The 45,277-nt window shown below is 42.8% G+C and carries 40 protein-coding genes, 1 tRNA gene and 1 pseudogene; 32 read left to right on the top strand and 10 right to left on the bottom strand.

Annotation, left to right across the window (positions count from 1 at the left end; translation table 11 throughout):
* Positions 1-106: 106 nt before the first annotated feature.
* A pseudogene (gene nadS, locus OO184_RS17875) lies at positions 107-393 on the bottom strand (NadS family protein).
* Between the two features lie 558 nt (positions 394-951).
* Between nadS and OO184_RS17870 the strand changes: the two are divergent.
* The 4 genes from OO184_RS17870 to pgm all read left to right on the top strand — a co-directional run bounded on the left by OO184_RS17870 (position 952) and on the right by pgm (position 5,511).
* Positions 952-1,305 (top strand): hypothetical protein, encoded by a 354-nt coding sequence (locus tag OO184_RS17870; protein ID WP_265380334.1) that lies wholly within the window; start codon positions 952-954, stop codon positions 1,303-1,305.
* A 209-nt stretch (positions 1,306-1,514) separates the two neighbouring features.
* Complete coding sequence (gene glk / locus OO184_RS17865; RefSeq protein ID WP_265380333.1) at positions 1,515-2,480, top strand: glucokinase; 966 nt, start codon at positions 1,515-1,517, stop codon at positions 2,478-2,480.
* An 804-nt stretch (positions 2,481-3,284) separates the two neighbouring features.
* Positions 3,285-3,809, top strand: coding sequence for a replication initiation negative regulator SeqA (gene seqA / locus OO184_RS17860; RefSeq protein WP_139656380.1), 525 nt, complete (start codon positions 3,285-3,287; stop codon positions 3,807-3,809).
* Between the two features lie 61 nt (positions 3,810-3,870).
* Complete coding sequence (gene pgm, locus OO184_RS17855; RefSeq protein ID WP_132344195.1) at positions 3,871-5,511, top strand: phosphoglucomutase (alpha-D-glucose-1,6-bisphosphate-dependent); 1,641 nt, start codon at positions 3,871-3,873, stop codon at positions 5,509-5,511.
* Positions 5,512-5,574: 63 nt separating this feature from the next.
* Here the strand turns inward: pgm and OO184_RS17850 are convergent, their stop codons facing one another.
* Complete coding sequence (locus OO184_RS17850; protein ID WP_265380332.1) at positions 5,575-6,003, bottom strand: EamA family transporter; 429 nt, start codon at positions 6,001-6,003, stop codon at positions 5,575-5,577.
* Positions 6,004-6,694: 691 nt separating this feature from the next.
* On the opposite strand from OO184_RS17850, the gene OO184_RS17845 reads away from it, so the two are divergent.
* The 6 genes from OO184_RS17845 (at position 6,695) to OO184_RS17820 (ending at position 12,974) form a co-directional block, all read left to right on the top strand.
* Positions 6,695-7,927 carry an MFS transporter gene (locus OO184_RS17845; RefSeq protein WP_265380331.1) on the top strand — a complete coding sequence of 411 codons (1,233 nt, stop codon included), beginning with the start codon at positions 6,695-6,697 and terminating at the stop codon, positions 7,925-7,927.
* Positions 7,893-8,288 carry a ParB N-terminal domain-containing protein gene (locus OO184_RS17840; RefSeq protein WP_265380330.1) on the top strand — a complete coding sequence of 132 codons (396 nt, stop codon included), beginning with the start codon at positions 7,893-7,895 and terminating at the stop codon, positions 8,286-8,288. Before OO184_RS17845 ends, OO184_RS17840 begins: the two co-directional genes overlap by 35 nt.
* Positions 8,281-9,477 (top strand): hypothetical protein, encoded by a 1,197-nt coding sequence (locus OO184_RS17835; protein ID WP_265380329.1) that lies wholly within the window; start codon positions 8,281-8,283, stop codon positions 9,475-9,477. Before OO184_RS17840 ends, OO184_RS17835 begins: the two co-directional genes overlap by 8 nt.
* Positions 9,478-9,592: 115 nt before the next feature.
* Entirely contained in the window at positions 9,593-11,449 is a 1,857-nt protein-coding gene (locus tag OO184_RS17830; protein ID WP_265380328.1) for an aminotransferase class I/II-fold pyridoxal phosphate-dependent enzyme, read from the top strand.
* The gene (locus OO184_RS17825; protein WP_265380327.1) at positions 11,446-12,120 is read left to right on the top strand and encodes a formyl transferase; all 675 of its coding nucleotides are present in this window, start codon (positions 11,446-11,448) and stop codon (positions 12,118-12,120) included. The genes OO184_RS17830 and OO184_RS17825 overlap by 4 nt, the downstream gene beginning before the upstream one ends.
* 29 nt (positions 12,121-12,149) lie before the next feature.
* On the top strand, positions 12,150-12,974 hold the full coding sequence (locus tag OO184_RS17820) for a Cof-type HAD-IIB family hydrolase (RefSeq protein ID WP_265380326.1): 825 nt from the start codon (positions 12,150-12,152) through the stop codon (positions 12,972-12,974).
* 96 nt (positions 12,975-13,070) lie between these two features.
* On the opposite strand, the gene kdpE is transcribed toward OO184_RS17820, so the two are convergent.
* The 7 genes from kdpE to OO184_RS17790 form a co-directional block, all read right to left on the bottom strand.
* A complete protein-coding gene (kdpE, locus tag OO184_RS17815) occupies positions 13,071-13,763 on the bottom strand; it encodes a two-component system response regulator KdpE (protein WP_265380325.1) in 693 nt (230 codons plus the stop codon).
* Positions 13,760-16,459, bottom strand: coding sequence for a two-component system sensor histidine kinase KdpD (kdpD, locus tag OO184_RS17810; protein ID WP_265380324.1), 2,700 nt, complete (start codon positions 16,457-16,459; stop codon positions 13,760-13,762). Before kdpD ends, kdpE begins: the two co-directional genes overlap by 4 nt.
* A 9-nt stretch (positions 16,460-16,468) precedes the next feature.
* Positions 16,469-17,050 carry a potassium-transporting ATPase subunit KdpC gene (gene kdpC / locus OO184_RS17805; RefSeq protein WP_265380323.1) on the bottom strand — a complete coding sequence of 194 codons (582 nt, stop codon included), beginning with the start codon at positions 17,048-17,050 and terminating at the stop codon, positions 16,469-16,471.
* An 11-nt stretch (positions 17,051-17,061) separates the two neighbouring features.
* The gene (gene kdpB, locus OO184_RS17800; RefSeq protein ID WP_265380322.1) at positions 17,062-19,128 is read right to left on the bottom strand and encodes a potassium-transporting ATPase subunit KdpB; all 2,067 of its coding nucleotides are present in this window, start codon (positions 19,126-19,128) and stop codon (positions 17,062-17,064) included.
* A gap of 20 nt (positions 19,129-19,148) precedes the next feature.
* Entirely contained in the window at positions 19,149-20,855 is a 1,707-nt protein-coding gene (gene kdpA / locus OO184_RS17795; RefSeq protein ID WP_265380321.1) for a potassium-transporting ATPase subunit KdpA, read from the bottom strand.
* On the bottom strand, positions 20,856-20,921 hold the full coding sequence (kdpF, locus tag OO184_RS25285) for a K(+)-transporting ATPase subunit F (protein ID WP_376712578.1): 66 nt from the start codon (positions 20,919-20,921) through the stop codon (positions 20,856-20,858). It abuts the gene before it with no gap.
* A gap of 376 nt (positions 20,922-21,297) precedes the next feature.
* The gene (locus OO184_RS17790; RefSeq protein WP_265380320.1) at positions 21,298-21,678 is read right to left on the bottom strand and encodes a hypothetical protein; all 381 of its coding nucleotides are present in this window, start codon (positions 21,676-21,678) and stop codon (positions 21,298-21,300) included.
* 538 nt (positions 21,679-22,216) lie between these two features.
* Between OO184_RS17790 and OO184_RS17785 the strand changes: the two genes are divergently transcribed.
* Both OO184_RS17785 and OO184_RS17780 read left to right on the top strand, forming a co-directional pair.
* Positions 22,217-22,426: a YbfA family protein gene (locus tag OO184_RS17785; RefSeq protein WP_088372445.1), complete on the top strand. Its 210-nt coding sequence runs from the start codon at positions 22,217-22,219 to the stop codon at positions 22,424-22,426.
* A 66-nt stretch (positions 22,427-22,492) separates the two neighbouring features.
* Positions 22,493-23,236 carry a type 2 GTP cyclohydrolase I gene (locus OO184_RS17780; RefSeq protein WP_265380335.1) on the top strand — a complete coding sequence of 248 codons (744 nt, stop codon included), beginning with the start codon at positions 22,493-22,495 and terminating at the stop codon, positions 23,234-23,236.
* 368 nt (positions 23,237-23,604) lie between these two features.
* On the opposite strand, the gene OO184_RS17775 is transcribed toward OO184_RS17780, so the two are convergent.
* Complete coding sequence (locus OO184_RS17775; RefSeq protein WP_265380319.1) at positions 23,605-24,888, bottom strand: citrate synthase; 1,284 nt, start codon at positions 24,886-24,888, stop codon at positions 23,605-23,607.
* An 869-nt stretch (positions 24,889-25,757) separates the two neighbouring features.
* Here OO184_RS17775 and sdhC point away from each other — a divergent pair.
* The 20 genes from sdhC to OO184_RS17675 all read left to right on the top strand — a co-directional run bounded on the left by sdhC (position 25,758) and on the right by OO184_RS17675 (position 45,181).
* A complete protein-coding gene (gene sdhC / locus OO184_RS17770; RefSeq protein WP_036812832.1) occupies positions 25,758-26,147 on the top strand; it encodes a succinate dehydrogenase cytochrome b556 subunit in 390 nt (129 codons plus the stop codon).
* Positions 26,141-26,488, top strand: coding sequence for a succinate dehydrogenase membrane anchor subunit (sdhD, locus tag OO184_RS17765; RefSeq protein WP_265380318.1), 348 nt, complete (start codon positions 26,141-26,143; stop codon positions 26,486-26,488). Before sdhC ends, sdhD begins: the two co-directional genes overlap by 7 nt.
* Positions 26,489-28,258, top strand: a complete 1,770-nt coding sequence (sdhA, locus tag OO184_RS17760) for a succinate dehydrogenase flavoprotein subunit (RefSeq protein ID WP_265380317.1) — start codon at positions 26,489-26,491, stop codon at positions 28,256-28,258.
* Positions 28,259-28,294: 36 nt separating this feature from the next.
* Positions 28,295-29,011, top strand: coding sequence for a succinate dehydrogenase iron-sulfur subunit (locus tag OO184_RS17755; protein WP_036780842.1), 717 nt, complete (start codon positions 28,295-28,297; stop codon positions 29,009-29,011).
* Positions 29,012-29,276: 265 nt separating this feature from the next.
* Positions 29,277-32,084 carry a 2-oxoglutarate dehydrogenase E1 component gene (gene sucA, locus OO184_RS17750; protein WP_265380316.1) on the top strand — a complete coding sequence of 936 codons (2,808 nt, stop codon included), beginning with the start codon at positions 29,277-29,279 and terminating at the stop codon, positions 32,082-32,084.
* Between the two features lie 14 nt (positions 32,085-32,098).
* On the top strand, positions 32,099-33,316 hold the full coding sequence (odhB, locus tag OO184_RS17745) for a 2-oxoglutarate dehydrogenase complex dihydrolipoyllysine-residue succinyltransferase (RefSeq protein ID WP_265380315.1): 1,218 nt from the start codon (positions 32,099-32,101) through the stop codon (positions 33,314-33,316).
* 163 nt (positions 33,317-33,479) lie between these two features.
* Positions 33,480-34,649: an ADP-forming succinate--CoA ligase subunit beta gene (sucC, locus tag OO184_RS17740; protein ID WP_265380314.1), complete on the top strand. Its 1,170-nt coding sequence runs from the start codon at positions 33,480-33,482 to the stop codon at positions 34,647-34,649.
* On the top strand, positions 34,649-35,524 hold the full coding sequence (gene sucD, locus OO184_RS17735) for a succinate--CoA ligase subunit alpha (protein ID WP_265380313.1): 876 nt from the start codon (positions 34,649-34,651) through the stop codon (positions 35,522-35,524). Before sucC ends, sucD begins: the two co-directional genes overlap by 1 nt.
* 673 nt (positions 35,525-36,197) lie before the next feature.
* A complete protein-coding gene (gene cydA, locus OO184_RS17730) occupies positions 36,198-37,766 on the top strand; it encodes a cytochrome ubiquinol oxidase subunit I (protein ID WP_265380312.1) in 1,569 nt (522 codons plus the stop codon).
* A gap of 14 nt (positions 37,767-37,780) precedes the next feature.
* A complete protein-coding gene (cydB, locus tag OO184_RS17725; protein WP_265380311.1) occupies positions 37,781-38,920 on the top strand; it encodes a cytochrome d ubiquinol oxidase subunit II in 1,140 nt (379 codons plus the stop codon).
* Between the two features lie 12 nt (positions 38,921-38,932).
* Positions 38,933-39,055 (top strand): cytochrome bd-I oxidase subunit CydX, encoded by a 123-nt coding sequence (gene cydX, locus OO184_RS17720; RefSeq protein WP_074525015.1) that lies wholly within the window; start codon positions 38,933-38,935, stop codon positions 39,053-39,055.
* A complete protein-coding gene (gene ybgE / locus OO184_RS17715; RefSeq protein WP_265380310.1) occupies positions 39,049-39,318 on the top strand; it encodes a cyd operon protein YbgE in 270 nt (89 codons plus the stop codon). The genes cydX and ybgE overlap by 7 nt, the downstream gene beginning before the upstream one ends.
* Before the next feature lie 112 nt (positions 39,319-39,430).
* Complete coding sequence (gene ybgC, locus OO184_RS17710; RefSeq protein WP_265380309.1) at positions 39,431-39,835, top strand: tol-pal system-associated acyl-CoA thioesterase; 405 nt, start codon at positions 39,431-39,433, stop codon at positions 39,833-39,835.
* Positions 39,832-40,527, top strand: a complete 696-nt coding sequence (tolQ, locus tag OO184_RS17705) for a Tol-Pal system protein TolQ (protein WP_036812848.1) — start codon at positions 39,832-39,834, stop codon at positions 40,525-40,527. The genes ybgC and tolQ overlap by 4 nt, the downstream gene beginning before the upstream one ends.
* A gap of 14 nt (positions 40,528-40,541) precedes the next feature.
* On the top strand, positions 40,542-40,967 hold the full coding sequence (gene tolR / locus OO184_RS17700; RefSeq protein WP_049583530.1) for a colicin uptake protein TolR: 426 nt from the start codon (positions 40,542-40,544) through the stop codon (positions 40,965-40,967).
* A gap of 45 nt (positions 40,968-41,012) precedes the next feature.
* Positions 41,013-42,083, top strand: a complete 1,071-nt coding sequence (gene tolA, locus OO184_RS17695; RefSeq protein WP_139656401.1) for a cell envelope integrity protein TolA — start codon at positions 41,013-41,015, stop codon at positions 42,081-42,083.
* Between the two features lie 257 nt (positions 42,084-42,340).
* Positions 42,341-43,633 (top strand): Tol-Pal system beta propeller repeat protein TolB, encoded by a 1,293-nt coding sequence (gene tolB, locus OO184_RS17690; RefSeq protein WP_265380308.1) that lies wholly within the window; start codon positions 42,341-42,343, stop codon positions 43,631-43,633.
* Positions 43,634-43,680: 47 nt separating this feature from the next.
* Positions 43,681-44,181, top strand: a complete 501-nt coding sequence (gene pal, locus OO184_RS17685; protein ID WP_065390540.1) for a peptidoglycan-associated lipoprotein Pal — start codon at positions 43,681-43,683, stop codon at positions 44,179-44,181.
* 9 nt (positions 44,182-44,190) lie between these two features.
* Entirely contained in the window at positions 44,191-44,958 is a 768-nt protein-coding gene (gene cpoB, locus OO184_RS17680) for a cell division protein CpoB (RefSeq protein ID WP_265380307.1), read from the top strand.
* 147 nt (positions 44,959-45,105) lie between these two features.
* Positions 45,106-45,181, top strand: a tRNA-Lys gene (locus OO184_RS17675).
* Positions 45,182-45,277 lie beyond the last annotated feature (96 nt).

Here is a 45,277-nt window from a genome sequence, read left to right as displayed (position 1 = left end):
AGCAAAAAAATCACGAGCAATGCGAACGCTCAAACTATGGCCTCTTGGAAACAGGTAGAACCAAGATGTGGTAAGTAACTTTAGTACTTTATGGCATATCGGCTAATCAATGAGCCGCCAGAGCCTTATAGAAATTAGGGTTTTCTTGGATGATAGCTAACACCTTTGCCGCTAGTCCTGTCGGATTTCGACGCTTTTGCTCCCAGCTTTTAATTGTATCAAGGCTAGTGCCTAAAGCCTCCGCCATCTCTGCTTGTGAAATGTTAAGTTGAGCACGGATAGTTTTAACGTCGGCAACTTTCGTATCGGGTCACACGTGTTGTGCGCTTTATTACCTTGTTTAATTTCAACTGCTTCTTCGAGGGATGCTTTCAATTCGTCAAAAAAACTCATATTACGCCTTATTCTTTTATCGTCGGGTAAACATACTAGTTTCGATAAATTCTATAGCATGACTTACAAATTTATTCTATACCTTGAGCATGAGCTTCATCATTATGTGTATATACAAATTTTACGCTCAAATAATATATCTTATCTATTAATGATACAGAATACATTGATATTTTATGAGTCATTTTGAGTTGTTTAGATCTGTTTAGCGGTATATTCTGTATATACAGATTAACCATGAATTGAAAACACCGAAGCACATGAAGTTCTTGATATCATCAAACATCAGATTGAAATTAGCAGGCAAAAAGCCGCCTGTTAATGAAGAGGTATACTCCAGTGTTTTTCTAATCGGGTTGGACGTTTTCTTGAGGATACAAGGGAAGATAATAAAACTGAGCTACCCACTAAATGGTTTATATCTGAAACTGATTACGGTGTTAAGTTAAAAATAGTCTTTATCTATTATCCTGAAAAAGGGGTTGCTATAAGGACTGCTTATGCACCTAACGAAGATGAATTGAGAATTTACCGAAAATACGGTCTAGGAACAGAGAAATGAGCAGGCAAACTGATAAGCGAGCAAATAACCTGATAGCTTCCACCGATGAAGCATGGGAGAACGGTGAGCTTGGTTGTAGTGAGTCTCACGTTAAAGTATCTGATGATATAACAGAAGATCTGATTAACGAAGTGTTGGAGTTACAGCCCATTTCAATTAGGTTAAATCGATCTCTGATAGAAGACTTGAAAATGATAGCTGACCTTAATGGCTTAGGCTACCAGCCATTGATCAGGCAAGTTTTAAATCGTTTTGCTAATAGTGAGAAAAAACGGGTACTCGCCGAAGCTCACAGCAAAGCAATGAGAAGTGAAAAAAGAAAATCCAGTAAACGTCATAAGGCTGTTTAACTACATAGTCTTAGCTGCATAGTATATAAATGTAAAAAACCAACTGGTGAGGTTGGTTTTTTTGCATTTACCCTTGAATAGTGTGGTTTGCCTTTATGCTATTAATTAACTGCTTGCCAGTCATTCACTGTTAAACGATCTATACCAATAATGCCAGATGGGATAAGCTTTACCTAATTGTTGTACTAGTCGATTATTAGGATATAAAAATGAATCTCTATGGATTAGTTGCTGATATTGGCGGCACCAATGCCAGATTAGCACTTTGCAATTTGGAAAATGGGGCTATTGAGCGGATTGAAACGTATAGTGCAAAACAACACGCCGGATTAGAATCTATTATCAGTCACTATTTAGCGGAGCAAAAAACAACAGTAACTTGTGCTTGCATCGCTATTGCTTGTCCGATAAATGGTGATTGGGTAGAAATGACCAATCATCAATGGGCATTTTCTATTAGTGAGCTGAAACAGACACTTGGGCTAGAAAAATTAGATGTGATCAATGACTTCACGGCTGTATCTATGGCTATTCCAATGCTAACAGAAGAACACAAAATTCAGTTGGGTGGCGGAGAAGCGGTTAAAGATAAACCGATAGCGGTTTACGGTGCAGGTACTGGCCTTGGTGTCGCTCATTTGATCAAGGTAGACAAGCAATGGGTCAGTTTACCGGGTGAAGGCGGCCATGTAGATTTTGCAGCAAATAGTGAAGAACAAGATGCGATATTGGCTGTTTTGCGGCGCAAATTTGGGCATGTTTCGGTAGAAAGAATCTTGTCCGGTAGTGGGTTGGTAAACCTTTATCAGGCCATTGCCATTTTGGATAATTGTCAGCCGGAAGATTTAGAACCAGAAACAGTGACGCAACGAGCATTGGATGAAAGTTGCCAATATTGCCATCGTGCGCTGACACTATTTTGTGAAATTATGGGGCGATTTGGCGGAAATTTAGCGTTAAATATAGGGGCTTTTGGTGGTGTGTATATCGCTGGTGGTATAGTGCCGCGGTTTCTTGATTTCTTTAAGCAGTCGAACTTTCTTCATGGGTTTGAAGATAAAGGACGCTTTAAACCGTTAGTACAACAGATTCCTATTTATTTGATTACTCATCCGCAACCAGGATTATTAGGTTCAGGTACCTATTTACGGCAACAGCTTTCACTTATTGATTAAATTATAAATTCAGATATATACATATACATTTCGAAATTAATGATTGTATATATCTGATTGGAATTTTCTATTGCAACTGTGTATTAATATTGAAAGCAATGAAAATCTATTTTATTTATATAATAGCTGGATTTCATAATAATCTTATGAATTTTTAAGAATAAATTTAAAGAATATACATTATGATTTGTAAAATTAATGTGTGAAATTTTTATCTTTATAATTCACATTGAAAACAGGATATGAAATTTCAATTTAAGATCTTAACTCTATAAAATTGAATAATAATGAAGTTGATAATTTTCCCATATAATTTATATGGTTACGATTTTTCCTGGTAAATCATGAATATTATATGTAAATAAAAGGTGGGTAATTTATTAAAGCGAATTTTCTGTCAAGATTTGCTGGTAATAAGCATACGTCTCCATGAATTTAAACTATTTTACTGTCTATAATCAATCTTCCTGTGCGCTGCTTAATCTCCCTAGATTGAATTTATTATCGGCAATATTTTAACCAAGTTTTATGATTATTTGGATGTAATATCAGAATAAATTATTATGTGATTATCAACGCCTAAATAAGTGGTATTAAAAGATCGACATGACATTTGACAATGAGATTTATATTCACAATATTTATGTAACTGATTGATTTGTTTTAGATGAAAAGCGGATGTTTTATTATGTTGTTTTTTAGATTTAAATACTTTTAAGTTATTGAAATTTTAATTGTTTTGTTTTCTCTTTTTATACTTTATAATCTGCAAAAATTTTTTATTTAGAACAGTACTGGATAGAAATGAAAACGATAGAAGTTGATGAAGACCTTTACCGCTATATTGCCAGCCATACACAACATATTGGTGAAAGTGCATCTGATATTTTGCGGCGAATGCTGAAATTTAACGCCGAGCAGCCAGTACAAAATGCGCAGCCTATCAGCGCTGTAGAGAAAGCGCCAGTAGCCCGCCAGCGTGATTCTGTTCGTGTGATACGAGAATTGCTGCTTTCAGATGACTATTCTGACAAGAAAAAATCTGTTGAGCGCTTTATGTTGATCTTATCTACGTTATACAGCTTGAATAGTGAAAGTTTTTCCCGGACGACTGATGCGATGCATGGTCGTACCCGTGTTTATTTTGCTGGTGATGAACAGACATTGCTCGCCAGCGGTAAACAAACTAAACCTCGCCACATTCCGGGCACACCTTTTTGGGTAATTACTAACACCAATACTGACCGTAAGCGTAATATGGTTGAGCAAATTATGCAGGATATGAAATTCACCGCCAATTTTATCGACAAAGTGTGTGGCACAATTTAACTGATTAAGGCTGTGCTGGCAGACAAAGTACAGCGCAGCTCTTGTCCAGGGGAGATTTAAAGTGGTAAATCATCCGCGCGCGGGGCAGATTGCCCTCCAAAGTGATCTGATAAATGTAGCGCAGCTTACATCGCAGTATTACACCTTACATCCTCAGCCGGAAAACTCAGAGCATAAGGTTAAATTTGGTACATCCGGTCATCGTGGTAGCTCTCAGCGTCACAGCTTTAATGAAGCGCATATTCTGGCAATTACTCAGGCTGTTGCGGAAGTTCGCAAGCAGCGGGGAATCAACGGCCCTTGTTATGTGGGGAAAGATACTCATGCTTTATCGGAAGCGGCATTTATTTCCGTATTGGAAGTCTTAACGGCTAACAGCGTGAATGTGATTGTGCAGGAGAATAATGGGTTTACGCCGACACCTGCGATTTCTCATGCCATCCTTTGTTATAACCGCTTGGGGAAAGCGTTGGCTGATGGGATTGTGATTACCCCTTCCCATAATCCACCGGAAGACGGCGGGATTAAATATAATCCGCCTGATGGCGGCCCCGCAGATACGGATTTGACAGCAATTATAGAACGTCGTGCCAATGAGTTGCTGGCAGAAGGTTTGAAAGGCGTTAAGCGTTTGCCGTTTGTTCAGGTATTGAACAGCGAATATTTGCATCAGCAGGATTTAGTCGAACCGTATGTTAGCGCGTTGGGTGATGTGGTTGATATGGCTGCTATCCAGCGGGCCGGGTTGAAAATCGGTATTGATCCTTTAGGGGGCTCTGGCATTGCGTTTTGGCAGCGTATCGGCGAGCGCTACAATTTGGATCTGACATTGGTTAATGATCAAATCGATCAAACATTCCGGTTTATGCACTTGGATCATGATGGCGTCATTCGTATGGATTGCTCGTCCCCTTGGGCAATGGCGGGTTTGTTAGCCATGCGCGATAAGTTTGATTTGGCTTTTGCCAACGATCCTGATTATGACCGCCACGGTATTGTCACCCCTGCCGGTTTGATGAATCCGAACCATTATCTGGCGACCGCGATAAATTACCTATTCCGCCATCGTCCGCAATGGTCAGAAAGTGTTGCGATAGGTAAGACATTGGTATCCAGCGCCATGATTGATCGGGTTGTCGCGGATCTTGGCCGTAAATTGGTGGAAGTACCCGTAGGTTTCAAGTGGTTTGTTGATGGGTTACATAAAGGTGAGCTAGGCTTTGGCGGAGAGGAGAGTGCGGGTGCTTCTTTCTTACGTTTTGATGGAACGCCGTGGTCTACAGATAAGGATGGGATTATCTTGTGTTTGCTGGCGGCGGAAATGACCGCAGTAACAGGGGAAAATCCGCAGCAGCATTACAATAAGTTGGCAGCCCGCTTCGGTACACCAAGTTACAGCCGTATTCAGGCGCCGGCAACTTATCAACAGAAGGCATTATTAGCCAAATTATCGCCAGAAATGGTGAAAGCGGATAAGCTTGCTGGTGATTCAATCACAGCTCGGTTGACAAAAGCTTCTGGTAACGGAGCGTCAATCGGCGGTTTAAAAGTGATAACGGAAAATGGCTGGTTTGCTGCTCGCCCATCGGGGACAGAAGAAGCCTACAAAATTTATTGTGAAAGTCTCCTTGGCCCTGAGCACCGGCAGAAGATTGAGCAGGAAGCACTGGATATCGTTAACCAGGTTTTTGCCGCTGGTTGATCTTTTTGGCCGATTAAAAAGAATCCGCAATAGTGATAACAGCTTTTGCGGATTTTTTATTTTTCAGCCTAGAGCAACCATTAATGCACCGGCAGCAATTAATACAACACCGCCTGCGGCCATCAGTGATATTTTTTCACCAAATAGGATAACGGCCAAGATGACAGCAAACACGACACTGAGTTTATCAATCGGGGCAACCTGAGAAACATTGCCGTTTCTAATTGCCAGAAAGTAAAACAACCATGACAACGCCCCCGCCACACCGCTTAAAACGATAAAAAGCAGCGCCTTGCGGTTTACCAGTATTTCACTAATCAGATTTAATTTTCCCTGCACTACAACCACGCCGACAAGAAACAACGCCATAATGACTGCGCGTATCGCTGTTGCTGTATTGGCATCGAGATTTTGCAAACCGATTTTCCCGAAGATAGCGACTAAAGCGGCAGTAAACGCTGATAATAAGGCATAGATAAGCCAGGTACCCATCGCGAATAAATCCTGTTGTTAGTATCAAATGAATTGAGATGATAAGACAATTCTCTTTGTGTGAATATACCATTACTCTCATTAAGGAAATTAAAGAATAAACTCATTACTAATCCCAATTTTAGTTAGTGAATATTTTGTGCCTGTGAAATAGTTTCCAGTTTTAATCTCAGATGGCTTCATATAAATCTATAAATAATAATTATCCCTACCGGAGTTTAGCTATTAAACTAAAATATAGTTTTATTTATATGTTTCACTTTGAACATAATATTACAGTTTATTTTGGGGTTAGATTAAGTTGCGTTTCTCAGTTGATTAATGACTATTTGAATAGATAAATATTGAACTGAAAGGTTTTTATCTGAGATTAAGGGCCATTTTTACCTGTGTTTTTGCCTGTTAAAGTGCAGGGTACTTATGTCATTATGTTGCTCATTAACATCACCAGCATTTGCTCTACGTTTAACATGTAACAAAAATGTCATATTCTGTTTGCAATTAACATCTGTTTTGATAATATATTAAAGATAAATTATATACCATTGGGTTTACTTTATCGTACAGATCATCCTAGTGCTTTCCTCTACATTTTATTTTTTGTAGGGGCGAGTGGGTTTTATGTGATTTCATAAATATCTCAAATGATTGGTTTAAAAGATATCAATATAAATAATATAAGAACATAGCAATGAAAAATTTTTCTCTTAATAATTATACATCCATACCGGCATGTATATGGGGTCTATTCCTGGGGACTTTTGTAACAAGATCAACATCAATGATGGTATGGCCTTTTATATCCATCATATTATATACAAAGTTCAATTTTACTGCATCGATGATTGGATTAGTTCTCTCTTTATCCATTGCGATTTCATCAATATTAAGTTTTTATGCAGGTTACTTCTCTGATAAAGTCGGCCGGGCTAAGATAATTGTCATTGGATGTCTTATATCTTCATTGGCATATTTAATATTATGGTTATCTGAACACCAATCTGGTTTTATTATTGGCACTTTATTAGCGAATATTTCTTGGGCGCTTGTAAATAACCCAATAAAAGCAGTTATTGGTGATATTATTGAGGAAAAGCAAGTAAGAGAGAATGCCATGTACTTAAGGTATTTATTTCTAAATGCCGGGGCGGTAGTCGGGCCTTATTTAGGAATAAAATTAAGTCTGGACATTAATTCTATTTCTTTTCTGATTGTTTCGGTATCCTATGTGATTTTTATGATCCCTGTTTATCTATTTGGTAAGAAAATAAAAATAAACTTAACAAATAATGATGATTTTAAAGGAACGATAAAGGTTTTATTGAATGATCGTGTGTTTTTAATGCTGGTCATAAATAATATTCTCATGATGTTTATTTTTGGTCACTTTGATTCAACTTTGCCACAGTTAATTACTTCATTAGGGTTTAATGGGTATGCTGAGTTTATTGCTTCGCTTATTATGTTACATGCGATAACCATCGTCGTTATGCAGTTACCGTTTTCCATATTAGCGCAAAATATGGAGTTAGAAACAAAAATAAATATAGGGTCTGTATTACTCATTTTATCTGAATTAATGTTCTTTATTTCATTCAAGTATTATGATGTTTATTTATTGTGGTATATAGCCGCGTTTACCATGAGTATCAGTCAAACTATTTTGTTTCCGTGTGTAAATGTTTTTATCGATCGTTTGGCGCCAAATGATTTACGTGGCGCATATTTTGGTGCAGCCTCACTTTATAGTATTGGTTTTTCTATCTCTCCATTGGTTGGTGGCACTATTATCCAATTATTTGATGGTGGAGTATTATTTCAATTATTAGCTATATTAAGTGTGTTGATGTTGGTAATTTTCTGTCGGATGTTTAAACTAAGGGATAAACATGAAATTAATATTAGAAGAAGTCTCAAATCTTAGGCCAACTGAATTACATTGTCCTGTTCGTGTTGAACAGTTAATAGAGAAAGTTAAACTTGAAGGTTTTTGGACTCAACCAATCTGGATTGATGAAGCAACAAATGTGGTTATTGATGGTCATCATAGACTTGAATTAGCCAAAACACTAAAATTAAGTTGTATTCCTTGTTTAGCATTTGATTATGAGAAGGAACTATTGGTTTATTCCCGCAATGAGGATAAAACAATTAATCACAGTGATGTTATTAAGGCGGGTTTGGATGGGCAACCTCTTGGTTATAAACAGACTCGTCATGAGTTTGCCGGGAATGTTATTGAAACACAAATTTCGTTAAAAATGTTAGGGTTTGTCAATGAATAAGCAGTTTTATGATGTGGTAATGTGTGGTGCGGGGCCTGCAAATATTTCATTAATCCCGGATTTATTAAGAGATGAAGCCATAAATAATTGCCTGATTTTAGAAAAAACAGAAATGGTTGGTTCTGGTTCATTAAAGAAATATAAGATTACCGCGAACTCTTTAGGTAGTGTATTTTTAGAGAAATTTGACGGCTGTGATGATGAACTGAGTCAATATATAAGATCAACATCGGAGTGGGAACATTTTAGCGCCAATAAAGATAAGCCAGTTGAATTGAGGTTTGTCGGCCAATATTTGGAGAGAGTTGCACACTTTATTCAGGAAAACAAATATGGTGATCGGTTTGGTGTTTTGACTGGTGCGGAAGTAAAAAAGATTAAGCAGAATGAAGATGGTAACTACGATATAACTTATCATAAAAATAATGAAGATTATATTATATCAGCGCGGAAAGTATTGTTTAATATCGGTGGAAGTCCAAATAAATCCAGATTATTACATAATAGAAAAAATATTACATCAGGTGATTTCATTAAAGGTTTTTATGATGAGATCATTAATAGCGGCAGTGTAAGAAATATATCAATATTGGGTTCGTCACACAGTTCTGTTTCTTGTTTGATTAGGCTTATAGAACAATTAAAATTTGCAGGAAAAATAAATGTTTTTGTGAATAAAGATTTCAAGTTGTTTTTTGATTCACCTTTAAGTGCAGAATCTTATGGTTATGACTTCACGCAGGAAGACATTTGTCCTTTAAGTGGTCGGGTTAATCGATATTCAGGTCTGAGATATGATTCTTTTGCTTTTGCACAAGAAATTAAAGAAAGAAAATATAAAAATATTTCTATCTTGAATATTTCAGAAATTTCTGATGATGAAATTATTAAACTCATTAACTGTGATGATGTGCTTATTCATTGTACCGGGTATCATTCTAAACTTGTTGAAATAGTTAATGAAAATAATATTCCTATTGAATTTAAGAGTGATAGATATGGTTTGCTAACTAATGAAAAATTAAATCCTATATCAACTTCTGGTGAAGCACTCAATAATTTTCACACATTCGGTCTGGGATCTGGTGTAAAGACTGGCGGTGAAAATGGTGGAGAAGCAAGTTTTCATGGAAGAATTGATGGAGTTTGGGTATATCAGCATGTTATATATGACATCGTATTTAATTGATATTTAATTCAATATCAATTTTATATTATTAACGGACTACATTTTAGGTTAATTCCTATTTAACAATAAAAATAACCTTTTAACAGCAATTTAAAATAATCAATTAAGACTGACTATGAATATAAAAACCGTAATACTTCTCTGTGCCGGAAGAGGCAGTAGATTATCAACTAGAACATCAAATAAACCAAAACCTTTGGTAGAAACAAATCAGATATCATTTATCGATAATGCGCTGAGGAATATCGAATCTGTCGGTATTGAAAAAGTTATTATTGTGGTGGGTTATAAGAGCGATGTTTTAATGTCTCATATTAAACAAAACGCATATAACTTGCATATTGAATTTGTTAATAGTGATAAGTGGGAATCGACGAATAATATCTATTCTTTATATCTCGCTAGAAATTGGATTAAGCAGGATACCTTGATTCTTGAAGGCGATATCTTCTTTACTAAGAAATGCTTAGAAAGTGTCATGTTAAAAGCGGGAGATCTTAATGTACTTGTTTCTCCTCTTAGCCCAAATATGGAAGGAACTTATGCAAAAGTCGATAATGATAATATCATTGCGCTAAATTCCACGAAAGATAACAACTATCAGGTTGAAGAAGGTCAATATAAGACGGTAAATATTTATAATATTTGCACCGCTAATTTTGCTGAATATGTTGTTAAAGAGCTAGAAAGTTACGTTAATAGCGGATCGACTGGATTATATTATGAAGATATATTTAAACAGTCTTTGCTGAATAATGTCGCTGAATTTAAAGCCAGTATTGTTGATAATTCTCAATGGTATGAAGTAGATAATACTTATGATCTTGCTATTTGTGATTTCATTTCAAGTAATAATAAATTAGACCTTGTGCAAAACAGGCACGGTGGTTACTGGCGTTATCCTATTATTGACTTTGGTTTAATTTATAATTTCAACTTTCCACCTAAAAAATTGAAAGATGAAATAAAGAATAATTTTGATGAAATATTGTTAAATTATCCTGGCGGGAATCGTTTAGTCGAACATGCTTTATCTGAATTTATTGGGATAGAAAAAACGCAATTATGTATTTCAAATGGTGCTGCTGAGATAATTAAACGGCTTCCTGATGTTTATACAGGAAAAGTCTTAGTCACTGTACCTTCATTTAATGAATATGCTAATTGCTTTGGAAAAGCAAGAACGATATATAGTTATACCAAAGAGCATCAGCATTTTGAGATAGATATTGATGAAGTACTAACTTTGGTAAAGGAAGAGCAACCAAGTGTGGTTGTTATTGAATCACCTAATAACCCGACAGGTAAATTGACACCTATTGATAGCCTGTTATATTTGGCTGGCGAATTGTTGACATTAAATATCGACTTAGTTGTTGATGAATCTTTCTTAGATTTCTCTAAAATGCGTGATGACACAATGTTAAAGCATTTAGATAACTATAAGAATTTATCTGTTATTCGAAGCATGAGTAAAACCTTCGGGATTGGTGGTATTCGTATAGGATATATTGCCACGGCAAATCAAGAATTACTTAGTAAAATAAGATCTGTGTTGCCAATTTGGAATATTAATGGTTTTGCTGAAGAGTTTTTATTAAGACTGCCTCAATATAGAGAGAGCTATAAATTAAGCTGTGAAAAAGTGATTAGTGATACGTTAAAATTACAGCAGGAATTAAACTCAATAGAGGGTATTACCGCATTTGAGACAGATTCTAATTTTGTTTACTGTAAATTGCACATTTCTGATGCAAATACTATCTCGCGATTACTTTTAGATATTCATGGGCTGTATGTAAAAGAGTGTTCTGGCAAAGGAAATGCAGACTCTGATCTCTATTTGCGTATTTCTTGCAGAACACAAAGCGATAATGAAGTTTTAATAAATGCATTACGTACAATTATGCAATGGCAAATAAATATTAATGACATGAAGGCGATTAAGGAAGTTAAAGAGGTTTGCGAATGAATAATCCTAAAACAGTGGTAATTTGTGGTAAAGGAGAATTGGCAATTTTCATCTGTCAGTATTTCTTAAATCATAAAGACTATAAAATATCGCACGTGGTGGCAGATAAATTCGAACCTGTAAGCACTGATCAGACGTTAATCGATTTCTGTTATCAAAATAATATTTCTGTTATTGAAGATAATAAGGTTGAAAATCTACCAGGCTATGAAAGTGGTGATTTCACTTGCGATTTATGTTTTGTCGTATTTCATAAGCGGATATTGCCTTTAAAATTCATTAATTCGTGTAAGAAAATATTAAATATCCATTTGTCTTATTTACCTAAATATCGAGGCGTAAGACCGGTTAATTGGGCTTTGAAAAACGGAGATCAGTCTCATGGTGTGACGATCCATGAAATCAACGAAGGTATTGATGCCGGGCCGATTGTCAATCAGATCTCGTTTTCTATTTACCCTGAATTTGAAGAGGTCATCGAGACTTATACGCGGGCTATTAGCTATGCCAGACAATTATTCCTTGACACGATGCCAATATTGGAAAAAATAACACCAAGACCTCAGATTGATTTAGAGGCAACAATTTATTATGAAAAGGATAATCATAGTCTGGAAGAACGGATGACATTTACCAAGCAGGCATCGCTCGAATTACTTAATAAAGCTTAGGTGATCGGCCTTTAACACTGGAACACTCTATGTATAATCTCATTGCCACAGATCTCGATGGGACGCTTTTACTTCAAGGAGATACAATTGGTAAGTTTACCCGCAAGGTGCTTACTGATTTATCAAGTACCGGAAAGCAGATCGTATTTGCAACCGGCAGGCATCATGCTGATGTGAATTCGATTATTGGTGATTTTGATATCCCTGTGCATTTGATTACGTCGAATGGCGCTAGATTAACCAGTGCTTGTAAGAACCTGGATATTAGCCAACATTTGCCAAGTCACGTAGTAAAAAGAGTGATTGAAGAAACTCAGGCGGATAATGACTTAGTGATCAATATGTATTGTGGCTCTCAATGGCTAACCAGTGAAGTAAAGCATAATTTTAGCGATTTTAGTCAGAATAATAATTTCAATCCAATATTCAAGCATGTTGATGAAATGCCTTGTGATGCGGTTGAAAAAGTTTTCTTTATTCATAAGAGTAGAGATCATGATGCATTGGTTAAATTAGAGCGTCATTTAATTGATCTCTTTTCTGATAATGTCAGTGTCGCTTTTTCATTTCCTTGGTGTCTGGAGGTAATGGGTAGTGGTGTTTCGAAGGGGCAAGCTTTAATTCAACTCGCCGGGTTTCTTGGTATCCCAATTGATAAAACGATGGCGTTTGGTGATGGTATGAATGATGTGGAAATGCTTTCAACCGTCGCTAAAGGGGTCATAATGGGAACGGCGCATAATAGGGTGAAACAAGCTCTTCCGGGTGCCGATATTATTGGTTCTTGCTGTGAAGAATCTGTCGCCCATTATTTATCTGAAAATATGTGTCAGGCGATTAGCGGTATCTTGTAACTGTCTGAGCTGAGTTTCTTTAAAATAAGGGTGTTAATTGCCTGAGGTTCGAGCAACATTTTTATTTGAAATGTTATTCGTAGTCAGCCTCAGGCATTAAGGCATAAATCGATAACCAATACCGGTTTCAGTCAATAAATGTTTTGGTCTGGTTGGGTCGGTTTCCAATTTTTGCCGTAAATGCCCCATATAAATCCGTAAATAATGGTTGTGTTCAGCATAATTAGGGCCCCAAACTTGGTTGAGTAATTGGCGTTGGGTGAGTACTTTGCCGCTATTTGCTAATAATTCGCCTAGCAACCGGAATTCAATCGGGGTGAGATGCAGTTCTTCATCGTTTTTGGTGATTCGGCGGTTAACTAGATCGACAACCACATCAGAAAAATGGACGATCGATTCTTCTTTATTAGTTCTGGCAAAACGACGTAAGGCAACCCGGACTCTTGCCAATAGTTCACTGATGCCAAAAGGTTTACTCAGATAGTCATCGGCGCCAACATCCAATGCCGCAACTTTATCCGCTTCTTTATCACGGGCAGAGAGAACAATAACGGGAATTGAGCTCCATTGGCGCAGATCACGGATCAGGTTAATGCCGTCACCGTCCGGCAAGCCCAGATCAAGAATAATTAAATCAGGTTTACGGGTTCCCGCTTCAATCAAGCCCCGTTTTAGCGTATCACTGTCAAATACGCGATAGCCTTCACCTTCCAACGCTAGCCGGACAAAGCGTCGGATCTCTTTTTCATCTTCAATAATCAAAATGGTGTTATTGCTAGTAATAATCACATCTCCTCAGTGAGCTCTTCAATTTCTGGTGGTTTTTCTAACGGTAAAACAAAGTGAAAACTTGCTCCACCTTTTTCGTTATTGGCCGCCCAAATCTTTCCTTGGTGGAGTTCAATGATTGCCCGGCAAATTGCTAATCCAAGGCCGACGCCCGGAATCGCAGATTCTTTGCGAGCGCGGGAAAATTTATCGAAAATTAACTGTTCTTGTTCCGGCGGAATGCCTTTACCTGCATCCCAAACTTCAATATGAATTTGATTTTTTTCTGTTATCGCTTTAATGCCCAGCGGTGTTTGCTCATCGGTATATTTGATTGCGTTTTCCAACAGGTTGATAAATACCCGTTCCAGTAAACTGGCATCGCAATGCAACAGTAAATAGGATGGTAGGGAAACCGCGACTGGATGACGGTTGAGCGCATATTCCAGCGAACGTAAGGTACTGCCGACGATCTCTTCCAGCGATTGCCATTCCAGATTGAGCTGAATTCCTCCCGATTGGATACGGGCCATATCCAGTAAGTTATTAACCAAACGGGAAGTGCTGAGAATTTGTTGGCGGATCTGATTCACCTGTTTGGTGTGTGGCGAGCCTTCAGCAGATAAATCCAGCATCAGGATTTCCGCTTGTCCGAACAGAACTGTCAGCGGTGTGCGTAAGTCGTGAGACAGGGCCGCCAGAAGCGAGTTACGTAACTGTTCCCGCTCTGTATCCAGTTTAGCGGATTCTGCCCGGCGCGAGAGTTGCAATCTTTCCAGTGCATTGGCGATCAGGCCGGTGAATGTTTGCAGTAATCGCTGTTGTTCAGGGATCAGTAACTGGCGCAAATAGGATGGTTCAATAGCCAATACAGCCAGTGTCTGAGAAGGTGTGGCGATAGGTTGTAGTTGGTAAGGTACGCTAGGTAGAGTATCTGTTCCCGCCCCGGCCGGCAGATTTTTATCAAAACTCCATTTTGCAATAGCGTCATCAATCAGCATATGGCCGCCATTATTTGTCGTTAGTTGATATAAGTTGCCATCCTTATTGGGTAAAAAGAGGCCAGTTTTAGCCTGAAAACCGTTAGTAAGAAAATGGTAACTGGTACGGGCAATATCTTCTTCATTCAGTGCCCGGCTCAGTTCACGGGTCATTTCATAGAGATTGCGGGTTCGTTGTTCGCGGTAACGGGCAATGCGCGCCTGATATCTCATTCCCGCTGTTAGGTTTCCGACGACGACACCCACTATCAACATAACAGTGAAGGTCAGCAGGTACTGCATATCGGTGACGGCAAGGGACCAGTGAGGCTGTACAAAGAAGATATCGAAACTAATGACATTAATAAAAGCGGCAAATATTGATGGTCGGCGTCCGTAAAATAGCGCAATGATAACGACGCCAAGCAGATAAAGCGTGACAAGATTGGCTTTATCGAGGGTCAGTAAAAACGTTCGGGAGAACAGGGTGATTAGTGTGCAGAGTGCAATGGCGATCAGACAGCCTTGAACCTGTGCTCGCCATTTTTCACTGACAGAGCGGTTGTCCTGCTCTTTATCTGATTGTCTGCGTTCTTCTAATGCGACAATGACCAGATCTAAATCTGGTCCCAGTTTTCCCAGTCGGTCAGCAAAACTTGGGCGCCATTGCCAGCCAAATAGCTTCTGTTTGGATGTACAGCGACGGCCTATTAGAATTTTGCCAAGGTTATGTTCTCTGGCATAACGTAATACCGCTTTCTCTTTGTTTGAATCGGAAAGTGTCGCCGTTTCAGCGCCTAATTCATGCGCTAATCTGAGCGCTTTTAAAATAGTGCGCCGTTTACCTTCGGGCAATTGGTATAGTTTTGGGGTTTCAACATAGATTGCATGCCAAATACAACCTAATCGAGCTGCAAGGCGAGCGGCAGTGCGGATGAGCTTTTCGTTACCAGAGCTGTTCCCAATACATAGCAAAAGATTATCACGGGTATGCCAAACCGGTTCATGTCCTTGTGTGTCGCGGAAAGCGCGCATTTGATCATCAACGCGATCGGCTGTACGGCGTAAAGCCAGTTCCCGTAATGCAATCAAATTACCCTTGCGAAAAAAATGTTCAATGGCGCGTTCAGCTTGGCTAGGAATATAGACTTTACCTTCATTGAGTCGCTGGCGCAGATCATCTGGGGGCAGATCAACCAAGACAATTTCATTCGCTTGATCAAAGATGTGATCCGGGATGGTTTCCCTGACCCGGATACCGGTAATATCGCCTACAACATCATTGAGGCTTTCCAGATGCTGAACGTTGATGGTAGTCAGTACATCTATGCCAGCCTCAAGCAACTCTTCAACGTCTTGCCAGCGTTTGGGATGACGGCTGGTGTGGGGATTACTGAATGCCAATTCATCCATCAAGATCATGGCTGGATGGCGGGCAATGGCGGCATCAAGATCAAAGACGGTGATTCTGCGTCGTCGGTAGTGGATCTGTTTAAGCGGCAGTTGTGGCAGACCAGCAAGTAAAGCGGCAGTTCCTTGCCGCTCATGAGTTTCTACTACGCCGATAACCACATCCAGCCCTTGAGCACGCAATCTCTGCGCTTCCTGCAACATGGCATAGGTTTTTCCCACGCCAGCGCAGGCACCGAAAAATATTTTTAATTTACCGCGCTGTTTCTCAGTAACCAGTGTCAGTAATTCATCAGGGTCAGGGCGCTGTGGTTCGTGTTGATCCATATTCCAGCCTTACTGTTTTTTCTTTTGCAAATTATCAAGGGCAAAATTAAGTTTTAACACATTAATCACTGGCTCACCGAGGAATTCCGATGGTGGCGGCTCAATATTATCCCTGATTACTTGTTTTATCACGTTAACCGGTAAACGGCGCGCCTCAGCGACTCTCTGTGCTTGAAAGTCAGCGGCTGCGGGTGAAATGTGGGGATCAAGGCCGCTAGCGGATGCGGTTACCAGATCAACCGGCACAGGAATGTCTGGTTGGCGGTTAAATTGACGCAGTTGCTCAACTCTGCGTTTTATTTCATCATTTAATATCGGGTTGGAGATCGCCAAATCGCTGCCGCCAGAGGCCATCGTGTTATAGGGATAATCTACGGTAGCAGAAGGGCGCCCCTGAAAATAGATTGCTTTAGTGAAGGGTTGACCAATCAGTTCAGAGCCAACGGTTTGACCATCATGTTTTACCATAGAGCCTTGTGCTTGATAAGGAAACAGCAACTCTGATAAACCTGTCGCCAGCAATGGATAAGCTACGCCGGTAATCAGTGTCAGAAATATCAACAACACAACAGAAGAACGTAACCAAATCATTTTCATCACCTTTATTTAAGTATCAGCAAAGTCAGCAACATATCTATCAGTTTGATGCCGATGAAAGGCGCTATCAGACCACCCAAACCGTAAATCCACAGGTTGCGGCGTAAAAGCGACAAGGCATTCATTGGCCGGTAGCTCACGCCTTTTAACGCCAATGGGATCAAGAAAATAATGATCAGTGCGTTAAAGATAACTGTCGATAAAACCGCCGAGGAGGGAGAGTGCAGATGCATGATATTCAAGATATTTAATTGCGGATAAGTGACAGCAAACGCCGCCGGGATAATGGCAAAATATTTTGCGATATCATTGGCGATACTGAATGTGGTCAAAGAACCACGTGTCATCAACATCTGTTTACCAATGTGGACGACTTCAATCAGTTTGGTTGGATTGGAATCCAGATCCACCATGTTGCCGGCTTCTTTGGCTGCCTGAGTGCCTGAATTCATAGCGACAGCAACATCGGCCTGAGCAAGTGCAGGGGCATCATTAGTACCATCACCAGTCATGGCGACCAGACGACCTTCAGATTGATATTGACGGATCAGCGCTAGTTTGGCTTCGGGGGTAGCTTCCGCCAGAAAATCATCGACTCCGGCTTCTGCGGCAATCGCAGCCGCGGTCAGACGGTTATCGCCGGTAATCATAACGGTTTTGATTCCCATACGGCGCATTTCACTGAACCGTTCTTTAATGCCGCCTTTGACAATATCTTTCAGTGCGACAACCCCAAGGACTTGCTGATTTTCTGCGACAACCAGCGGGGTACCCCCTTTACGTGCTACTGTCTGTACCAAAATTTCCACTGCTTCTGGGAATTTTCCGTGATTGACTTCAATGTGGCGGCGGATGGCATCGACAGCGCCTTTGCGGATCATGCGGTTTTCCACATTAACGCCGCTCATTCGAGTCATGGCGGAGAAAGGCACAAAAGTCGCGTTCAGTGATCGCAAATCCCGTTCACGCAGATTGAATCGCTGTTTTGCCAGAATGACAATGCTGCGGCCTTCTGGTGTTTCATCGGCTAAAGAAGAGAGTTGAGCGGCATCTGCCAACTGTTGTTCCGTCACGCCGGGAACAGGTAAAAATTGGGATGCTTGGCGATTTCCCAAGGTGATGGTACCGGTTTTATCCAGTAGCAACACGTCCACATCACCCGCCGCTTCAACGGCTCGTCCGCTGGTGGCAATAACATTCGCGCCTAGCATGCGGCTCATGCCTGCAACACCAATTGCAGAAAGTAAACCACCAATAGTGGTAGGAATAAGACAGACTAATAACGCTATTAATACTGTGACAGTGATAGGTTGACCAGATTGGTTAGTTTCCACGCTGAATATTGAAAATGGTAGCAGGGTGACACATACCAATAGAAAAATGATTGTCAGAGCCGTTAATAGGATAGTCAGTGCGATTTCGTTTGGGGTTTTACGACGTTTAGCTCCTTCCACCATTGAAATCATGCGGTCAAGAAAAGTTTCGCCGGGATTAACTGAACATTCGACCACCAGCCAGTCAGATAGTACATGGGTGCCGCCAGTCACAGAGGAAAAATCACCACCAGATTCGCGGATAACTGGGGCAGATTCTCCGGTGATTGCACTTTCGTCAACAGAAGCGCCGCCTTCGATAACTTCACCATCGCAAGGGATGGTTTCACCGGCTTCAATAATGACGATATCCCCTTTGCGCAGGCTGTCAGAAGGGACTTTCTCTCTGACTGCATTACGATTGGCTGAGGTGAGTTTAGTCGCCCAACTGGTTTTCCTTACCCCTTTGAGACTGGCTGCTTGAGCTTTGCTTCTGCCTTCTGCCAGTGCTTCGGCAAAGTTAGCGAATAGCACAGTAAACCACAGCCATAAGGCAATGCTACCGGTGAACAACGTATTTCCCTTAAACTGATCCGCTAACATGGCGATCCATAAAATGGTGGTTAATCCACTGCCTAGATAGACTACAAACATCACTGGGTTACGCCATTGTGCGGCCGGATGACATTTTTTGACTGAATCAATCAGGGCATTACGAATTAAAGCGGGCTCGAATAATGTCTGTTGCTTGTTTGTCATGATATTCCTCTCTTTGGCGCTTATCGGGCCGTTAGCCAGATTTGTAAATGTTCAATTACCGGGCCAAGGATTAGAGCCGGAATAAAAGTCAACGCACCGATTAGCATGATGGTCAAAATCAATAGACTGATGAACAGTGTGCTGTAGGTGGGGAGTGTACCGTTGCTGGCAGGCTGGCGTTTTTTTACGGCCAAAGAACCGGCAATAGCAAGTACTGGCAGGATTATGCCAAAGCGACCTAAAAATAAGATGATGGCTAGTAACAGGTTGTAGAACATACTGTTGGTACTGAGGCCCGAAAAAGCACTGCCATTATTGTTGGCAGCGGAGGAGAGGGCATAGAGCACTTCACTGAAACCGTGAGCGCCGGGGTTCAAAATACCGGCACGTCCACTGGTGGTGGATATGGCAAGCGCTGTTCCTAAAAGAGCCAGCGTAGGGGTAACTAAAATCGCCAGCGCCACCATTTTTATCTCGAATACTTCAATTTTTTTACCGAGATATTCAGGCGCACGGCCTATCATTAAACCGGCGATAAAAACGGTCAGCAGAACGAACAGTAACATACCGTATAAACCAGAACCCACACCGCCAAACACCACTTCGCCAATTTGTATCAACCACATTGGGATCATGCCGCCAAGCGCAGTGAAAGAATCATGCATAGCATTGACTGCTCCACAGGAAGCGGCGGTTGTTACTACCGCATAAATTGAGGTTGCGAGGATGCCAAAGCGATTCTCTTTACCTTCCATATTGATATTACTGTTGGCGCCTAACAGACTGAAATGGGGATTTCCTTTCAGTTCGGCATACATGACGCCTACGGCGGCAATGACAAAGATGATGCTCATTGCCCACAATAGAGCGTGCCCTTGACGGTTATCGCCAACCACTTGCCCAAAAGCAAAACAGAGTGCGCAAGGGATCAAGAAGATAGACAGTATTTGAATGAAGTTGCTGATAGTGGTTGGATTTTCAAAGGGATGTGATGAGTTAGCACCAAAGAATCCACCGCCATTGGTTCCTAATAATTTGATGGCTTCCTGCGAGGCGACGGGGCCCATTGGGATTAATTGCTGTTGGCCTTCAATGGTATGGGCTAATTGATATGGTTCGAAATTCTGAATCACGCCCTGACTGACAAAAACTAGCGTGATAATCATAGACAGCGGTAACAGCAGATAAAGTGTGATACGTGTGATATCAACCCAGGCATTTCCTACGGTTTTGACGCCATGACGGGAAAATGCGCGTATCAGTGCGAATGCTACTGCAATACCGGTCGCCGCAGAAAGAAAGTTCTGCACGGTTAGACCTGTCATTTGGCTAAAGTAGCTTAGTGTGTTTTCTCCACTGTATGCCTGCCAATCAGTATTGGTGATAAAGCTGACGGCTGTATTCAGCGCCAAGTCCCATTTGAGTCCTGGGAAATGTTCAGGATTAAGGGGAAGCGCTTGTTGTGTGACTAAAAGCGTGAATAGCAGTAATAGTCCAGTGAGATTAAAAATAATGATGGCTAATGCGTATTGCCACCAGTTCATTTCTTTGATTATACCGCCAGGTTTCTGTAAACCACAGCAACGCCAAAGGCCAGATTCTGCTTTAGTCAACCCGTGTGGAATATTACCGTCTATCATGTTAGCGATAACATTTCCAAGTGGTTTTGCCAGTACCATCAAAATCAGCAAGAAACTGGCGATCAATAAAAAAGCGGATGCTGCCATTTAAAAATCCTCCGCATGGAGTAACGCATAAATCAGATAAATCAGTAACAGGACTACTAATAACACGCCGGAAATGAAGAATATGCTCACTGTTTATCTCCTGAAAGCTTGGATGAATAAATATTAGGGAAGGAGATGCAAAGAAGCTGATAAAAGAGTGAGAGGATGTGTAAAAAAAGTATAAAAATGATAATAAAAGGGGATTAGGAAGAGCGGTCGTTAAGGGCTATCCAGCTTAGTGCCTACTATCGTATTTCCCTTTTTCAACAGAAGATATATTTATAGGAAAGCTTAATATTATGGTAAGAGATCCGGTTACTCTGAAATTTTCCAATAGGTCATTATTAGGATTTGGCGAAAAATATTCTATATATGAATTGTCTTAAAAAATATTTAATTAATCTATGGCTTCTTTTCGGGAAAAATAAGCCATAGATTTCCATTAATTTAAAGAGTTGACTATTTCTTCGAATGTTGTATTTGAGTCTATTGTCTGATAGAAGCCATTTTCGACATGCATTGGCGTAATTATATCGGTATTTTTCAATATTGGTTTATTGTTAAAGAAAACAGATAGTTTTTTTCCTACGTTTTGCTTTATAAGGAGATTAAATGGTTTACTGCAATGAGAGTTGTTTTTTACTTTGATGAAAATGGAATAGTAATTATCGCCTTTTTTCGGGGTAATTTCCTCTATACATAATGGAGTCAAATGAAAAGTTTCGCCATTTGCTTTATAGTCAATAGAAAAAGAATGTTTTTTGGAGACGCAACCTGAAATATTTGTTATTAATATCAATAATATAACGGTTAATATCTTCATCTTTCCTCCTATTACCTGTTATAGTTAATCCACGAACATTCTGAAAAAATAGTATGCTTCAAAAGCTTACATCATTTTTCCGTGCTCATATAATAATTATCAATGAAAGTTTTCATATTGGCAATCCTTACTTTTATTGCCGGAGTCAAGCGGGTATTTTCAAATGCCTATATCGTTATCCGTAAATATTTTTTTATTTTTTCCAATAGGATTATCTATTGAGTCCAATCCATTCTCTGAGCAAAGTGGAACCGATGATGACAGGATCAAGGATTATGAAAAAATTAATTCTTATTGCTATTAATAACATTTTCACTGATCGTTAATAAAATGTTCATAATTTGTTTGTAATATTACATCTTTACTCTATTTTGTGTAATAAAATTACATAAAATAGAAAATATAGCGATAATAACGTCTTAAAAGTGGTCAGATAAGTGGTAAATTTTCATTTTTTGCGATAAAATTTTAAACAATTTACAGATTGATTATTTTTAAGATTCTACGAAAAAGTGGGATCATTTTAAGGAGGACTAATATGTCTTCATATCGTGAATATCCTTGGTATCAAGTTCTTTTACGCCGTATTGGCGCTGTCACTTTCGGTATCTTAGCGTTGCCGGTGATGTTGTTTCGTCGTGATCGCGTCCGTTTTTACAGTTATTTGTATCGCATATGGGTAAAAACCAGCGATAAGCCCGTATGGTTAAAACAGTCAGAGCAGGTTATGGCAGTCAGAAGTAGCTGACAACTGACAATTGGAGGCAGGTAACGGTATATTATTGTTATACAATCAATACACAGGACGAATATGATGCGTAATATTGAGCTGGAAAATGTGATTAATCGAGAACTGAAAATTGACGAGTTTCAGGATTATGCCCCCAATGGTTTACAAGTTGAAGGGCGGGCTCATATTCAGCGAGTTGTTACTGGCGTTACTGCTTGTCAGGCTTTATTAGATGAAGCGGTTCGTCATCAGGCTGATGCCATTATCGTTCATCATGGCTATTTTTGGAAAAATGAGCCAACAGTGATTCGTGGTATGAAACGTAATCGCCTGAAAACTCTACTCTGTAATGATATAAATTTATATGGTTATCATCTGCCCCTTGATGCTCATCCATCACTGGGAAATAACGTGCAATTGGCTCATCAGATCGGAGCCAAAGTTGTTGGATTAATTGATGCATTCGTGCCGCATGGGGAATTTGAACAGCCGATAACACCGTTTGAGTTAACTTCACGTATTGAACAGGCTCTTAGTCGCAAAGCGTTTCATGTCGGTGACAATGCACCTGTGGAGATTCGTACACTTGCTTGGTGTACCGGTGGTGGTCAGAGTTTTATTCAACAGGCGGCTGAATTTGGTGTTGATGCTTTCATTACCGGTGAAGTGTCAGAGCAGACGGTTCATATCGCCCGTGAAATGGGGCTGCATTTTTATGCTGCGGGTCATCATGCCACTGAACGTTATGGTATTAAGGCGTTGGGTGAATGGTTGGCTGATAATTATGGGTTGGATGTCACTTTTATCGATATTCCAAATCCGGCTTGATCACGTTTTCCTAAGGCGGAAATAAACGAAGCCCACTAACCGTGGGCTTCAAAGCTTTTGACAGACTTTTCATAATTAACGTTTTGTTGTCAATAACGTTATTCTATCCGATTCATAGAACTGTGAATTTTGATCCTGGTGATCTCGCTACACACGCAAATAGAGGCTACGTTTGATAATTTAGAGAGCAAGTCGCTAGTACCTACTCTTGGATAACGAGCATACACAAGGAAGGTGATGAGATCAATTTCTACGGTGCTTTAAACCTTACGGGTATGGCATCAAATTTCACCGAATAATCTTTCCAATTAAATAAAGCCCTAACTATTAAGCTAGAGCTTCGCCCTTATCGTAATCGAATTTTATTATTATTTTTCAAGCTGGCTTTCGAAATCACGTTTTGTGTAGCCGGTATAGAGTTGACGTGGGCGAGCGATTTTCACGCCAGCATCATGCATTTCATTCCAGTGAGCGATCCAGCCGATAGTACGGGCAATGGCGAAAATAACAGTGAACATGGTGGATGGAATACCCATTGCTTTCAGGATAATGCCCGAGTAGAAATCCACGTTCGGATACAGTTTCTTCTCAATAAAATAGGGGTCGTGTAGAGCAATACGTTCGAGCTCCATAGCAACTTCCAGCAGGCTGTCATTCAGGCCGAGTTCATCTAGCACTTCATGGCAGGTTTCACGCATGACGGTTGCACGAGGATCGTAGTTTTTGTAAACACGATGACCAAATCCCATCAGACGGAAAGCATCATTCTTATCTTTGGCCCGTTTAATAAATTCAGGAATGTGTTCAACTGACTGAATTTCTTCCAGCATACGCAGACAAGCTTCGTTTGCGCCGCCATGAGCAGGCCCCCAGAGAGAAGCGATACCTGCGGCAATACAGGCAAATGGGTTGGCGCCGGAGGAACCTGCGGTACGTACTGTTGAGGTAGACGCGTTTTGTTCATGGTCCGCATGCAGGATTAAAATGCGATCCATAGCACGCTCCAGTACAGGGTTCACTTTATATTCTTCGCATGGTGTAGAGAACATCATGTTCAGGAAGTTGCCTGCGTAGGAGAGGTCATTACGTGGGTAAACAAATGGTTGACCAATAGAGTATTTGTAGCACATGGCGGCCACTGTCGGCATTTTTGACAGCAGGCGATATGCGGTAATGTCACGGTGACGTGGATTGTTCACATCCAGAGCATCATGATAGAAAGCAGCCAACGCGCCGGTAACGCCGCACAGTACTGCCATCGGGTGTGAATCACGGCGGAAGCCATTGAACAGGCGATGGATCTGTTCATGGATCATGGTGTGACGGGTAACGGTTTTTTTAAATTTATCAAACTGCTCTTGTGTCGGTGTTTCACCATACAGCAGGATATAGCAGACTTCCAGATAAGTAGATTTTGTCGCTAGCTGGTCGATAGGGAAGCCACGGTGCAGCAATACACCTTCGTCACCATCAATGTAGGTGATCTTGGATTCGCAAGATGCCGTAGAAGTAAAACCAGGGTCGTAGGTATAGAAACCTTGGGAGCCGAGAGTACGAACGTCGATGACTTTAGACCCAAGGGTCGGTGTGAGTACGTCCAATTCAATAGCAACTGAACCGTCTGGGGTTAGAGTTGCTTTGTTATCTGCCATTACAGTCTCCTTAGCGCTTTCATTTTTATAACTCTTAACAACCACGGCAGAAAGACACTGTAATAGAGTCTATCTTATCAGGCTATTTTATCGACTATTCTTTGTCATCAAGAACAGGCTTGGACGGTGCTCTGACAAAAGCGATCACTTTTGAATGCACTTTGGCGTGGCCCGCGCCGGTGAGCGATTTGTGGGAGAATCGCCTTTTACAGACTGTATGCATACTCCGGTTGCTGTGCAATCTGTGTTCCCAATTTATTGACAAGAATGATCTATACCTATGATGCCTGGTGGAATAGGTTCTTATACTGTGTCCCCTGACACTGTACTACTAGGGAAAAGCTGAAATCAGGCCAATATCACATTTAAGGCTGAAATCTCACCCCGGACGACAATGGTTTTCAGGTTGTTAGTGAATTTTTGAGAGTTATGTTTTATGCATTGACTACAAAAATGATTATGATTCGTGCGGACTACACAGTTACATAACTTTAGCTTTGCTTGAGGTCTTTCCTCTTATCAAAAATCAATCTCAAAAGTGTTTTCAACCATATATGTAAGATAAATGTTTAAAGTTTGTCAAACAAGATAATTAATTTTGTGCAATATGTTTGAATCGTGATCTTAATCACTGTTCAGTGGAAATGTAGCTAATCATATTGTGTTGGAATTGTAATAATAATGTGAAGCACATATACTGCCGCCAGGTCTCCGGATTACCCTGCTGTAGGAGCACCCAGCGTAACTAAATCACAACATTTCTTAACATGAAGGATCTATCGTTTGATTGAATGTTGTGTCTTTGTATCCTCTTATCGCTGTCTGATTTCCGCCCAGGTCCGGAGGAAGGAAAATAATAAAAGAGCTGTGTGGGCAAAATTGTGAAAAAACAAAGACCTGTCAACCTTGATTTGCAGACGATACACTTTCCAGTCTCTGCAATAGCCTCGATCTTGCACCGTGTCTCTGGCGTCATTACTTTCGTAGCAGTAGGAATTCTCCTCTGGTTGTTAGGAATGTCTCTCTCCTCGCAAGAAGGGTTTCAGCAAGCCGCCGATATTATGACGGGATTTTTCGCTAAGTTTATTGTGTGGGGCATTCTGACCGCACTGGCTTACCATATCTGTGGCGGTATCCGTCATATGCTGATGGATTTCGGCTACTTGGAAGAAAACTTAGCGGTCGGTAGTCTCTCTGCCAAAGTGGCAATCGGGATTGCTGTTATTCTGTCGATTCTGGCTGGAGTACTGGTATGGTAAGTAACGCATCTGCATTGGGTCGCACGGGTATCCATGATTGGCTATTATTGCGCGCGTCCGCAATGATTATTGTTTTATATGTTCTTTATATGTTGGGCTTCGTCATTACAACGTCGGAGATCACTTATGAAGTCTGGCGGGGTTTCTTCGCCTCATCCATCACTAAAGTCTTCACTGTGCTGGCGCTGTTTTCCATTCTGGCTCACGCCTGGATTGGTATGTGGCAAGTACTAACTGACTATGTAAAGCCGCTGGCGCTGCGTTTAATGTTGCAATTGGCGATTATCGTTGCACTGATGGCTTACTTGATTTACGGAACAATTGTGGTGTGGGGTGTATAGATGAAACTGCCAGTAAGAGAGTTTGACGCAGTCGTTATTGGTGCGGGTGGCGCTGGTATGCGCGCGGCACTACAGATTTCACAAATGGGATTATCCTGTGCTTTGATTTCCAAAGTATTCCCAACCCGTTCTCATACTGTATCCGCGCAGGGTGGTATCACCGTTGCGTTGGGTAACTCCCATGACGATAACTGGGAATGGCATATGTATGACACGGTGAAAGGTTCCGATTATATCGGTGACCAGGATGCGATTGAGTACATGTGTAAAACCGGTCCAGAGGCTATTCTGGAGCTGGAACACATGGGGTTGCCATTTTCACGCTTAGATGATGGCCGTATTTATCAACGTCCATTCGGCGGCCAGTCAAAAAACTTTGGTGGTGAACAGGCGGCACGTACTGCCGCGGCGGCAGACCGTACCGGTCATGCCCTGTTGCATACGCTGTATCAGCAGAACTTAAAAAATCACACCACTATTTTTTCTGAATGGTATTCATTGGATCTGGTTAAAAATCAGGATGGCAGTATTGTTGGTTGTACTGCGATTTGTATTGAAACCGGTGAAGTGGTTTATTTCAAAGCGAAGGCAACTATTCTGGCAACGGGTGGCGCCGGTCGTATTTATCAATCAACAACTAACGCTCACATTAACACTGGTGATGGTGTCGGTATGGCGCTGCGTGCGGGTGTACCTGTACAGGATATGGAAATGTGGCAATTCCATCCAACCGGTATCGCGGGGGCGGGTGTTCTGGTAACAGAAGGCTGCCGTGGCGAAGGCGGTTATTTGTTGAATAAAGATGGTGAGCGCTTTATGGAGCGTTATGCGCCAAATGCTAAAGATTTGGCCGGTCGTGATGTAGTAGCACGTTCCATCATGATCGAAATCCGCGAAGGCCGTGGTTGTGATGGTCCTTGGGGGCCTCATGCTAAGCTGAAACTGGATCATTTGGGTAAAGAGGTGCTGGAGTCTCGTCTGCCGGGTATTCTTGAATTATCCCGTACTTTCGCCCACGTTGATCCGGTAAAAGAACCTATCCCGGTTATTCCAACTTGCCACTATATGATGGGGGGAATCCCAACTAAAGTTACCGGTCAGGCGCTGATGGTTAACGCAAAAGGTGAAGATGTCGTTATTCCGGGCCTGTTTGCTGTCGGTGAAATTGCCTGTGTATCTGTTCACGGCGCAAACCGTTTGGGGGGTAACTCTCTGTTGGATTTGGTGGTGTTTGGCCGTTCCGCCGGTTTACACCTGAAAGAATCGCTGATGGAGCAAGGTACTAGCCGCGAAGCCAGCGAATCGGATATTGAAATATCTTTGCAACGTCTAAACCGTTGGAATAGTAGTACCCGTACGGGTGAAGATCCGGTTAAAATTCGTAAAGATTTGCAAGCGTGCATGCAGAACAACTTCTCTGTATTCCGTGAAGGTGATGCAATGGCGAAAGGGCTGGAAGAACTTAAAGTTATCCGTGAACGCCTGAAAAATGCACGTTTGGATGATACTTCCTCAGAGTTCAATACTCAGAGAATTGAGTGTCTGGAGCTTGATAACCTGATGGAAACGGCATTTTCTACGGCTGTTGCTGCTAATTTCCGTACTGAGAGTCGTGGTGCTCATAGCCGTTTCGACTACCCGGATCGTGATGATGCGAACTGGTTATGCCACACCCTCTATCTACCGCAAACTGAAACTATGACGCGTCGTAATGTCAACATGCAGCCAAAACTGCGTGAAGCATTCCCGCCGAAAGCGCGTACTTACTAATGAGTTGCTGATGATCCAGTTGCGGAGGAATAGATTATGAAACTTGAATTTTCGATTTATCGTTACAACCCGGATGTTGACAGCGCTCCTCGTATGCAGGATTACACGCTGGAAGCAGAAGAAGGGCGTGATATGATGTTGCTGGATGCGTTGATCCAGCTTAAAGAGCAGGACCCAACACTCTCTTTCCGTCGTTCTTGCCGTGAAGGTGTTTGTGGTTCTGACGGTCTTAACATGAATGGCAAAAATGGCCTGGCCTGTATTACGCCTGTTTCGGCTTTGCGGCGTGGTAGCAAGAAAATTGTTATTCGCCCGTTGCCCGGCTTGCCGGTTATCCGTGACCTGGTTGTCGATATGGGGCAATTCTATGCGCAATATGAGAAGATTCGCCCATATTTGCTGAATGACGGCAAAAACCCGCCGGCACGCGAACATTTGCAATCACCTGCACAAAGGGAAAAACTCGATGGTCTGTACGAGTGTATTCTGTGTGCATGTTGCTCAACTTCCTGTCCGTCATTCTGGTGGAATCCTGATAAATTTATCGGGCCTGCGGGCTTACTGGCAGCATATCGCTTCCTGATTGACAGCCGTGATACTGAAACGGCTTCACGATTAGACAAGCTGAATGATGCTTTCAGTGTTTTCCGTTGCCATAGCATCATGAATTGTGTCAGTGTGTGCCCTAAAGGGTTGAATCCAACAAAAGCTATCGGCCATATTAAGTCTATGTTACTGAAACATAGTGCATAATAGGTCTGCCCTCCGCGAGATTTTCTCTGTGGAGGGCACAAAGAATTGAAGAGTATGAGTTGCCAACTGCTAATGATGACAAAAGCTTGAAGCGAGGAACCTTTAAAAACGGTTAGGCGGTTTTTAAAGGTTCCTTGAAGGGTTCTGAAACCCAAAAGAGAACATGCATAGAGCACGTCCAAATGAACCTTTTATCGATACCGTATTTAAACGGTAATAGTTAACCACGGCGAAAACTAAAGCTTTTAAAGCTTAAGGGATCACAATGCAGAACGGCGCAATGAAGGACTGGCTGGATTCAAGCTTCCTGGCTGGTTCAAACCAGTCTTACATAGAGCAGATCTATGAAGACTATATAACCGATCCACACTCCGTTGATGCAAGTTGGAGAGAGATTTTCCAACAATTGCCGAATGCGGGACTCAACGGTGAACAACTCCACTCGCAGACGCGTGATTACTTCCGCCGTCTTGCGAAAGATACTACGCGTTATCATTCCTCTGTCAGCGATCCAGCAATGGATGCAAAACAAGTTAAAGTTTTGCAGCTCATTAACGCATTCCGCTTCCGCGGTCATCAAAATGCGAATCTTGACCCGTTGGGATTATGGAAACAGGATAGTGTTCCTGATTTAGATCCTGCTTTCCATAATCTGACGGAAGCTGATTTTGCAGAGACATTTAACGTAGGTTCTTTTGCAATCGGCAAAGAGACGATGAAATTGGCTGATTTGTATGAAGCGCTGAAACGCACTTATTGCGGTTCTATTGGCGCTGAATACATGCACATCACCAATACGGAAGAAAAACGTTGGATTCAGCAGCGTCTGGAGTCTGTAACTGTCAGCTCTCAGTTTAGCGTAGAGGAAAAACGGCGTTTTCTGGCAGAACTGACGGCAGCGGAAGGTTTGGAGCGTTATCTGGGAGCGAAGTTTCCGGGAGCGAAACGTTTCTCTCTTGAAGGTGGTGATGCGCTGATCCCAATGTTGAAGGATCTTATCCGCCATGCGGGTAAGCATGACACACGAGAAGTTGTGCTAGGAATGGCTCACCGTGGTCGCCTCAACGTCTTGGTTAATATCTTAGGTAAAAAACCGGCTGATCTGTTTGATGAGTTTTCCGGTAAGCATAAAGAGCACCTTGGTACCGGCGACGTGAAATATCATCAAGGTTTCTCGTCTGACTTTGCCACCGAGGGGGCTAAGGTTCATTTGGCATTAGCATTTAACCCATCTCACCTTGAGATTGTCAGCCCTGTAGTTATTGGTTCAGTACGTGCCCGCCGTGACCGTCTGGATGAAGGCCGCAGTAATATGGTATTGCCAATCACTATCCACGGTGATGCTGCTGTTACCGGCCAGGGAGTAGTGCAGGAAACTCTGAACATGTCTCAGGCTCGTGGTTATGAGGTAGGTGGTACAATTCGTATCGTCATCAATAACCAGATCGGTTTCACGACGTCTAACCCGAAAGATGCCCGTTCAACACAATACTGTACCGATATTATCAAAATGGTACAGGCGCCGATTTTCCACGTTAATGCAGACGATCCGGAAGCGGTAGCATTTGTTACCCGTTTAGCACTGGATTTCCGTAATACCTTCAAATGTGATGTGATGATCGATCTGGTCTGTTACCGTCGTCATGGTCATAACGAAGCTGATGAGCCGAGTGCGACTCAGCCAATGATGTATCAGAAAATCAAGAAACACCCAACGCCACGTAAAATCTATGGCGATAAGCTGGCGGCGGAGAACTTGATATCAGTCGATGATGTGACCGAGATGGTTAACCTGTATCGTGATGCCCTCGACCGTGGTGATTGTGTCGTTGATGAATGGCGCTCAATGGGGCTGCATTCATTTACTTGGGAGCCTTATCTTAATCACGAATGGGATGAAGAGTACCCACATAAAGTTGATACTAAGCGTTTGCAAGATCTGGGTAGACGTATCAGTTCCGTCCCGGAAGAAGTGACAATGCACTCCCGTGTAGCGAAAATTTATAACGACCGTGCAGAGATGGCGAACGGCGATAAATTGTTCGATTGGGGCGGCGCAGAAACATTGGCCTACGCGACTTTAGTGGATGAAGGGGTTCCGGTGCGTTTGTCTGGTGAAGATGCTGGTCGTGGTACTTTCTTCCATCGTCATGCGGTTATCCATAATCAGGCTAACGGTTCTGTTTATGTTCCTCTGGCGAACGTTCATAACGGTCAGGGAGCATTCGATGTTTGGGATTCTGTTCTGTCTGAAGAAGCGGTATTGGCGTTTGAGTATGGCTATGCAACAACAGAACCTCGTGCCTTGACAATCTGGGAAGCTCAGTTTGGTGATTTCGCCAACGGCGCACAGGTTGTTATTGACCAATTCATCAGCTCTGGTGAGCAGAAATGGGGCCGTATGTGCGGCTTGGTTATGCTGCTGCCTCATGGCTATGAAGGGCAAGGGCCTGAACACTCTTCAGCCCGTTTGGAACGTTATCTGCAACTGTGTGCAGAACAGAATATGCAGGTTTGTGTGCCATCAACGCCAGCTCAGGTCTACCATATGCTTCGCCGTCAGGCTTTGCGCGGTATGCGCCGTCCGTTGATCGTTATGTCGCCAAAATCACTGTTGCGTCATCCATTAGCCGTTTCCAGCTTGGATGAGCTAGCTAACGGTAAATTCCAGACGGTTATTAGTGAAATTGACGATCTTGATCCGAAAGGCGTTAAACGAGTTGTACTTTGTTCAGGTAAAGTCTACTACGACCTGTTGGAGCAACGTCGTAAAAATGAACAAACTGATGTCGCTATCGTGCGTATTGAGCAACTATATCCATTCCCTCATCAGGATGTTCAGTCAACACTGGAACAGTATGCTCATGTACATGATTTTGTCTGGTGCCAGGAAGAGCCATTAAATCAGGGGGCCTGGTATTGCAGTCAGCACAACTTCCGTGAAGTGATCCCGTTCGGGGCTTCTTTACGTTATGCAGGTCGTCCTGCGTCTGCTTCCCCGGCAGTTGGATATACGTCAGTTCACCAGCAACAACAACAAGAGCTGGTTAATGACGCACTGAACGTTGAATAAATAAAGGATATAAAATGAGTAGCGTAGATATTCTGGTTCCGGATCTGCCTGAGTCTGTTGCTGATGCCACTGTGGCAGTTTGGCACAAAAAAGAGGGTGACCGTGTTGAGCGTGATGAAGTGCTGGTTGAAATCGAAACAGATAAAGTTGTGTTGGAAGTGCCTGCCAGTGAAGCGGGTGTTTTAGAAGCCATTTTGGAAGAGAAAGACGCCACTGTTCTGTCTCGTCAGCTTCTTGGTCGTATCCGTCTGGGCGATAGCACTGGCAAGCCGGCGGAAATAAAAGAAAAGACAGAAGCAACTTTGGCGAAACGCCAGGCGGCGGGTTTAGAAGAAGAGAGCAATGATGCGCTCAGCCCGGCGGTCCGCCGTTTGATTGCAGAGCATGATCTTGATGCTACAGCGATTAAAGGTAGTGGTGTTGGTGGACGTATTGTCCGTGAAGACGTGGAAAAATACATGGCTGATAACGAAAAAGCGGCTAGCAAGTCTGTAGAAGCCCCTGTTTCTGTCCAGGATTCTCTGTTGCCGCACCGCAGTGAAAAACGTGTTCCAATGACTCGCCTGCGTAAGCGTGTGGCTGAACGTCTGCTGGAAGCGAAAAACAACACGGCGATGTTGACAACATTTAACGAAGTTAACATGAAGCCGATTCAAGACATGCGTAAGCAGTACGGCGAGGCGTTTGAAAAACGCCACGGTGTGCGTCTGGGTTTTATGTCTTTCTATGTGAAAGCCGTGGTTGAAGCACTGAAACGCTATCCAGAAGTGAATGCTTCTATCGATGGCACGGATGTGGTTTACCACAACTATTTCGATATCAGTATTGCAGTATCGACACCGCGTGGCTTGGTAACGCCGGTCTTGCGTGATGCCGATGCGTTGAGCATGGCTGATCTCGAAAAACGCATTAAAGAGCTGGCTATCAAAGGCCGCGACGGCAAATTGACCGTTGAAGAGCTGACGGGTGGTAACTTTACCATTACTAATGGCGGTGTATTTGGCTCCTTAATGTCTACGCCAATCATTAACCCACCACAGAGTGCGATTCTTGGTATGCATGCCATCAAAGATCGCCCAATGGCGGTTAATGGTCAGGTGGAGATCCTTCCAATGATGTACCTGGCACTGTCTTATGACCATCGTCTGATTGACGGGCGTGAGTCTGTAGGCTTCCTGGTGACCATCAAAGAAATGCTGGAAGATCCTGCACGTTTGCTGCTGGACGTATAGCAACATAATCAGGGCAGATACGCGCTAATATCTGCCCAGTCTGAAGTAAACAAATGTATATGTACAGCCAGTCTTTGGACTGGCTATATCCAAAGCAACAAAAAAATCAGAGAGCAACTTATTTATTTTTGCTCTTCTCAGACTTAATTATGGATAGAACATCATGAATTTACACGAGTATCAGGCAAAACAGCTTTTTGCACGGTATGGTTTACCCGCTCCGGCTGGTTACGCCTGCACGACACCGCGTGAAGCAGAAGAAGCTGCATCTAAAATCGGCTCTGGCCCTTGGGTGGTGAAGTGCCAGGTTCATGCTGGCGGTCGCGGTAAAGCGGGCGGCGTGAAAGTGGTTAACAGTAAAGAAGAAATTCGCGCTTTCGCTGAACAATGGTTAGGCAAACGTTTGGTTACTTACCAGACAGATGCGCAAGGGCAGCCTGTTCGTCAGATTTTAGTGGAAGGGGCAACCGATATTGCGAAGGAGCTGTATCTCGGCGCTGTGGTTGATCGTGGTACACGTCGTGTAGTGTTCATGGCTTCTACTGAAGGTGGTGTTGAAATTGAAAAAGTTGCGGAAGAGACTCCGGAACTGATCCATAAAGCGATTATCGACCCGCTGATTGGTCCTATGTCTTATCAGGGGCGTGAACTGGCATTTAAATTGGGTTTAACCGGTAAACAAGTCAGCCAGTTCACTAAAATTTTCTTAGGGTTGGCAAATCTGTTCCTGGAGCGCGATCTGGCTCTGGTTGAAATCAACCCATTGGTTATTACTACTCAAGGTGATTTGATTTGTCTGGATGGCAAACTGGGCGCTGATGGTAACGCACTGTTCCGTCAGGCTGAGTTGCGTGAAATGCATGACCCATCTCAGGAAGATCCCCGTGAAGCTCAGGCGGCACAGTGGGAGCTGAACTATGTCGCGCTGGATGGCAATATTGGTTGCATGGTAAACGGTGCAGGCTTGGCAATGGGAACGATGGATATCGTTAAATTGCATGGCGGTGCGCCAGCTAACTTCCTTGATGTGGGTGGTGGTGCAACGAAAGAGCGTGTGACAGAAGCGTTTAAAATTATCCTGTCAGATGAAAATGTGAAAGCAGTATTGGTCAATATCTTTGGTGGTATCGTTCGTTGTGACCTGATTGCTGACGGTATTATTGGCGCGGTGGAAGAAGTCGGGGTTCACGTACCGGTTGTTGTTCGTTTGGAAGGGAACAATGCTGATCTGGGCGCGAAAAAATTGGCTGACAGTGGTTTGAATATCATTGCCGCAACCAGCTTGACAGATGCAGCTAAGCAAGCAGTAGCAGCAGTGGGGGCAAATAAATAATGTCTATTTTAATTGATAAAAACACTAAAGTTATTTGTCAGGGTTTCACTGGCAGCCAAGGTACTTTCCATTCAGAACAAGCGATTGCTTACGGTACTCAAATGGTTGGTGGGGTAACGCCGGGTAAGGGCGGTACTGAGCACCTGGGATTACCTGTTTTCAATACCGTTCGTGAAGCGGTAGAAGCAACAGGGGCGACAGCTTCTGTTATCTATGTTCCCGCTCCATTCTGTAAAGATTCTATTCTGGAAGCGATCGACGCAGGTATTAAACTGATCATCACCATTACTGAAGGCATCCCTACGCTGGATATGCTGGCGGTTAAAGTGAAACTGGATGAAGCGGGTGTGCGTATGATTGGCCCTAACTGTCCGGGAGTCATTACGCCAGATGAATGTAAGATTGGTATTATGCCGGGACACATTCACCAAGCAGGTAAAGTTGGCATCGTTTCCCGCTCAGGAACACTGACTTATGAAGCGGTAAAACAGACAACGGATGCCGGTTTAGGGCAATCTACCTGTGTTGGTATCGGTGGCGACCCAATTCCAGGTTCTAACTTCATTGATATTCTGAAACTGTTCCAGGAAGATCCGCAAACAGAAGCCATCGTGATGATTGGTGAAATTGGTGGAACAGCGGAAGAAGAAGCAGCGGCTTATATTAAACAGCACGTCACTAAGCCGGTTGTTGCCTACATTGCGGGTGTAACTGCACCAAAAGGTAAGCGTATGGGGCATGCTGGCGCCATCATCGCAGGCGGTAAAGGAACGGCGGACGAAAAATTCGCTGCTCTGGAGTCGGCGGGTGTGAAAACTGTCCGTAGCTTGGCAGACATCGGTGATGCTGTGAAAGATTTACTTGCTGGCAAGTAAGTGTTGATAAGAAATATTTATCTATGAGGCCGCTGTGAAGTGGCCTTTTTATTTGTATAGACAGTATCCACCGCGATTAAATTCATTAAATCTTTATTTTCAATTTGTTATTCTCCAATTAAATTAAACTGAATTTCATTAATGCTATTTATTAAAATGAAATTTAATTAAAGGAAAAGTTAATAATAATATTTTCTTAAGGATGAAAATAACAAGTTAATTTTAAAAGTCATTTCACAGCAATATAGAAATCAATATTTATCTAAATAAACAAATAATTAACAATATATCAACCAAAATGAAATAATGGACAAAGTAATTAACACTAATCAGAAAAAGATACCTAAAATCAAGTTATTACTATGGCATTATTGCTTTAATTTGCTTAAATTGACTTTGATCAAATTAATTCCCATTAAACAATAACCGCAATTCTTGATCTATATTCAGAATTCTAATCTGAATCACGTAAAACCTATTTATTGTATGGGAATATAAGCGTACTATACTATTAGTCTAATTAGTTTTTAATTTGTTTGGTTATTAGTTGTTATTTTAAAGGCATTTATTGCTGGTAGTTATGAGGCTTCTACATGAGTGCTTTGCGAAAAGCGCTTATATGAAGTCAGGTTGCCGCAAGTCGGTGTCTTCCTGCTAGGAGCAAGGAGTCAAGATGTTTGATATTGTCGAACTGTCACGATTACAGTTTGCCTTAACCGCGATGTATCACTTCCTATTCGTTCCGCTAACGCTCGGTATGGCGTTTTTGCTGGCGATCATGGAAACGGTATATGTGCTCTCCGGTAAACAAATTTATAAAGATATGACGAAATTCTGGGGCAAGTTATTTGGTATTAACTTTGCTCTAGGGGTTGCAACAGGGCTGACTATGGAGTTCCAGTTTGGGACTAACTGGTCATATTTCTCTCACTACGTCGGTGACATTTTCGGCGCGCCTCTGGCGATTGAAGGCCTGATGGCGTTCTTTCTGGAATCTACATTTGTAGGCTTGTTCTTCTTCGGTTGGGATCGTCTCAGTAAGACGCAACATCTGGCGGTAACTTGGTTGGTCGCATTAGGATCTAACTTCTCTGCACTTTGGATTCTGATTGCTAACGGTTGGATGCAAAACCCAATTGCTTCTGATTTCAACTTTGAAACCATGCGTATGGAGATGGTAAGTTTCTCTGAACTGGTGCTGAACCCGGTTGCTCAGGTGAAATTTGTCCATACCGTTGCCGCGGGTTATGTGACAGGGGCGATCTTCGTTCTCGGTATCAGCTCTTACTACCTGCTTAAAGGCCGTGATATTCCATTTGCTAAGCGTTCATTTGCGATTGCTTCAAGCTTTGGTATTGCGGCTGTGCTGTCTGTTATTGTATTGGGTGATGAATCTGGTTACGAAATGGGCGACGTACAGAAGACTAAGTTGGCCGCCATCGAAGCTGAGTGGGAAACTCAACCACCGCCGGCAGCTTTTACACTGATAGGTATCCCGGATCAGGATAAAATGGAAAACAAATATGCCATTCAGATCCCCTATCTTATGGGGCTGATTGCAACCCGTTCCGTTGATACTCCGGTCATTGGTCTGCGTGATTTGATGGACCAGCACGAGCAGCGTATTCGTAATGGTATAAAGGCTTATCATCTGTTGGAAGAATTGCGTGCAGGCAACACCGACCCGACTGTTCGTATGGCATTCAACGAGAATAAACAAGATCTGGGTTATGGCATGTTGCTGAAACGTTATACCAGCAAAGTGACTGATGCCAGTGAAGAACAAATCAAAGCGGCTGCAAAAGATTCCATTCCTCGTGTTGCGCCGCTTTATTTTGCATTCCGTATCATGGTTGCGGCAGGTTTCCTGATGTTACTGTTGATTGGTCTGGCGTTTTGGAGTGTTATCCGTGGCCGCATTGGTAAACAAAAATGGTTACTGCGCGCCGCCCTGTACAGTATTCCATTGCCGTGGATTGCCATAGAATCAGGTTGGTTTGTGGCGGAATATGGTCGTCAACCGTGGGCAATTGGTGAAGTTCTGCCAACTGCGGTGGCGAGTTCCAATTTAACTGCCGGCGATATCTTGTTCTCTATGGCGCTGATTTGCGGCCTTTATACCTTATTCCTGATTGCGGAAATGTTTTTGATGTTCAAATTTGCCCGCCTTGGCCCAAGTAGCCTGAAAACGGGTCGTTACCATTTTGAACAGAAAACAATTTCAGCACCTGATGCTCAGTAAACAGGAGTTCACGTATGTTTGATTATGAAGTACTACGATTTATATGGTGGCTACTGATTGGTGTGTTGCTGATCGGTTTCGCGGTAACTGATGGTTTTGATATGGGAGTTGGTATCCTGTTACGTATCATCGGCAAAAACGATACTGAACGTCGCATCATGATTAACTCAGTGGCGCCGCATTGGGATGGTAACCAGGTTTGGTTGATTACCGCTGGTGGAGCGCTGTTCGCCGCATGGCCGATGGTCTATGCCGCGGCGTTCTCTGGCTTCTATGTTGCTATGATCTTAGTGTTATCTGCATTGTTCTTCCGTCCGGTTGGTTTTGATTACCGCTCCAAACTGGAAGACCGCAAGTGGCGTAACATGTGGGATTGGGGAATATTTATCGGTAGCTTTGTTCCGCCATTAGTTATCGGTGTGGCATTCGGTAATCTATTACAGGGGGTGCCGTTTAACGTTGATTCTCAACTCCGCCTGTTCTACACCGGCTCCTTCTTTGGATTACTCAACCCGTATGGTTTGCTGGCGGGGGTGATCAGCTTGATGATGATTGTGACTCAGGGGGCAACTTATCTGCAAATGCGTACTACGGGTGAACTGCGTCTGCGTTCTCGTACCGCAACTTATCTTTGTGCGCTGGTGACAATGGCGGCTTTCTTGCTGGCAGGCGTATGGCTGATTTATGGTATTGATGGTTATGTTGTGACTGGCGGCTTAGATACAATGGCTCAGTCTAACCCATTACATAAAGAAGTTGCTCATCAGGCGGGTGCTTGGCTGACTAACTTTAACAATTATCCGTGGTTGTGGGTGCTACCGGCACTGGGTGTGGCTTCGCCTATGCTGACGATGCTGATGACCCGTATGAATAAAGCTGGATGGGCATTCCTGTTCTCTTCACTGACAATTGCTGGCATCATTCTGGCCTGCGGTGTAACGATGTTCCCATTTGTGATGCCTTCAATCACTGATCCTAATGTCAGTTTGACGATGTGGGATGCTACTTCAAGCCTGATGACGCTGCGTGTCATGTCTGTGGTTGCATTGATTTTTGTCCCAATTGTTCTGGGATACACCATTTGGTGTTACTACAAAATGTTTGGGCGTTTGGATAAAAGCTTTATTGAAGATAACAAACATTCACTGTACTAAGGAGCATAAAGCATGTGGTATTTTGCTTGGATTCTCGGAACGCTCTTGGCTTGTAGTTTCGCTATAATCGCTGCCTTAGCTTTTGAGCATAATGAAGAAGAAAAAGCCGCTAAAAATGGCGAAAAATCGTGTTGATAGATAAAGGCCCTGTTCGGGGCCTTATTCTTATTGCGGCATTAATGTTTGCTGCTTGTGTATTCTGGGACCCTGCTCGTTTTGCGGCTAACACCAGTTCATTGCAGATATGGCAAGGTATTTTGCTAATATGGGCTGTATGCACAGGTGTGATTTTCGGGGTGGGTTTCCAGCCAAGAAATATCGTCTGGCGCATTTTTTTCTCCCCTTTGTTGGCATTCTTGATTTTGATTTGGGGTTTGTATCATTTCTTTATGAGTTAATTCTGTATGTTATAGGGCCTCTAACCCATAAATTTTTTATTTGCACATTATTCCAAAGCCGCATTGTCTTGAGTATAGTGGCAGCGTTAATTCGCCTTATGTAGGATTGAAAGTGAGTAATACGTTGTTCCGGTGGCCCATTCGTATTTATTACGAAGATACAGATACGAGTGGGATAGTTTATAATGGTCGTTATGTCGTCTTTTATGAAAGAGCGCGTACTGAGATGTTACGTCAGCATGGAATTCATCAACAGCGTTTACTTGATGAACAAATTGCATTTGTTGTTCGGCGTATAGTGGTTGATTACCGTGCCCCGGCCCGGCTTGATGATATGTTGGAGGTGCAGAGTGAAATTACGGATATTCGTAGAGCGTCTTTGACATTTATTCAACGCATTGTTGATGGTAATGGAACAATTATTAACAGCGCAGAAGTGTTAATCGCCTGCGTGAATACATCTCAAATGAAGCCGATTGCGCTTCCAAAGTCTATTGTCGCGGAGTTTAAGCAGTGACTGACATGAACATTCTAGATTTATTCCTGAAGGCGGGCCTTTTGGTGCAGCTGATCATGCTTATTTTGATCTGCTTTTCCGTTGCTTCATGGGCGATCATTATTCAAAGGACCAAAATTCTCAATGCAGCAACCCGAGAAGCGGAAGCATTTGAAGATAAATTCTGGTCGGGTATTGAATTATCACGCTTATATAAAGAAAGTCAGTCGCGTCGAGATTCTTTAGGTGGAACAGAACAAATTTTTTATTCTGGGTTCAAAGAATTTGCCCGTCTGCGTCATGCAAATAATCATGCGCCAGAAGCTGTGGTAACAGGGGCTTCACGTGCAATGCGTATCTCAATGAATCGTGAATTGGAATCGTTGGAAAGCCATATTCCATTCCTGGGTACAGTTGGCTCAATTAGCCCGTATATTGGTCTATTTGGTACGGTCTGGGGAATTATGCATGCATTTATCGCGTTAGGTGCGGTAAAACAGGCTACTCTCCAGATGGTAGCGCCGGGTATTGCAGAAGCGTTAATTGCAACGGCGATTGGTCTGTTTGCGGCGATTCCGGCAGTTATGGCATACAACCGCCTGAATCAGCGTGTTAATAAGCTAGAGCAAAATTACGATAACTTTATGGAAGAGTTTCTGGCTATTTTGCATCGTCAGGCTTTCGCTGCTGAAAATAAAGCAGAGAACAAATAGTAAGGGGAGAGGCTATGGCACGCACTCGTAGTCGTAAGCGTGAGCTGAAATCCGAAATCAATATCGTTCCCTTACTGGACGTATTGCTGGTTCTGTTGCTTATCTTTATGGCAACAGCGCCGATTATCACTCAAAGCGTAGAAGTTGATCTGCCGGATGCGGTAGATTCTAAGACGGTTTCCAGCTCCGATAATCCACCGGTAATCGTGGAGGTTTCTGGTGTTGGTCAATACACCATGATAGTTAACCATGAGCGGTTGGAACTATTGCCTGAACCGCAAATTATTGCGGAAGCGCAGGCACGAATAAAAGAGAATCCAAAAACCGTTTTCTTGATCGGTGGTTCGAAGGAAGTGCCTTACGATGAGATTATTAAGGCACTCAACATGCTGCATCGGGCAGGTGTGAAATCCGTTGGTCTAATGACTCAGCCTATCTGAGTTTGGCCGACAGTTGCTGTTATTTGAAGATCTTGGATATCGAGCGTGGGAAAGACAAACGGGCAAAACAATAAATTAAATCGCGCTGTTATCGTTTCGGTTGTGTTGCATATTATTTTGATCGGGTTACTTATTTGGGGTTCCCTGACACGCAAGACTGAAATGGGTGGCGGTGGTCAGGATGGTTCTGTTATTGATGCTGTTATGGTCGATCCGAATGCGGTAGTACAACAGTACAACCAACAGCAACAACAACAGGCTGATGCTAAGCGTGCAGAGCAGTTACGAAAGAAAAAAGCGGAACAGCAGGCCGCTGAATTAAGGGAAAAACAGGCTGAAGAGCAGGAGCGTTTAAAAGCGGTAGAAGAAGAACGAATTAAGGCGCAACAGGCAGCGGAAGAACAGAAAAAGCAAGCTTTAGAAGCCGCAAACAAAGCCCGCGAAGAGCAAAAACAGGCAGAAGAAGCGGCGGCAAAGGCTAAGGCTGAAAAAGAAAAACTGATTAAAGAGCAGGCAGAGGCACAGAAGAAAGCCGAAGCTGAAGCTAAGAAAGAAGCTGAAGCCGCTGCTGCTAAACAAAAAGCCGCGGAAGAAGCGAAAGCCAAAGCAGAAGCCGAGGCTAAAGCGAAAGCCAAGGCTGAAGCGGATGCTAAAGCCAAAGCTGAGGCAGATGCAAAGGCTAAAGCTAAGGCCGAAGCCGACGCCAAGAAAAAAGCTGCGGAGCAAGCCACTAAACAGGCAAGTGAAGTTGATGACTTACTGGGTGGTTTAACTTCCAACGCACCTAAACAGCAAGGAGGGGCTTCTGCTGCGGGTAAAGGCGGCGGCAAGAAAAGCGGTGCTTCAAATGCCGACATTAATAACTATCTGGGACAAATCCAGGTGGCGATCCAGAATAAGTTTTACGATGCAGACATGTACCGTGGACGTACCTGTACATTACGGATTAAGCTTGCTCCTGATGGCTTGTTAATTGATGTAAAACCTGAAGGGGGGGATCAGGCGTTGTGCCAAGCAGCGGTAGCGGCGGCTAAACAAGCGAAAATACCGAAACCGCCAAGCAAAGAGGTTTACGAAGTGTTTAAAAACGCTCCGCTTGATTTTAAACCTCAATAAAGTTGTCATTTATACCCAATGGATTTCAAGATGCATCGCGACGGCAAGGGAGCGAATCCCCGGGAGCATAGATAACGATGTGACCGAGGTGAGTGAGTGCAGCCAACAAAGAGGAAACTTGAAAGATGACGGGTATAGAAGTTATTAATAACAAACAAAACCATTCTATATTATTAAGCTATCTGGTTTTGTTTGTTGACGTTTGTTAATATTCTGCGAATTATTACGACTATTCCAGCGTGATAAGGGAGAGATTAATGAGGCAGGCTTTTAAAGTAGTGCTAGGCATTTTAATGTTGTGGGCCACGGTTGTTCAGGCAGAAGTTCGGATTGAGATTACCCAAGGTGTCGATTCTGCACGTCCTATTGGCGTTGTGCCATTTAAATGGACTGGCGCGGGCAATGCGCCAGAAGAGATTGGAGCGATCGTTGGGGCCGATCTTCGCAACAGCGGTAAGTTTAACCCTATTGATGCCAGCCGTATGCCACAGCAACCAACGACGGCATCTGAGGTGACACCGGCTGCATGGTCGGCGTTGGGGATTGATGCTGTTGTTGTTGGGCAGGTCCAACCGAGTGCGGATGGTGGTTTTTTAATCTCTTATCAATTGGTTGATACTGCGAGTGCTCCGGGTACAGTGCTTGCTCAGGATCAATTTAAAGTGACCAAACAGTGGTTGCGTTATGCTGCGCATACAGCCAGTGATCAAGTATTTGAAAAACTGACGGGCATCAAAGGGGCATTCCGTACTCGTCTGGCTTATATCGTCAAGACTAATGGCGGTAAATATCCGTATGAACTGCGTGTATCTGATTACGATGGTTACAACCAGTTCACCGTTCACCGTTCACCGGAACCATTGATGTCGCCGGCTTGGTCTCCTGATGGCGCCAAACTGGCTTATGTGACATTTGAAAGTGGCCGTTCTGCCTTGGTTATTCAAACCTTGGCGAGTGGTGAAGTACGTCAGGTTGCTTCCTTCCCGCGTCATAACGGTGCGCCTGCATTTTCCCCAGATGGCAGCAAATTGGCATTTGCTCTGTCTAAATCGGGTAGTTTGAATCTTTACGTGATGGATTTGAGTTCAGCTCAGATTCGTCAGGTGACAGATGGCCGCAGTAACAATACTGAGCCAAGTTGGATGCCGGATAACCAGACTTTGGTTTATACCTCTGATCAGGGTGGTCGTCCACAGTTATATAAAATCGATATTAATGGCGGTGCTCCGCAACGGCTCACTTGGGAAGGCACACAAAACCAGGATGCTGATGTAAGTGCTGATGGTAATTTTGTGGTGATGGTCAGCTCAGAGAGTGGTAAGCAGCACATTGCTAAACAAGATCTGGCAACGGGAGCCGTTCAAACTTTGACGGATACGTTCCTGGATGAAACGCCGAGTATCGCACCTAACGGCACTATGGTGATTTATAGCTCCACCCAAGGGTTGGGGACTGTATTGCAGCTAGTTTCGACTGACGGGCGTTTCAAAGCGCGTCTTCCGGCAACCGATGGACAGGTAAAATTTCCTGCCTGGTCGCCGTATCTGTGATGCATAATAAAATAATATGTATGGCAAATTTTAAAAGGATCAAAGAGATGCAACTGAACAAAGTGCTAAAAGGGCTGATGTTAGCTTTACCAGTTATGGCCGTAGCAGCGTGTAGTTCTAACAAGAATGCTGATAACGATCAGACTGGTGTAGGCACTGTTAACGAAACTAATGCGGGTCTGTCAGCAGAGGAATTAGCTCGTCAGCAAATGCAAGAGCTACAAAACAACAATATCGTATATTTCGGTTTTGACAAATACGACATTGGTTCAGATTTTACTCAGCTGTTAGACGCTCACGCGGCATTCTTGCGCAGCAACCCATCTTATAAAGTTGTTGTAGAAGGTCATGCTGACGAACGTGGTACTCCTGAGTACAACATCGCATTAGGTGAACGCCGTGCTAATGCAGTGAAAATGTACCTGCAAGGCAAAGGTGTTTCCGGTGAGCAAATCTCTATCGTCTCTTACGGTAAAGAGAAACCAGCTGTACTGGGTCACGACGAAGCAGCTTATGGCAAAAACCGTCGCGCAGTACTGGCATACTAAGAGTAGTTCATGAACAGTAACTTCAGACATCATTTTTTGGGTCTGTCGTTATTGGTTGGCGTAGCGGTTCCTTGGGCCGCTATTGCCCAAGCGCCAATCAGTAATGTCGGATCGGGTTCTACCGATGAGCGCCTTACCCAATTAGAGCGTATTTCCAATGCTCACAGTCAGCTATTAACTCAGCTCCAGCAACAACTTGCTGATTCTCAACGTGATATTGACATGCTTCGAGGGCAGATTCAGGAGAATCAGTATCAGCTCAATCAGATTATAGAGCGGCAGAAGGATATTTATCAGCAACTGGAAGGGGCTACCAGTTCTGAGGGGAGTAAGCCTACTGCAAATACAGCTTCTTCAACGGCAAGTAGTGGCAGCAATCAGGCATCTTCATTTGTCGGTACGGCCAGCGAGAAGGGTAATTATGACGCTGCTGTTCATTTGGCGGTGAATACCAAAGAGTATGATAAAGCGATTGTAGCCTTTCAGAGTTTTGTGAAGAGTTACCCGAAATCGAGTTATGTGCCTAATGCTAATTACTGGTTAGGACAGCTTCATTATAACAAGGGTAAGAAAGACGAAGCCGCTTATTACTTTGCTACGGTAGTAAAAGAGTATCCTAAGTCGCAGAAGAGTGGCGAATCGCTTTATAAAGTTGGTTTAATCATGCAGGACAAGGGCCAGAAGGATAAAGCGAGATCTGTTTATCAGCAAGTTATGAAACAATACCCTGGTTCGAATGCAGCTAAATTGGCAGAGAAAAAGCTTTCTACTCTATAACTATTGGCCCCGGAAGGATGTAGTAATACATTTTCGGGGTTGATTGAGTGCTTAATAAGCATTTAAACGTAATTTCAAAAAATAATCATTGCGTAACGCGGAGAAATCAGTAATATATGCCGCCGTTGCCGAGAGAAGTCACAAGATGGGTCGTTAGCTCAGTCGGTAGAGCAGTTGACTTTTAATCAATTGGTCGCAGGTTCGAATCCTGCACGACCCACCATCTTAAAGCTTCATTCAAAACAGATCTCCCAGATGGGTCGTTAGCTCAGTCGGTAGAGCAGTTGACTTTTAATCAATTGGTCGCAGGTTCGAATCC

The organism is Photorhabdus aballayi (assembly GCF_026153155.1).
GTDB classification, from domain to species: Bacteria; Pseudomonadota; Gammaproteobacteria; order Enterobacterales; family Enterobacteriaceae; genus Photorhabdus; species Photorhabdus luminescens.
Note: the sequence above shows the minus strand (reverse complement) of the source record. Positions and strands in the feature narration are given on the sequence as shown.

Bases quoted from the DNA above. Each gene is read 5' to 3' on its own strand.
- cpoB (WP_265380307.1), top strand. From the start codon at position 44,191: ATGAACAGTAACTTCAGACATCATTTTTTGGGTCTGTCGTTATTGGTT.
- kdpB (WP_265380322.1), bottom strand. From the start codon at position 19,128: ATGACAAACAAGCAACAGACATTATTCGAGCCCGCTTTAATTCGTAAT.
- tolR (WP_049583530.1), top strand. From the start codon at position 40,542: ATGGCACGCACTCGTAGTCGTAAGCGTGAGCTGAAATCCGAAATCAAT.
- OO184_RS17830 (WP_265380328.1), top strand. From the start codon at position 9,593: ATGAATATAAAAACCGTAATACTTCTCTGTGCCGGAAGAGGCAGTAGA.
- OO184_RS17780 (WP_265380335.1), top strand. From the start codon at position 22,493: ATGCGTAATATTGAGCTGGAAAATGTGATTAATCGAGAACTGAAAATT.
- OO184_RS17870 (WP_265380334.1), top strand. From the start codon at position 952: ATGAGCAGGCAAACTGATAAGCGAGCAAATAACCTGATAGCTTCCACC.
- cydX (WP_074525015.1), top strand. From the start codon at position 38,933: ATGTGGTATTTTGCTTGGATTCTCGGAACGCTCTTGGCTTGTAGTTTC.
- OO184_RS17755 (WP_036780842.1), top strand. From the start codon at position 28,295: ATGAAACTTGAATTTTCGATTTATCGTTACAACCCGGATGTTGACAGC.
- OO184_RS17845 (WP_265380331.1), top strand. From the start codon at position 6,695: ATGAAAAATTTTTCTCTTAATAATTATACATCCATACCGGCATGTATA.
- OO184_RS17835 (WP_265380329.1), top strand. From the start codon at position 8,281: ATGAATAAGCAGTTTTATGATGTGGTAATGTGTGGTGCGGGGCCTGCA.
- OO184_RS17785 (WP_088372445.1), top strand. From the start codon at position 22,217: ATGTCTTCATATCGTGAATATCCTTGGTATCAAGTTCTTTTACGCCGT.
- OO184_RS17825 (WP_265380327.1), top strand. From the start codon at position 11,446: ATGAATAATCCTAAAACAGTGGTAATTTGTGGTAAAGGAGAATTGGCA.
- pal (WP_065390540.1), top strand. From the start codon at position 43,681: ATGCAACTGAACAAAGTGCTAAAAGGGCTGATGTTAGCTTTACCAGTT.
- sucC (WP_265380314.1), top strand. From the start codon at position 33,480: ATGAATTTACACGAGTATCAGGCAAAACAGCTTTTTGCACGGTATGGT.
- cydA (WP_265380312.1), top strand. From the start codon at position 36,198: ATGTTTGATATTGTCGAACTGTCACGATTACAGTTTGCCTTAACCGCG.
- OO184_RS17840 (WP_265380330.1), top strand. From the start codon at position 7,893: ATGAAATTAATATTAGAAGAAGTCTCAAATCTTAGGCCAACTGAATTA.
- OO184_RS17790 (WP_265380320.1), bottom strand. From the start codon at position 21,678: ATGAAGATATTAACCGTTATATTATTGATATTAATAACAAATATTTCA.
- tolB (WP_265380308.1), top strand. From the start codon at position 42,341: ATGAGGCAGGCTTTTAAAGTAGTGCTAGGCATTTTAATGTTGTGGGCC.
- sucD (WP_265380313.1), top strand. From the start codon at position 34,649: ATGTCTATTTTAATTGATAAAAACACTAAAGTTATTTGTCAGGGTTTC.
- seqA (WP_139656380.1), top strand. From the start codon at position 3,285: ATGAAAACGATAGAAGTTGATGAAGACCTTTACCGCTATATTGCCAGC.
- kdpD (WP_265380324.1), bottom strand. From the start codon at position 16,459: ATGGATCAACACGAACCACAGCGCCCTGACCCTGATGAATTACTGACA.
- OO184_RS17850 (WP_265380332.1), bottom strand. From the start codon at position 6,003: ATGGGTACCTGGCTTATCTATGCCTTATTATCAGCGTTTACTGCCGCT.
- OO184_RS17775 (WP_265380319.1), bottom strand. From the start codon at position 24,888: ATGGCAGATAACAAAGCAACTCTAACCCCAGACGGTTCAGTTGCTATT.
- kdpC (WP_265380323.1), bottom strand. From the start codon at position 17,050: ATGATTTGGTTACGTTCTTCTGTTGTGTTGTTGATATTTCTGACACTG.
- sdhA (WP_265380317.1), top strand. From the start codon at position 26,489: ATGAAACTGCCAGTAAGAGAGTTTGACGCAGTCGTTATTGGTGCGGGT.
- kdpA (WP_265380321.1), bottom strand. From the start codon at position 20,855: ATGGCAGCATCCGCTTTTTTATTGATCGCCAGTTTCTTGCTGATTTTG.
- odhB (WP_265380315.1), top strand. From the start codon at position 32,099: ATGAGTAGCGTAGATATTCTGGTTCCGGATCTGCCTGAGTCTGTTGCT.
- cydB (WP_265380311.1), top strand. From the start codon at position 37,781: ATGTTTGATTATGAAGTACTACGATTTATATGGTGGCTACTGATTGGT.
- sdhD (WP_265380318.1), top strand. From the start codon at position 26,141: ATGGTAAGTAACGCATCTGCATTGGGTCGCACGGGTATCCATGATTGG.
- glk (WP_265380333.1), top strand. From the start codon at position 1,515: ATGAATCTCTATGGATTAGTTGCTGATATTGGCGGCACCAATGCCAGA.
- sucA (WP_265380316.1), top strand. From the start codon at position 29,277: ATGCAGAACGGCGCAATGAAGGACTGGCTGGATTCAAGCTTCCTGGCT.
- OO184_RS17820 (WP_265380326.1), top strand. From the start codon at position 12,150: ATGTATAATCTCATTGCCACAGATCTCGATGGGACGCTTTTACTTCAA.